45 protein-coding genes and 1 tRNA gene (1 of these 46 only partly in view) are annotated in these 52066 nt (G+C 70.2%); 22 read left to right on the top strand and 24 right to left on the bottom strand.

What is annotated here, in order from left to right; genetic code table 11:
• The 5 genes from OO69_RS49935 to OO69_RS05285 form a co-directional block, all read left to right on the top strand.
• A partial coding sequence (locus tag OO69_RS49935) for a sugar ABC transporter permease (protein ID WP_078652292.1) occupies nucleotides 1–91 on the top strand: 91 nt, incomplete at its 5' end.
• A 5-nt stretch (nucleotides 92–96) separates the two neighbouring features.
• Nucleotides 97–1011, top strand: coding sequence for an ATP-binding cassette domain-containing protein (locus OO69_RS05300; RefSeq protein WP_033279247.1), 915 nt, complete (start codon nucleotides 97–99; stop codon nucleotides 1009–1011).
• A 1-nt stretch (nucleotide 1012) separates the two neighbouring features.
• Entirely contained in the window at nucleotides 1013–1921 is a 909-nt protein-coding gene (locus OO69_RS05295; RefSeq protein WP_033279197.1) for a sugar phosphate isomerase/epimerase family protein, read from the top strand.
• A gap of 19 nt (nucleotides 1922–1940) precedes the next feature.
• The gene (locus OO69_RS05290) at nucleotides 1941–2966 is read left to right on the top strand and encodes a Gfo/Idh/MocA family protein (RefSeq protein ID WP_199810883.1); all 1026 of its coding nucleotides are present in this window, start codon (nucleotides 1941–1943) and stop codon (nucleotides 2964–2966) included.
• An 85-nt stretch (nucleotides 2967–3051) separates the two neighbouring features.
• The gene (locus tag OO69_RS05285) at nucleotides 3052–4779 is read left to right on the top strand and encodes a hypothetical protein (protein ID WP_033279196.1); all 1728 of its coding nucleotides are present in this window, start codon (nucleotides 3052–3054) and stop codon (nucleotides 4777–4779) included.
• Here the strand turns inward: OO69_RS05285 and OO69_RS05280 are convergent.
• From OO69_RS05280 to OO69_RS05265, 4 genes are all read right to left on the bottom strand, one after another.
• On the bottom strand, nucleotides 4728–5750 hold the full coding sequence (locus OO69_RS05280) for a Gfo/Idh/MocA family protein (RefSeq protein ID WP_033279195.1): 1023 nt from the start codon (nucleotides 5748–5750) through the stop codon (nucleotides 4728–4730). The genes OO69_RS05285 and OO69_RS05280 overlap by 52 nt on opposite strands.
• Nucleotides 5747–6751, bottom strand: a complete 1005-nt coding sequence (locus tag OO69_RS05275; RefSeq protein WP_033279194.1) for a Gfo/Idh/MocA family oxidoreductase — start codon at nucleotides 6749–6751, stop codon at nucleotides 5747–5749. Before OO69_RS05275 ends, OO69_RS05280 begins: the two co-directional genes overlap by 4 nt.
• Before the next feature lie 79 nt (nucleotides 6752–6830).
• Nucleotides 6831–7619 carry an SDR family oxidoreductase gene (locus OO69_RS05270; protein ID WP_033279193.1) on the bottom strand — a complete coding sequence of 263 codons (789 nt, stop codon included), beginning with the start codon at nucleotides 7617–7619 and terminating at the stop codon, nucleotides 6831–6833.
• 8 nt (nucleotides 7620–7627) lie between these two features.
• A complete protein-coding gene (locus OO69_RS05265; protein WP_033279192.1) occupies nucleotides 7628–8803 on the bottom strand; it encodes a phytanoyl-CoA dioxygenase family protein in 1176 nt (391 codons plus the stop codon).
• A 107-nt stretch (nucleotides 8804–8910) separates the two neighbouring features.
• Here OO69_RS05265 and OO69_RS05260 point away from each other — a divergent pair, with 107 nt between their 5' ends.
• Nucleotides 8911–9942, top strand: coding sequence for a LacI family DNA-binding transcriptional regulator (locus OO69_RS05260; protein WP_033279191.1), 1032 nt, complete (start codon nucleotides 8911–8913; stop codon nucleotides 9940–9942).
• A gap of 6 nt (nucleotides 9943–9948) precedes the next feature.
• On the opposite strand, the gene OO69_RS05255 is transcribed toward OO69_RS05260, so the two are convergent.
• A complete protein-coding gene (locus OO69_RS05255) occupies nucleotides 9949–10293 on the bottom strand; it encodes a cupin domain-containing protein (RefSeq protein ID WP_033279190.1) in 345 nt (114 codons plus the stop codon).
• A gap of 122 nt (nucleotides 10294–10415) precedes the next feature.
• On the opposite strand from OO69_RS05255, the gene OO69_RS05250 reads away from it, so the two are divergent.
• Nucleotides 10416–10928 (top strand): hypothetical protein, encoded by a 513-nt coding sequence (locus tag OO69_RS05250; RefSeq protein ID WP_033279245.1) that lies wholly within the window; start codon nucleotides 10416–10418, stop codon nucleotides 10926–10928.
• Nucleotides 10929–10961: 33 nt separating this feature from the next.
• Here the strand turns inward: OO69_RS05250 and OO69_RS05245 are convergent, their stop codons facing one another.
• On the bottom strand, nucleotides 10962–12914 hold the full coding sequence (locus OO69_RS05245; protein ID WP_051800773.1) for a helix-turn-helix domain-containing protein: 1953 nt from the start codon (nucleotides 12912–12914) through the stop codon (nucleotides 10962–10964).
• Nucleotides 12915–13064: 150 nt separating this feature from the next.
• Here OO69_RS05245 and OO69_RS05240 point away from each other — a divergent pair, with 150 nt between their 5' ends.
• Genes OO69_RS05240 through OO69_RS05230 form a run of 3 tightly spaced genes read left to right on the top strand, consistent with a single transcriptional unit; the run spans nucleotide 13065 to nucleotide 16776 of the window.
• Complete coding sequence (locus OO69_RS05240; RefSeq protein ID WP_033279188.1) at nucleotides 13065–14810, top strand: FAD-dependent oxidoreductase; 1746 nt, start codon at nucleotides 13065–13067, stop codon at nucleotides 14808–14810.
• A gap of 41 nt (nucleotides 14811–14851) precedes the next feature.
• Nucleotides 14852–15709, top strand: a complete 858-nt coding sequence (locus tag OO69_RS05235) for an intradiol ring-cleavage dioxygenase (RefSeq protein WP_033279187.1) — start codon at nucleotides 14852–14854, stop codon at nucleotides 15707–15709.
• Nucleotides 15706–16776, top strand: a complete 1071-nt coding sequence (locus OO69_RS05230) for a maleylacetate reductase (RefSeq protein ID WP_033279186.1) — start codon at nucleotides 15706–15708, stop codon at nucleotides 16774–16776. Before OO69_RS05235 ends, OO69_RS05230 begins: the two co-directional genes overlap by 4 nt.
• A gap of 40 nt (nucleotides 16777–16816) precedes the next feature.
• Here OO69_RS05230 and OO69_RS05225 read toward each other — a convergent pair whose 3' ends face one another.
• Nucleotides 16817–17395, bottom strand: a complete 579-nt coding sequence (locus OO69_RS05225; protein ID WP_033279185.1) for a TetR/AcrR family transcriptional regulator — start codon at nucleotides 17393–17395, stop codon at nucleotides 16817–16819.
• Between the two features lie 148 nt (nucleotides 17396–17543).
• On the opposite strand from OO69_RS05225, the gene OO69_RS05220 reads away from it, so the two are divergent.
• The 4 genes from OO69_RS05220 to OO69_RS05205 all read left to right on the top strand — a co-directional run bounded on the left by OO69_RS05220 (nucleotide 17544) and on the right by OO69_RS05205 (nucleotide 20913).
• Nucleotides 17544–19004, top strand: coding sequence for an MFS transporter (locus OO69_RS05220; RefSeq protein ID WP_033279184.1), 1461 nt, complete (start codon nucleotides 17544–17546; stop codon nucleotides 19002–19004).
• 26 nt (nucleotides 19005–19030) lie between these two features.
• The gene (locus tag OO69_RS05215) at nucleotides 19031–19777 is read left to right on the top strand and encodes an NUDIX domain-containing protein (RefSeq protein ID WP_033279183.1); all 747 of its coding nucleotides are present in this window, start codon (nucleotides 19031–19033) and stop codon (nucleotides 19775–19777) included.
• An 87-nt stretch (nucleotides 19778–19864) separates the two neighbouring features.
• Nucleotides 19865–20779 (top strand): YceI family protein, encoded by a 915-nt coding sequence (locus OO69_RS05210; protein ID WP_033279244.1) that lies wholly within the window; start codon nucleotides 19865–19867, stop codon nucleotides 20777–20779.
• Between the two features lie 60 nt (nucleotides 20780–20839).
• Nucleotides 20840–20913 (top strand) — tRNA-Pro (locus OO69_RS05205).
• A 79-nt stretch (nucleotides 20914–20992) separates the two neighbouring features.
• On the opposite strand, the gene OO69_RS05200 is transcribed toward OO69_RS05205, so the two are convergent.
• The 3 genes from OO69_RS05200 to OO69_RS05190 form a co-directional block, all read right to left on the bottom strand.
• Nucleotides 20993–21808, bottom strand: coding sequence for an SAM-dependent methyltransferase (locus tag OO69_RS05200; protein WP_033279243.1), 816 nt, complete (start codon nucleotides 21806–21808; stop codon nucleotides 20993–20995).
• Nucleotides 21809–21870: 62 nt separating this feature from the next.
• A complete protein-coding gene (locus tag OO69_RS05195) occupies nucleotides 21871–22107 on the bottom strand; it encodes a DUF397 domain-containing protein (RefSeq protein WP_033279182.1) in 237 nt (78 codons plus the stop codon).
• Nucleotide 22108: 1 nt separating this feature from the next.
• Nucleotides 22109–22984, bottom strand: a complete 876-nt coding sequence (locus OO69_RS05190; protein ID WP_033279181.1) for a helix-turn-helix domain-containing protein — start codon at nucleotides 22982–22984, stop codon at nucleotides 22109–22111.
• Nucleotides 22985–23312: 328 nt separating this feature from the next.
• Here OO69_RS05190 and OO69_RS05185 point away from each other — a divergent pair, with 328 nt between their 5' ends.
• Complete coding sequence (locus OO69_RS05185) at nucleotides 23313–23837, top strand: ATP-binding protein (protein ID WP_234444334.1); 525 nt, start codon at nucleotides 23313–23315, stop codon at nucleotides 23835–23837.
• Between the two features lie 67 nt (nucleotides 23838–23904).
• Nucleotides 23905–24399 carry a hypothetical protein gene (locus OO69_RS05180; protein WP_033279180.1) on the top strand — a complete coding sequence of 165 codons (495 nt, stop codon included), beginning with the start codon at nucleotides 23905–23907 and terminating at the stop codon, nucleotides 24397–24399.
• An 83-nt stretch (nucleotides 24400–24482) separates the two neighbouring features.
• Here OO69_RS05180 and OO69_RS05175 read toward each other — a convergent pair whose 3' ends face one another.
• The 8 genes from OO69_RS05175 to OO69_RS05140 form a co-directional block, all read right to left on the bottom strand.
• On the bottom strand, nucleotides 24483–25400 hold the full coding sequence (locus OO69_RS05175) for an ROK family protein (protein WP_051800771.1): 918 nt from the start codon (nucleotides 25398–25400) through the stop codon (nucleotides 24483–24485).
• Complete coding sequence (locus OO69_RS05170) at nucleotides 25397–27094, bottom strand: class I mannose-6-phosphate isomerase (RefSeq protein ID WP_033279179.1); 1698 nt, start codon at nucleotides 27092–27094, stop codon at nucleotides 25397–25399. Before OO69_RS05170 ends, OO69_RS05175 begins: the two co-directional genes overlap by 4 nt.
• A gap of 29 nt (nucleotides 27095–27123) precedes the next feature.
• A complete protein-coding gene (locus OO69_RS05165; protein WP_033279178.1) occupies nucleotides 27124–28038 on the bottom strand; it encodes a carbohydrate ABC transporter permease in 915 nt (304 codons plus the stop codon).
• On the bottom strand, nucleotides 28035–28970 hold the full coding sequence (locus OO69_RS05160) for a carbohydrate ABC transporter permease (RefSeq protein WP_033279177.1): 936 nt from the start codon (nucleotides 28968–28970) through the stop codon (nucleotides 28035–28037). The genes OO69_RS05165 and OO69_RS05160 overlap by 4 nt, the downstream gene beginning before the upstream one ends.
• Nucleotides 28967–30352 carry an extracellular solute-binding protein gene (locus OO69_RS05155; protein ID WP_033279176.1) on the bottom strand — a complete coding sequence of 462 codons (1386 nt, stop codon included), beginning with the start codon at nucleotides 30350–30352 and terminating at the stop codon, nucleotides 28967–28969. The genes OO69_RS05160 and OO69_RS05155 overlap by 4 nt, the downstream gene beginning before the upstream one ends.
• A 32-nt stretch (nucleotides 30353–30384) precedes the next feature.
• Entirely contained in the window at nucleotides 30385–31482 is a 1098-nt protein-coding gene (locus tag OO69_RS05150) for an enolase C-terminal domain-like protein (protein ID WP_033279175.1), read from the bottom strand.
• Nucleotides 31483–31560: 78 nt separating this feature from the next.
• Complete coding sequence (locus OO69_RS05145) at nucleotides 31561–34770, bottom strand: discoidin domain-containing protein (protein ID WP_199810882.1); 3210 nt, start codon at nucleotides 34768–34770, stop codon at nucleotides 31561–31563.
• 207 nt (nucleotides 34771–34977) lie between these two features.
• Complete coding sequence (locus OO69_RS05140) at nucleotides 34978–35739, bottom strand: FadR/GntR family transcriptional regulator (RefSeq protein WP_033279174.1); 762 nt, start codon at nucleotides 35737–35739, stop codon at nucleotides 34978–34980.
• Between the two features lie 248 nt (nucleotides 35740–35987).
• On the opposite strand from OO69_RS05140, the gene OO69_RS05135 reads away from it, so the two are divergent.
• Complete coding sequence (locus OO69_RS05135; protein WP_033279173.1) at nucleotides 35988–36974, top strand: aldo/keto reductase; 987 nt, start codon at nucleotides 35988–35990, stop codon at nucleotides 36972–36974.
• A gap of 85 nt (nucleotides 36975–37059) precedes the next feature.
• Here the strand turns inward: OO69_RS05135 and OO69_RS05130 are convergent, their stop codons facing one another.
• The 3 genes from OO69_RS05130 to OO69_RS05120 form a co-directional block, all read right to left on the bottom strand.
• The gene (locus OO69_RS05130) at nucleotides 37060–38733 is read right to left on the bottom strand and encodes a glycosyltransferase family 2 protein (RefSeq protein ID WP_033279172.1); all 1674 of its coding nucleotides are present in this window, start codon (nucleotides 38731–38733) and stop codon (nucleotides 37060–37062) included.
• Nucleotides 38734–38855: 122 nt separating this feature from the next.
• Complete coding sequence (locus tag OO69_RS05125; protein WP_033279171.1) at nucleotides 38856–39857, bottom strand: LacI family DNA-binding transcriptional regulator; 1002 nt, start codon at nucleotides 39855–39857, stop codon at nucleotides 38856–38858.
• Between the two features lie 76 nt (nucleotides 39858–39933).
• Nucleotides 39934–41319: a GH1 family beta-glucosidase gene (locus tag OO69_RS05120; RefSeq protein ID WP_199810886.1), complete on the bottom strand. Its 1386-nt coding sequence runs from the start codon at nucleotides 41317–41319 to the stop codon at nucleotides 39934–39936.
• Nucleotides 41320–41542: 223 nt separating this feature from the next.
• Between OO69_RS05120 and OO69_RS05115 the strand changes: the two genes are divergently transcribed.
• Nucleotides 41543–43819 carry a glycoside hydrolase family 9 protein gene (locus tag OO69_RS05115; RefSeq protein ID WP_051800769.1) on the top strand — a complete coding sequence of 759 codons (2277 nt, stop codon included), beginning with the start codon at nucleotides 41543–41545 and terminating at the stop codon, nucleotides 43817–43819.
• Between the two features lie 116 nt (nucleotides 43820–43935).
• Nucleotides 43936–45030, top strand: coding sequence for a glycoside hydrolase family 6 protein (locus tag OO69_RS05110; protein ID WP_033279169.1), 1095 nt, complete (start codon nucleotides 43936–43938; stop codon nucleotides 45028–45030).
• A gap of 54 nt (nucleotides 45031–45084) precedes the next feature.
• On the opposite strand, the gene OO69_RS05105 is transcribed toward OO69_RS05110, so the two are convergent.
• Together OO69_RS05105 and OO69_RS05100 are read right to left on the bottom strand one after the other, a co-directional pair.
• Nucleotides 45085–47049: a DUF2264 domain-containing protein gene (locus OO69_RS05105; protein WP_033279168.1), complete on the bottom strand. Its 1965-nt coding sequence runs from the start codon at nucleotides 47047–47049 to the stop codon at nucleotides 45085–45087.
• On the bottom strand, nucleotides 47046–48083 hold the full coding sequence (locus OO69_RS05100) for a LacI family DNA-binding transcriptional regulator (RefSeq protein WP_078652291.1): 1038 nt from the start codon (nucleotides 48081–48083) through the stop codon (nucleotides 47046–47048). Before OO69_RS05100 ends, OO69_RS05105 begins: the two co-directional genes overlap by 4 nt.
• 259 nt (nucleotides 48084–48342) lie before the next feature.
• Here OO69_RS05100 and OO69_RS05095 point away from each other — a divergent pair, with 259 nt between their 5' ends.
• The 3 genes from OO69_RS05095 to OO69_RS05085 are packed head-to-tail and all read left to right on the top strand — an operon-like array spanning nucleotide 48343 to nucleotide 51720.
• Nucleotides 48343–49833: an ABC transporter substrate-binding protein gene (locus tag OO69_RS05095; RefSeq protein WP_033279166.1), complete on the top strand. Its 1491-nt coding sequence runs from the start codon at nucleotides 48343–48345 to the stop codon at nucleotides 49831–49833.
• A gap of 9 nt (nucleotides 49834–49842) precedes the next feature.
• The gene (locus tag OO69_RS05090) at nucleotides 49843–50838 is read left to right on the top strand and encodes a carbohydrate ABC transporter permease (protein ID WP_033279165.1); all 996 of its coding nucleotides are present in this window, start codon (nucleotides 49843–49845) and stop codon (nucleotides 50836–50838) included.
• A gap of 12 nt (nucleotides 50839–50850) precedes the next feature.
• A complete protein-coding gene (locus tag OO69_RS05085) occupies nucleotides 50851–51720 on the top strand; it encodes a carbohydrate ABC transporter permease (RefSeq protein WP_051800768.1) in 870 nt (289 codons plus the stop codon).
• Nucleotides 51721–51738: 18 nt separating this feature from the next.
• Here the strand turns inward: OO69_RS05085 and OO69_RS05080 are convergent, their stop codons facing one another.
• Nucleotides 51739–52066: the end of a glycoside hydrolase family 43 protein gene (locus OO69_RS05080; protein ID WP_033279164.1), read on the bottom strand. The gene runs 701 nt beyond the window's last position; the window shows 328 of its 1029 coding nt (coding positions 702–1029); the start codon falls outside the window, past its right edge; it ends in the stop codon at nucleotides 51739–51741.

The following is a 52066-nucleotide window of genomic DNA, read 5'->3' as shown; positions in this document are numbered from 1 at the left end:
CCCCGACTGGTTCAAGGCGTTCCTCGGCGTGATGCTCCTGGGCGCCGTCCTCATCAATCTGTGGGTCCAGCGCACCGCGACCCGGAGGTGACCTTCATGGCAAGCAACGAATCCGGCACTCACGGCGCCATCCTCGAAGACAAGGCGCCGAGCGACGCCGATGCGCCGATCGTCCAACTGCGCAACGCGGGCAAGTCCTACGGCAACGTCCGCGCCCTGCACGGCGTCGACCTCGCGGTCCGCCCGGGCCAGGTCACCTGCGTGCTGGGTGACAACGGCGCGGGCAAGTCGACCCTGATCAAAATCATCTCCGGGCTGCACCAGCACACCGAGGGCGAGTTCCTCGTCGACGGCGGGCCCGTGCACTTCACCACCCCGCGTCAGGCGTTGGACCGCGGTATCGCGACGGTCTACCAGGACCTGGCCGTCGTGCCGTTGATGCCGGTGTGGCGCAACTTCTTCCTCGGCTCCGAGATGACCAAGGGCCCCTGGCCCGTACGTCGTCTCGACATCGAGCGGATGAAGAAGACCGCGGACGAAGAGCTGCGGAACATGGGCATCGTCCTGGACAACCTGGACCAGCCCATCGGCACCCTGTCGGGTGGTCAGCGTCAGTGTGTGGCGATCGCCCGTGCCGTCTACTTCGGGGCCCGCGTTCTGATCCTGGACGAGCCGACCGCCGCGCTCGGTGTCAAGCAGTCCGGTGTGGTGCTGAAGTACGTGGCCGCAGCCCGTGAACGCGGCCTCGGGGTCATCTTCATCACGCACAACCCGCACCACGCCTACATGGTCGGCGACCACTTCAGCGTCCTGCGTCTGGGCACGATGGAGTTGTCGGCGGAGCGCAGCGAGATCACCCTCGAAGAGCTCACCAACCACATGGCCGGCGGCACCGAACTCGCCGCGCTCAAGCACGAGTTGTCCCAGGTGCGCGGTGTCGACGTCGAGGAGCTCCCCGACGCGAAGTCCCTGAAGGCGCCGGTGGCCGCGTCTCCCGAAGGGACCGCCTGACATGTCGGACCGTCCCTTCCTGGACCGCATCCGGGTCGGCTCGGCCCCCGACTCGTGGGGTGTGTGGTTCCCGGACGACCCCCAACAGGTGCCGTGGCAACGGTTCTTGGACGAGGTCGCGCAGGCCGGCTACTCCTGGATCGAGCTGGGCCCGTACGGCTATCTGCCGACCGACCCGGCCCGGCTCACGGACGAGATCGCCCGACGTGACCTGAAGGTCTCCGCGGGCACGGTCTTCACCGGCCTGCACCGGGGCCCGTCCGTGTGGGACGCGACATGGGAGCACGTCAGCCAAGTCGCCGCGCTCACCCAGGAGATGGGCGCGCGGCACCTGGTCGTCATCCCCTCCTTCTGGCGGGACGACAAGACCGCCGAGATCCTGGAGCCGCCGGAGCTGACCGGCGAGCAGTGGGCCCACCTCACCAAGGGCATGGAGCGGCTCGGGCACGAGGTCAAGGAGGCGTACGGGCTCGACATCGTCGTCCACCCGCACGCCGACACCCACCTCGACACCGAGGACCACGTCGAGCGCTTCCTCGACTCGACCGACTCCGAACTGGTCAACCTCTGCCTGGACACCGGGCATTACGCCTACTGCGGCGGCGACAGCGTCAAGCTGATCGAGACGTACGGCGAACGCATCGGCTATCTGCACCTCAAGCAGGTCGACCCGGAGATCCTGGCCGACGTCGTCAAGAACGAGGTGCCGTTCGGGCCGGCCGTGGCGCGCGGGGTGATGTGTGAACCGCCGTCCGGCGTACCGGAGTTGGAGCCGGTGCTGATCGCGGCGCAGCGCCTGGGCGTGGAACTGTTCGCGATCGTCGAGCAGGACATGTACCCGTGCGAGCCGGACAAGCCGCTCCCCATCGCGGAGCGCACCCGCAAGTTCCTCCGTTCCTGCGGTGCCTGACCATGTGAAAGGACGGCCGATGGCCATCAGCCCGCGCGACACGCTCGGAGTGGCAGTCGTCGGAACCGGAAAGATGGGCGCCGACCACGTCCGCAGGATCCAGGACGTGGTCAACGGAGCCCGGGTGACCGCGGTCGTGGACGTCGACGCCGAGCGCGCCAAACGGATCGCGTCCGGCATCGACGGCTGCACCGCGTACACCGACCCGGCCGCCGCGATGGCGGCGGCCGACGTCGACGCGGTCCTGATCGCCTCACCGGGCCCCGCCCACGAGGCGGCCCTGCTCGCGGCCTTCGAGCACGACCTCCCGGTCCTGTGCGAGAAGCCGCTCACGCCGGACGCGGCCTCGGCGCTCCGGGTGATGGAGGCGGAGACACGTCTCGGCCACCGCCGGGTGCAGGTCGGCTTCATGCGGCGCTACGACGCCGAGTACATGAAACTCAAGTCCCTGCTGGAGACAGGCCAGTTGGGCCGCCCGCTGATGCTGCACAACCGGCATCGCAACGCGGCCAGCCCGCCCTTCTTCACCAGCTCCATGCTGATCAGCGACTCCGTGGCGCACGAGACCGACGCGACCCGTTGGCTGCTCGGCCAGGAGATCACCGCCGTGACGGTGCTGCGGCCGCGCCCCACGGCGAGCGCCCCGGAGGGCCTCCAGGACCCGCAGTTCGTCGTCTTCGAGACCGACTGCGGCGCGATCGTCGACGTCGAGATGTTCGTCAACTGCGGTTTCGGCTACCAGGTCCAGGCCGAGGTCGTCTGCGAACGCGGCACTGCCCGCATCGGCGACGGCCACGCCATGGTCACCAACATGGCCGGCCGCTGGGGCGGCACCATCGCCCAGGACTTCGTCGAACGCTTCGCCGACGCCTACGACCGTGAGATCCAGACCTGGGTCGACGCGACCCGCCGCGGCGAGGTGACCGGGCCGAGCGTGTGGGACGGGTACGCGGCGGCGGCCGTGTGCGAGGCGGGCGTCCGGGCGCTGGAGGAAGGGGTTCGGGTGGAGGTGGAGTTGGTGGAGCGGCCCGGGTTCTACCGGTAGCCGCTCCGGCGGGGCGGCTTGCCCTGCAACCAACTGCCCACTCTCAGCCGTCTTTTGTCCTCGAACGAGGAGGGCGGGGGCGCGGATGGGGCCGGTGCGGATGCTGCTGCCGTTGCTGCGCGTGACGGCACGAGTGACTCCTCCCGGTGTGGGCGGTGCGCTGCTCGGGGCCGCGCTGCTGCACTGCGCGGCCCCCGGCTGGGTGCTGCTGCGCGAGCCGAGCTTCGCCCGTCGGTCGGTCTGGGCCGAGGAAGCGGTCGCCGTGTACCGGCCGATGGCCGATCGGGCCCACTCCGCGCAACGCCACCGGGACGCGCTGAGCCGGGCTCTGGTCGTGCACGCCCGCGTCCTGGTGCTGTCGGAGCGGTTGGCGGAGGCGAGCACGGCGGCGGACGCGGCCGCGGCCGTACCGGGCGCGCGGCTGTCGCCCGCGCTGACCGCGTGCGCCGTCCAGACGCGGGCACAGGTACTCGTCCACGGCCGCCGGCCGGAGGAGGCTCTGGCGCCCGCCCGGGAGTGCGTGGCGCTGCACCGCGGCATGGCGCCACCCCGGCCCCGCGACCGGCAACTGGGCACGCTGGCGGGCGCCTTGCACACACAGGCGCTCGCGTTCGCGGCCCTCGGCCGTACGGCGGAGGCCGTCGCCGTGTACCAGGAGTGCGCCGCGCTGCTGCGGGCCATGTCAGTGCGGGAGTTGGCGCGTCACATGCGTCTACGGCCCCAGGTACTCGTCGAGTTGACCGGCGGACTGCGGGCCCTCGGCCGGTACGAGGACGCCTTGGCGCTGGGCCCCGAGGCGAGGGACGAGGTCTACGGGGTGGGCGCGAGGTTCTACCCCGGGTTCGTGCTGCCGTTGCGCGTCCGGCACCTCACGGACCTGGCCTACTGCCACAGAGCCACGGGCGCTTTCGCCGCCGCGCGCACCAGCGCGGACGAGGCGGTCGCCGAGGCCCGTGAACTCACCGACCAGCCCGAGCGGCTCGCCGAGGCGTTGCGCTGCCGGGCCGTCATGCTCACCGAACAGGAGGCGCGCGACGACGAGTTGAGCATCCTCACGGAGTTGGCCGACCTGTACACCCGCCTCGCGGCCGACCGCCCGGAGGCCTTCGCGGGACTGCTCGCCGATGTCCTGGACAACCTGGCCGACTGCCACACGCGAAGCGGCGACCGCCTCATGGCCTTGGCGGACACGGAAGGCGCCGTGGCCGCATCCCGGCGCGCCCCGCATCCCGAAGACCAACTGGCCCGCCTCCTCGCCAACTTGAGTGCTCGTCAGCAGGACGCGGAGGACGTGGAGTCGGCCGTGTCGAACGCCCGTGAAGCCGTGGCGCTCACCCGCCCGTTCGTCGAGTCCGACCGCGCGACCTACCGTGCGCTGATCGCGCGTCGGCTGCGGGTCCTCGCCCGGGCTCTCGGCCGTACCGGCGACCACCTGGCCGCCGTGGCCTGCTACGAGGAGGCGGAGTCGTTCCTGCGGGACCCGCCCGGAGACCCCGGTACGGACGCCGACCTGGCGCTCACGGTCTCCGGTCTGTCCGTCGCGCTCACCAGGGCGGCGCTGGCCGGGCTGGGCGCCGGTCGGCCCGAGGAGGCGGTCGCCGCCCTGCGCTCCCTCCTCGCTCTCACCCGCCGCAGCGATGCCCCCGACGTCCACGCCCGCTGCGTCATCACGTTCGCCCGGGCCCGTGCGGAATGCCCGGACGACATCGACATCGTCCGGGCGTGGGAGCGGTTGGTCGGGCAGCCGTACCCGACCTTCGTCTACCGCAGAACCGACACCCGCGGCCGGGGCGCGAACCCCGCCGCGCGGTAGGCCTCGTCGATGAGGGTCATCGTCGCGACCGCGTCGTCCGGTCCCAGGGGCAGGGGCGCGCCGTTCCTCAACCGGGCGGCGAACGCCTCCAGTTGGTAGGTGTACGACGAGCGGCGGCCGAGGCGTTCCGTGCGTTCGCCGTCCGTGGTGCGGATGACGACGCGGTCGTCCAGCTGGGGGAGGACGAAGTTCGGGGCGAAGGCCTCGCCCCGGCTGCCGGTGATGCGGCAGCTCATGACCAGTTCGTCGTACGCCATGTGGCAGCGGGCGGTGCCCGTGGCGCCGCTGGGATAGACGAGGTTGGCGTCCAGCCACTCGTCGACGCCCGGGGCGCCCGCGTGTTCGCCGCCGCGGGCCGAGACGAGGCGGGGTGCGCCGCCCGCCCAGGGGGCCAGCGTGCGCAGGGCGTGCAGGCTGTAGCAGCCCAGGTCCATCACGGCGCCGCCGGCCAGGTCCAGGGACCAGCGCGGGTCGGTGTCCGGCGGGGCCGGGATCGCCACGAGCGTCTCGACGTGCCGGAGTTCGCCGAGTTCACCGGAGGCCAGCAGTTCGTGCAGGCGCCGGGTGACCGGGTGGAAGAGGTAGTGGAACGCCTCCATGAAGACCGTTCCGGCCTTCGCGGCGGCCTCCCTCACCTCGGCCGCCTCCTCCGCGTTGCTCGCCGACGGCTTCTCCGACAGGACGTGCTTGCCCGCCGCGAGCGCGGCGAGGTTCCACGGACCGTGCAGGCCGTTGGCGAGCGGGTTGTAGACGACCTCCACCTCCGGGTCGGCGATCAGGTCGGCGTACGAGTCCGCCACCCGTTCGACGCGGTGCGCGGCGGCGTACGCCTCCGCCCTGGACCGGTCCCGCGCGGCCACCGCGACAATGCGGTGGCCGGTGGTCCGGGCCGGACCGATCAGGGACTGCTCGGTGATCCGAGCCGCTCCCAGTACTCCGATGCGCAGTGGTTCCCGGCCCGGACCGCTCATGCCTCCCGTACCTCCTGGATGGTGACCGGGCGGTGCTCGTGCAGCGACAGGGTGCAGGCGTCGGCGATCCAGCCGGCCTCCAGGGCGTCCGCGACCGTGCAGGGGGAGGGGCGGGTGCCGGCGACGACCTCGGTGAACGCGGTGAGTTCGGCGCGGTAGGCGGCCGTGAACCGGTCCATGAAGAAGTCGTGCGGGGTGCCCGCCGGGAAGGTCACGCCGGGCTCGACCGAGCGCAGCGGCAGCTTGTCCTCCAGGCCCACCGCGATGGAGTCCGTGAAGCCGTGGATCTCCATGCGGACGTCGTAACCCCGGGCGTTGTGGCGGGAGTTGGAGACCACCGCGATGGTGCCGTCGTCGAGGGTCAGGATCGCGCCGGTGGTGTCGGCGTCGCCCGCCTCCTTGATGTACTCGGCGCCCCGGTTGCCGCCGACCGCGTACACCTCGGTGACCTCACGGCCGGTGACCCAGCGGATGATGTCGAAGTCGTGCACGGAACAGTCCCGGAAGATGCCCCCGGACGCGGCGATGTACGCGGCCGGCGGCGGCGCCGGGTCCAGCGTGGTGGAGCGCACGGTGTGCAGCTTGCCCAGCTCGCCGGACTGCACGGCGGCGCGCGCGTTGACGAAACCGGCGTCGAAGCGGCGGTTGTAGCCGATCTGGATCGGAACGCTGCTGCCCTCGACGGCCTTGAGGACCTTGACGCCCTCGGCCATCGTCTTGGCGACGGGCTTCTCGCAGAAGACGGGGATGCCCGCCTCGACGGCGGCCAGGATCAGGCCCGGGTGGGCGTCGGTCGCCGCGGCGACGACGACACCGTCGACCCCGGCGGCCAGCACGGCCTCGGGGGAGTCCGCGACCTCGGCGCCGAAGCGCTCGGCGGCCTTCTTGGCGGCCTCCGCGAACGGGTCGGCCACGACGAGGGACTCGACGACGTCGAGTCCGGACAGGGTCTCGGCGTGGAAGGCGCCGATGCGGCCGAGGCCGAGGATTCCGATGCGCATGAGGGCTCTTGCTTTCTTGAGAGGTGCGGGTGTCGTGCGGTGGTTGTCTTGGAGCGGTCCAATTGCCGGAGGGTGCAGGTCAGTCGAGGGCGCCCAGGACGTTCTGGTCCCAGTCGATCACCGAACCGGTGACCACCCCGGACCGGTCCGACAGCAGGAACACCACGAAGTCGGCGATCTCGTCCGGCTGGCCGAGCTTGCCCATCGGCTGACGGGCGGCGGCCTGCTCGCGCCAGTCGTCGCCCGCGCCGTGGAAGGCCCGCTGCGTCGCGTCCTCGCCCTCGGTGTCGGTCCAGCCGATGTTGACGGTGTTGATGCGGATCCGGTCGAAGCGGTGCGCGTGCGCGGCGTTGCGGGTCAGGCCCGCGAGGCCGGCCTTGGCGGTGGAGTACGGGGCGAGGTAAGGGGGGCCGCCGTGGGCGCAGTTGGAGCCGATGTTGACGATCGTGCCGGGTGCGGATCGGGAGGTCATGTCGGCGACGGCGGCCTGCATCGCGAAGAACGGTGCCTTCAGGTTGATCGCCATGTGCTGGTCGAACAGTTCCGGCGGGGTGTCCAGCAGCGAGCCGCGCGAGGTCAGCCCCGCCGCGTTGACGAGGCAGTCGATACGCCCGTAGACCTCGGCGGTCTGTACGACGCTGTCGCGTGCCTGTGCCGGATCGGAGAGGTCGGCCCGCACGAAGCGGGCGCCGGTGTCCGCGGCGAGTTTCTCGCCCACGTCCGCGCGGCGGCCGGTGAAGACGACGGTCGCACCCTCGCGCACCGCCGCCCGGACGATCGCGGCGCCCACGCCCTGGCTGCCGCCGTTGACGAGGAGGACCTTGTCGTCGAGGAGCCCCGTGAGCCCCGTATGTTCCGTGGATCCCATGGTGTTCCTCAGCTCTCGCGCCGCTCGGCACCGGTCCGCAGCTCCCCGCGGAGCGCCTGCGGGTCCCACCCCTCACGCACCGCGCGCCGCACGAGGTCGGCCTGCGAAGGAGGAGCCAGCCCCTCGACCGGCGGGTCGTTGTCGAGGTTGGTCGGGAACGGATAGCCCTCGGCGCTCGCCGCGACGACCGAGTCCAGCCACTCCTCGCCCACGCCCTCGGCCTTGCGCTTGAGCAGCACCGGGAAGACCGCGTTGCTGACGGCCTCGCGGTCCACCGTCTCCATCGCGCGCCCGAACGCGGACGACACCTGGAGCAGGTTGGCCATCCGCCGTACGTCCGCCGTGCGGTTGGTGCCGGCCGCGTGGAAAAGCGCGGGGTTGAAGAACGCGGCATCGCCCTTGGCGAGCGGGAGTTGGATGTGGTTGGCCTCGAAGTAGGCCTGGAATTCCGGGAGTCGCCACGCCAGATAGCCCGGCTCGAACTTCTGGGAGTGCGGCAGGTACATCGTCGGCCCCGACTCGACCGGCATGTCGCAGTGCGCGACCGCCCCTTGGAGCGTGAGCACGGGGGAGAGACGGTGCACGTGCGCCGGATACCCGGCGGCGGCCTCGTTCGTGAGGAACCCGAGGTGGTAGTCGCGGTGCACGGTCTGTGCGGCACCGCCCGGGTGGACCACGTTGATCTGCGAGGTCACCTGGTAGCCGGGGCCGAGCCACGCGACGGACACCAGGGCCAGGATGTCGTTCGCGTAGTAGTCGGCGAACGCCTCCGGGTCGTAGAGCGCGGCCTTCTCCAGCGCGTTCCACACCCGGTCGTTGGCCCCCGGCTTCGCGAAGTGGTCCCCGGCGCCCGCGCCCGACGCGCGCTGCTCGGCGATCAGGGCCTCGAACACCTCGGTGGAACGGTCCACGACCGACAGATCCGGGAAGGCACCCTGAAGGACCACGATGCCGGGCCCCTCGGCGAACGCCCGTACCAGCTCGGTCTGCACCTCGCGGCGCTCACCGGCCGCCACCGACTTGCGGAGCCGGTCGCTGTCGTAGACGAGGACGTTCCGCTCGACCGAGGACGCGTACGGGAAGTCGGCCAGGTCGGTCGGCTGCTCGACGAGGGCGCGGAAGGTGTCGAGGTCGCAGTCCTGCTCGGTGAGCCAGGCGCGGGTTTCTGCTGATGTGAAGGACATCGTCGTCCCCTCGGGTCACGGAGCGGTGCGCTCCTGTCATTCTTGTCAGTACAAACCCTTCGAACAACCAGCAGCCAGCCATCAAAAACCCCTCAAGGAGACGACCGGTGGGACACCCCTTCCCGATCCGGGAAATCGCACGTCAGGCGGGTCTCAGCGAGGCCACCGTGGACCGCGTGCTGAACGGCAGGGGCGGTGTGCGCGAGAGCACCGAGCGTGAGGTGCGCCAGGCCATCGCCGATCTCGACCGGCAGCGCACCCAGGTCAGGCTCGTCGGCCGTACGTTCATGATCGACATCGTGATGCAGACGCCGGAGCGCTTCTCCACCGCCGTACGGAACGCGCTGGAGGCCGAGCTGCCCGACCTGCACCCGGCCGTCGTGCGCTCACGCTTCCACTTCCGGGAGACCGCGCCGGTGAAGGAGCTGGTCGGGACATTGGACCGGATCGCGCGGCGCGGCTCGCAGGGCGTCATCCTCAAGGCGCCGGACGTCCCCGAGATCACCGCCGCCGTCGGCCGGCTCGTCGCCGCCGGTATCCCGGTCGTCACCCTGGTCACCGACCTGCCCGCGAGCGCCCGCCTGGCCTACGTCGGCATAGACAACCGGGCGGCGGGCGCGACGGCCGCGTACCTGATGGGCCAGTGGCTCGGCGACCGCCCCGGCAACGTTCTCACCAGCCTGAGCAGCGGTTTCTTCCGCAACGAGGAGGAGCGCGAGATGGGCTTCCGCAGCACCATGCGCGCCCGCTACCCGGAACGGGCGCTCGTCGAGATCACCGAGGGCCACGGGCTGGACGCCACCCAGTACGAACTCGTCCGGGACGCCCTCAAGCGCGACCCGGACATCCGCGCGGTCTACTCGATCGGCGGCGGCAACATCGCGACCCTGCGCGCCTTCGCCGACCTCGGCCGCGAGTGCGCCGTGTTCGTCGCGCACGACCTCGACCACGACAACACCCGGCTGCTGCACGAGCAGCAACTGTCCGCCGTTCTCCACCACGACCTGCGCCAGGACGTCCGCGAGGCCTGCCGCATCGTGATGCGCGCCCACGACGCCCTGCCGCCCGCGGGACCGGCCCTGCCGTCCGCGATCCAGGTCGTCACGCCCTACAACTTGCCTGTGTCGACGCTGAGTTGAGCCCGTTCAGAGATTGATCGCGTACGCCTTGCGCAGCGTCTCGTGAACGGTCCAGGTCGTACGGTCGCCCTCGCGCAGCACGGCCATGTCCCCGGGACCGACCGTCAGCGTCTCCCCGCCCTCGACCTCGATCGTGGCCGACCCGCTGATCACGACGAACAGCTCGTCCGCCTCCGTGTCGGTGACCACGCCAGGCGTGATCTGCCAGATCCCGCGGACCTGCTTGCCGTCCTCGGACTCCCACACGACCTTCCCGGTGACCTCGGGCGTACCGGAGACGATCTGCGCCGGGTCGAGCGGCTCGGGTTCGAGCTCGGCGTCGGGGATGCGGACTACGAAACTGTGCGTCATGCCGCGACCCTAGCCGGGGTGGACCGGTCCAGGCGTGGACACTGTGTGGGGTATCGGCCCAGGTGGGGGGACACTTCGTCGCGGAGTGGCGGCCCGGGCGGGGCCGGGTGATCGTGGAGGGCATGGCGCAGACCACGGCGGCCGTCCCCGAGCGGCACCCGCACGAGACCCGGGAGAACATCCTCTTCGGAGGCGTCTACGGCTCCGTCCTCGCCTGCTCGATGGTCGCCGCGCTCACCCAGTACGGCCACACCGACAGGGCCAGCCGCCGCTACGACGCCCTGTGGCTGCTGGTGACCGCCGCGGCCTCGGCGCTCGCCCACGGGTACGCCCACTACATCGCCGAGCGCGCCCCGCACCGCCGCTGGGACGCCCTGCGCACCCTGCGCGACGAGTGGCCCCTGGTCGCCGCCGCGCTGCCGACCGTGCTGCTGCTCGCCGGGGCGGGCTGGGGCTGGTGGCCCGCGAACGGCGTCGAGTACGCGGCGTTCGTCCTCAACATCGCGCTGCTGTTCTGCCTGGGACTGGTCACGGCCCGCTGGTCGGCGCGGAGTTGGGTGGCGGCCGTGGTCATCGGGGCGGTGGACGCGCTGCTGGGGGTGGTGGTCGTGGTGGCCAACGCCCTGATCAAATAGGCCCGTTCGGTCTGTTCGCCAAACGCCGGACGCCTACGGCAGGTCCCGGTAACCCCGCAGCTTGCGGTACAGCGTCGCCCGCCCGATCCCCAACGCGGCAGCCGCCCGCGCCTTGTTGCCCCCGTGCCGACGCAACGCGGCCAGGATCGCGGTGCGTTCGGCATGTTCCATCGGGCTGAGCCGCCGGGCCGCCGGTCCCTCCCGGACGGGATCGGGCAGTTCGGCCCGCCGCACCGGGCCGGTGACCCGCCGGTGTTCCGCCAACGCCCTGACCACATGCGCGAGTTCGGTGACGTTGCCGGGCCAGGGGTGTTCCTCCAGGGCCCGCAACGCGTCCAGCGTCCAGGTGAGCGGCGGCTGTCCCGGGGCCGGGCGGGGCGCGAGGACCGGCAGCAACTCCCGTACGTCCTCCGGGCGTTCACGCAACGCGGGCACGGTCACCGACCGGGCCGCCAAGGTGTCCAGGAGGCGCTGGAAGCACGGGCCCGGGGGAGTTCCGGGCGTGTAGGTGATCAGCAGATAGACGTCGGGGTGTTCGTCGAGCAGCGAGTTGAGTGCGGCGACGTCCGGCTGGGCGAGCCGTTCGGCGTGCCGCAGGAGGAGCGGGCGGCCGTCGGCCAACTCGCTGTACTTCACGCCGAGTTCGGGCGACTCGGCGGCATCGGCGACCAACGGCACGGTCCCGCCGAGCAGTTCACGGGCCAGCGCGGTCTTGCCGCTCCCGCGCTCTCCGGTCAGCAGGAGCGGCTCGTGCACCCGGGCCAGCTCCACCGCCCGCGCGACCGCGTGCCGCCACGGCACCGAACCACCCGCGAGCGCCAGCGCCGGGCGCGGCACGAGACGCGGCACCGGCACTTCGGCGGCGCGCGCTTCCAGCACGGCGATGATCCCGAGGACGCGGCCCTCATGCCGTACAGGGGTGATCTCGGCGGTGCATCCGGCGTCGGCGGGGAACGTCAGGGCGTAGGACTGCTCCGGGACCGGGCGGCGTCCGGCGTGGTTGGACCGTTCCAGCGCAGAACCGCACCCAGTGTCGGCCTGCCGCTCCCGGCTCCGACCACCCTCGGCATCGTTGGACCGTTCCACCGCAGGACCGCCCCCGGCGTCGGCGGGCTGCTCCAGGCTCGGACGGCGCGCGGCATCGTTGGACCGTTCCACCACCAGACCGCCCTCGGCGTCCTGAGGCGACCGCGAGTCCTGAGCCGGCCATGCGCCCGAGGCGCGCTCGCTCGTGCTGGACCGTTCCAACGCGGCCAGTACCTGCGGTGTCGCGAGCCGGACCGCCGCCTCGCTGATGAGGCGGTTGCGGCCGTCGAGGGCGACGATGGCGCGGTCCGGGCCGTGGGCGACTGCCCGGGTGTAGGCGTCGAGGAGTACCCGTTCGGCGGTGCGGGAGCGGGCGAGTAGTTCCGCTTCGACCGCCGTGGCCGTCGCTTCGGCGAGGGCGGCGCCCGGGTGCGGGCCGCAACCCGCGCACAGGGCGGACGCCACGGTCACCGTGCCCAGTGCCTGCCCGGAATCAGGGGCGAGCAGCGGCACGCTGACGGCGGACACGTCCTGCCACACGTCGAGGAAGTGCTCGGGGCCGTGCACCTCGGCCCGGCGGCGGGTGCGCAGGGCGAGGGCCGCGCTGTTGTGGCCCACCTCCCGCTCGGACAGGTCGCGGCAGCGGTCGTCGCCCGGCACCTCGCCCGTGGTCCACAGCACCCGCAGCCGCTCGTCGGTGAGGAGCAGCGCCGAGTGCCCGAGCGCCGGCGCGATGCGGTCCAGCACCGGCCGCGCCGCCTCCAACAGGGCGGAATCGGTGGGCAGTTCGGGTTCGTGGACCGGTCCATCGAGGTCGTGCCGTACGCCGAAGAAGCGGGCGCGGCGCCAGGCCGCGAGGACCTCGTCCGGGATGTCGTCGGGGAGCGGGCGGCCGCTCAGGAACCGCTCGCGTGCCCGGCGGAGCGGGGCGAGGGCGGGGGAGTGATCCAGGGTGGTCATGACGCCTCTCACCGTATCGGGCCCGTGGCGGCGGCCGCCGAGGGGCTGTAACTGTCTCGTAATGAGACACCCGCGCAGGTCCGGCCCGCACCATGATCGTGAAGAGTCGGTGCCTTTCTCACCTCTGCCTCACCCCTGGAGCGTCCCGCCGTGCACGTTGTCGAGACCGACGTACTGATCGTGGGCAGCGGCCCGGCCGGGGCCTGTGCCGCGCTGGCGCTGAGCACCTACGGCGTGCCCCACATCGTCGTCACCCGCTACTCGCGCCTCACCAGGACGCCCCGCGCGCACATCACCAACCAGCGCACGATGGAGATCCTGCGCGACCTCGGCGTCGAGGACGAGGTGCTGGCCAAGGCGACACCGCAGCACCTGATGGGCAACACCACGTTCTGCACGAGCCTTGCCGGCGAGGAGCTGGGCCGGATCCGTTCCTGGGGCAACGAGCCGCTCGTGCAGGCTGCCCACGACCTGGCCAGCCCGACCCGCATGTGCGACATGCCGCAGCACCTGATGGAACCGGTGCTCATCGACGCGGCGCTCGCGCGCGGCTCCAACGTCCGCTTCAGCACGGTCTACAAGTCCTTCGTCCAGGACGAGGACGGCGTCACGGTCACCGTCGAGGACCAACTGCGCGGCGACGAGTACCAGATCCGCGCCAAGTACCTCATCGGCGCCGACGGCGGCCGCTCGCAGGTCGCCGAGGACGCCGGGCTGCCGATGGGCGGCCAGATGGGCGTCGCGGGCAGCATCAACATCGTCTTCGACGCGGACCTCAGCAAGTACACCGCGCACCGGCCCTCCACCCTCTACTGGGTGCTCGCCCCCGGCGCCACCGTCGGCGGCATCGGCGCGGGCCTGGTGCGCTGCGTCAAGCCCTGGAACGAGTGGCTGATCGTGTGGGGTTACGACGTGAGCGCCGGCGCCCCCGACCTCACCGAGGAGTACGCGCTGTCCGTCGTACGGCAGTTGGTCGGTGACGACGACATCCCGGTGACCATCAAGTCGTCCTCCGCGTGGACGGTCAACGAGATGTACGCCGAGACCTACGCCAACGGCCGTGTCCTGTGCGCCGGTGACGCCGTGCACCGTCACCCGCCGTCGAACGGGCTCGGTTCCAACACCTCGATCCAGGACGCCTACAACCTGGCGTGGAAGCTCAAGCTGGTCCTCGACGGCACCGCCACACCGAAACTCCTCGACTCCTACGACGCCGAACGCGCCCCCGTCGGCAAGCAGATCGTCACCCGGGCCAACAAGTCCATCGGCGAGACCGCCCCCATCTTCGAGGCGCTGGACGGCCTTTCCCCGCAGACGCCCGAGCAGTTGTGGGCCAACATCGAGGCACGCAAGGACGCCACCGCGGCCGCCGCCAAGCAGCGGGCCGCGCTGCGCGAGGCGATCGCCTTCAAGGTGTACGAGTTCAACGCGCACGGCGTCGACCTCAACCAGCGCTATTCCGCGGAGAGTTCGACCGCGGTCGTGTCCGACGGCACGCCCGACCCAGGCTTCGAACGCGACCGCGAACTGTTCCACCAGCCCAGCTCCCGCCCCGGCGCGAAACTCCCGCACGCCTGGATCACCTCCGGCACCCGCACCGTCTCGACCCTCGACACGGTCGGCAAGGGCCGCTTCACCCTCCTCACCGGCATCGGCGGCGAGGCCTGGGTGCCCGCGGCGCGGGCGCATTCCCTGGACATCGCCACCGTCGTCATCGGCCCCGGCCAGGAGTACGACGACCCGTACGGCGACTGGGCCCGCCTGAGCGAGGTGTCCGACGGGGGCGCCCTCCTCGTCCGCCCCGACGGCTATGTCGCTTTCCGCCACGCCGACGCGGCCGAGAACGCGGGACAGTTGCTCACGGACGCGTTGCGACGCATCCTCGGGCACGGCTGACATTTCACACAGGGGCAGTTCGCACAGGGTAGGGAGCCGCAATGACCACTGACGTCACCGTCACGGACGAGGCCGTCGCCAGTCTGGAGGGGACGGCCGATCCCCGCCTGCGTGAACTGCTGACCGGTCTGATCCGGCACCTCCACGCGTTCGCGCGGGAGACCCGCCTGACCCAGGCGGAGTGGGAGCGGGCGATCGGCTTCCTGACGGAGACCGGGAAGATGTGCACGGACACCCGGCAGGAGTTCATCCTCCTGTCGGACGTGCTCGGCCTGTCGATGCTGGTGGAGACCATCAACGGCGACCATGCGGCCGGTTCCACCGAGTCGACGGTGCTGGGCCCCTTCCACATGACCGAGTCCCCGGTCCGCGAACTCGGCGCGAACATCGACCTGTTGGGCGGCGGCGAGCCCTGCGTGGTCAGCGGCCGGATCGTCTCCGGCGACGGCACCCCGCTCCCCGGCGCGCTCCTCGACGTGTGGCAGGCCGACGGCAACGGCTTCTACGACGTGCAGCAGCCGGACGTCCAACCCCCGGGCAACGGCCGGGGGTTGTTCACCGCGGACGCCGAGGGCCGCTTCTGGTTCCGCACCTGCGTCCCGAGCCCGTACCCCATCCCGACGGACGGCCCGGTAGGCGAACTCCTCAAAGCGACGGGCCGCCACCCCTACCGCCCCGCCCACATCCACTTCATCGCCTCGGTCGAGGGCCACACCCCGGTCACCACCCACATCTTCGTGGCGGGCAGCGACTACTTGGACTCCGACGCGGTCTTCGCCGTCAAGCAGAGCCTCGTCGAGGACTTCACCCCGACCGACGACCCGTCCCTGGCACGGGAGTTCGGCATCGAGAACCCCTTCCGCCACGCCCGCTTCGACCTCGTCCTGGACCGAGCATGAAGAACTTCCTGGACTTCGCCTACGACGCTCAGCCCATGCGCGTCGTCTTCCGCCCCGGCGCCGCGCTCACCGCGACCGCCGGTGAGGCCGAACGGCTCGGTCTGCGGCGGGTGTTGGTGCTCTCGGGTGCCCGGGGTGCCGAGACCGCGCGGGCGGTCGCCGACTCGCTGGGGGAGGTGTGCGTCGGCGTGCACGCGGAGGCGAAGATGCACGTCCCGGTCGAAGTCGCCGACCGCGCGGTCGAGTTGGCGCGCACTCTGAGCGCCGACGGCTGCGTAGCGGTCGGCGGCGGCTCGGCGGTCGGCCTCGGCAAGGCGATCGCCCTGCGCACCGGCCTCCCGCTGATCGCCGTGCCCTCCACCTACGCCGGCTCCGAGATGACCCCGGTCTGGGGCCTCACCGAGAACGGCGCCAAACGCACCGGCCGCGACCCCGCCGTCCTGCCCCGCAGCGTCGTCTACGACCCCGAACTCACCCTGGAACTCCCCGTCCCGCTCACGGTGACCAGCGGCATCAACGCGATCGCGCACGCCGTGGAGGCCCTGTACGCCCCGGACACCTCGCCCCTGATCGGCCTCATGGCGGAGGAAGGCGTAGCGGCGCTCTCGAGTGTGCTGCCCCAACTGGCCGCCGAACCAAGGTTGTTGGCGGCCCGGGGCGGTGCGCTGTACGGGGCGTGGCTGTGCGGTTCCTGCCTCGGGGCCACGACCATGGGCCTGCACCACAAGCTGTGCCACGTCCTCGGCGGCACCTTCGGCCTGCCCCACGCCGAGACGCACACCGTGGTGCTGCCGTACGCGCTGGCGTATAATGCGCCCGCCGCACCGGAAGCCGCCGCCACCGTGGCCCGCGCGCTGGACGCCGAGGATGCCCCGCGCGCCCTGTGGGACCTGGCGCGGCGGCTCGACGCACCGCGCTCGCTCGCCGAACTCGGCCTGAGGGAGAGTGACTTGGCGACGGCGGCCGCGCAGGTGGTGAGCCAGGCGTACGCCAACCCCCGGCCGGTCACCGAGGACGGGGTGCTCGCGCTGTTGCGCGCCGCGTACGAGGGAACACCCCCCACATAGACGGCCGTTCGGCGGTCTGCGCGGTCAGTGGTTCGTGCGGTCACTGGTTCGTGCGGACGCCGTCCAGTGCGATCGCCAGGACGCGGTCGCGCTGGGCGTCGTCCGTGAACTTCGTCCCGGTGACCCCGGCCACCAGGCGCAGCAGATCACCGAAATCCATGTCCGTGCGGGCGACGCCCGCCTTCTGCGCGCGCTCGAACAGCGGACCGCCCGCCGAGAACATCGACTCGCGGCAGGTCCCGAAGATCTCCGAGTCGTTGTCCAGCGCCTCGCGCACCGCCTGCTTGGTCACCATGTAGCCCGCGAAACGGTTCAGCCACGAGGCCAGCGCCTCCCACGGCTCCTGGTCGGCGACGGTCAGAGCGACCTGGCACAGCGCGTTCACCTCGTCCGCGTAGACGCTCTCGAAGAGGGTCCGGCGGGTCGGGAAATTGCGGTACAGCGTGCCGATGCCGACGCCCGCGCGGCGCGCGATGTCCTCCAGCGACGCCTCCGAGCCGTGCTCCGCGAAGGCCTCGCGGGCCGCGGTCAGCAGGGCGTCGTAGTTGCGCGCCGCGTCCTTGCGGTGGGGTCTCTGGGCCGCGACGATCTCGCTGACGGGGAACGGCTGGGCCGTCACGGGTGCCTCCCTTGGGTGGGGCCCGGTTGAACCGGAGGTGTGCCTCCGTTATGGTGGAGGGGTACCTCCACTTTAGCAGTGTGGGCGCGTTCCGCCGTAGCGCAATGCGCGGGCGCACCCCCGTTCGCTTGTTCCGGAGAGGCTCTCGATGCCCCGCAAGTCCTCCCGCCTCACCTTCGCGGTCCTCGCGACCGGTGCGGGCGTGTTCTCCATGCTGCAGTCGCTGATCGCGCCGGCCCTGCCGACCGTCCAGCACGCGCTCCACACCTCCCAGTCCACCGCGACCTGGGTGATGACGGCCTACCTGCTGTCCGCCTCGGTCTTCACTCCGATACTCGGCCGCGTCGGCGACCTGGTCGGCAAGAAGCGCACCCTCGTCGCCGTCCTCCTGGCCGTCCTCGCGGGCTGTCTGGTCGCCGCGCTCGCGCCCAACATCGGCGTGCTGATCATCGCCCGGGTCGTCCAGGGCGTCGGCGGCGCGCTGTTCCCGCTGTCCTTCGGCATCATCCGCGACGAGTTCGACGCGTCCCGAGTGCCGGGCAGTATCAGCAACCTGTCCGCCGTGATCGCCGCGGGCGGTGGCGTCGGCATGGTGGCCGCAGGGCCCATCGTGACCGCGCTCGACTACCGCTGGCTGTTCTGGTTCCCGGTCGGCATCGTCGCCGTCACCACCCTCATCGCCGTGCGCTACGTCCCCGAGTCGCCCAACCGCGCCCAGGGGCACGTCAATTGGCTCGGCGCCGTACTCCTTTCCGGCTGGCTGGTCGCCCTGCTGCTGCCGCTGAGCCAGGCAGGCATCTGGGGCTGGGGCTCCGTGCGGGTCGTCGGCCTGTTCGCCGCGGCCGTCGTCCTCTTCGCGGCCTGGCTGTTGTCCGAGGCCCGCTCCAGCAGCCCGCTCATCGACCTCAAGGTGATGCGCCTGCCGTCCGTGTGGACCACCAACACCGCCGCGCTGCTGTTCGGCGCCGGCATGTACGCGATCTGGTCCTTCCTGCCCGGCTTCGTCCAGACCCCGTCGTCCGCCGGTTACGGCTTCGGCGCCAGCGTGACCGCGTCCGGACTCCTCATGCTCCCGATGCTGATCGCGATGTTCGTCTCGGGCGTGCTCAGCGGCCGCCTGGAACCGATCGTCGGCGCCAAGGCCCTGCTCACCACCGGTGCCGCCCTCGGCGCGGTCGCCTGCACGATCCTCGCCCTCTGGCACGACCAGCAGTGGCAGATCGCCCTGGTGGCAGGCATCTTCGGCCTCGGCATCGGACTCGCCTTCGCCTCCATGGCCAACCTCATCGTCGGCAGCGTCCCGCCCGAGCAGACCGGCGCCGCCACCGGCATGAACGCCAACATCCGCACCATCGGCGGCTCGATCGGCGCCGCGGTGACCAGCGTCCTGGTCACCGGCCACCTCCAGCCCTCGGGCCTGCCCTACGACTCCGGGTACACCCACGGGTTCACGCTGCTCGCGGTGCTGCTCCTCGGTGCCGCACTGGCCGCGCTCCTGGTGCCGCGACGGTCCGGCCGTAGCGGAGGAAAGACGGTCGGGGGCTCCGAGTCGGCGCTCCTGAAGGCGGAGGAGGAGGCGTCGGTGATGGCTCCCGGCGCGCTCAACTGACCCGGCCTGTATGCCAGCATGACGTGATGATCGAACAGAGTGCGCGGGGTTCCGGCGGGGAACTCCTGGACGTCCACCGGCTCCGGCTCGTCGAGACCGCCGCTCCTCGGCTCACGCCCGAGGAGCGGCAGGCGATGGACCGGGTGTGGGACGCGAAGGTACGGGACAACCCGAGCTTCTTCGATGGACCGGTCCTGGTGTGCGCGGGTGCGCGGCGGGAGGGACCGGACGGCCTCGCCATCTCCTGGGTCAGGACGACGTACCGGCACTTCGCCCTCCGACGCGTCCCGTTCTCGACCTCGTGGCTGCCGTCGTTCTTCGTCTCCGTCCTCCAACCGGCTGACGACGGACGCCTGTTGGTCGGCCGGATGTCGAACTCGACGGCGGCACCCGGGCGTTGGCAGCTGCCGGGAGGCTCGCTGGAGCCGCCCGAGGGTGACGCGCCCCTCGACCTCGCGGCCCTGCGGCGCCACGCCGCACGGGAGTTGATCGAGGAGACCGGCATCGACACCTCGCCCGACGACCTCACCTTCTGGAACGTCACCCGCGCCGGAAACGGCGGCATCGGTGTCCTGTTCCGCGCCCCGTCCCTCCCCGAGGCGCGGCTGCGCGAGCGGTTCGAGGCGATGGCGGCGGCGGAGCGGGCCCAGGGCCGCGAGCCGGAGCTGGACAACATCTTCCTCATCCACTCGACGGCCCAACTCCCGCTCCTGGTCGGCCCGCACGCGGACTACCTGGAGCCGATCGTCCGTCGCTACGCGGAGACCGGATGAACGGGTGTCTCGATATGAGACACCCGCGGCGGCGGCGATGCCTTCAGGATCGGCAGCGTACGACTGCTGTGAAGAAAGGTGATCACCATGGCCCTCGCACTGCTCCGGCGCTGGCTGCCCCAAGGCGCCTCCGCCCCGGCGGCGGGCCTCTCGCTCCCCCTCCCGCCCGGCGCGGGCGGCCTCGGCCGGGAGATCGTCGACCCGATGGGCGTGCCCATGGCCTCCGCCGACGTGACGGTGACGGCTCTCGACTCGCACCGCGTCACCGCCTCCGGTACGACCGACCCGTACGGCTTCTTCCTCGCGGCGCTGCCGCCCGGCCGCTACAGCCTCCTCGTCTCCGCCCAGGGTCTCCAGCCGCACCAGGAGACGGTCGAGATCGTCGCCGGGTTCGCCGAGCCCACGGAACGCGTCTGGCTCCAGCCCGGCCGCGCCCAGGAACTCCCGCCACCCGGCACCTGGCTCTTCGACCCACCGCACACCGCGATCCGCTTCATCGCCAAGCATGTCGGCATGGCCCATGTGCACGGCCGGTTCGAGCGGTTTCAGGGCGGTATCCAGGTCGCCCAGGAGATGACCGACTCCCGGGTCCACGTCCGTATCGACGCGTCCAGCATCACCACCGGCAACACCACGCGCGACAACCACCTGCGCTCCGGCGACTTCCTCGACGTGGAGCGCTACCCGTACATCGACTTCGCCAGCACCCGGTTCGCCTACCGCGGCGGCAGCAAGTGGACGCTCCAGGGCTCGCTGACGATGCACGGCGTGAGCCGCTCGGTGAACCTGGACACCACGTATCTGGGCACGGTCAACGGCGGCTACGCCGAGGAACTCCGCTGCGCGGCCCTGGCCACGGCAGAGCTGCACCGCGAGGACTACACCCTCAACTGGCGGAGCATGCTGGCCCGGGGCATCGCCGTTGTGGGACCCACCGTCCAGCTGGAGTTGGACATCCAGGCGATGTACCGGACCCACGACACCCCGACGCCGCCGAAGTGACCCGCCGTATGCGGTAGGGTTTACCTGCGCGTTCACCCGGACTGACGGGTGCGGCGCGAGCGGGACGTGGCGCAGCTTGGTAGCGCACTTGACTGGGGGTCAAGGGGTCGCAGGTTCAAATCCTGTCGTCCCGACTCGACAGAGTCGTAGATGAGGGGCGGTTCCGGAGAAATCCGGAACCGCCCCTCGATCATTTCCGGGGACCGGCTGGGGTCACGGCTTGCGCGCGACCGCCCCGTACATCGCGATGTCCTCGTCGCGTATGTCCTGCTCGCCCGTGCCGTCCGGGTGCCACTTGTGGACCTGGACGATGCCGGGTTCGACCAGCTCAAGACCGTCGAAGAACTCGTGGGCCTCGTCGATGGTGCGCAGCCGCATCGGCATGTCGCGGGCCGCGTACTCGCGGGCGACGCGGCCCACCTCGTGCGGCGCGAACTCGGCGGTGCCGATCGACATCGCGAGGTAACTGCCCGAGGGGAGCGGCTCCAGCAGGCGCCGTACGACGCCCACCGCGTCGTCCGCGTCGAGCATGAAGTGCACGATGGCGATCACCGTCAGCGCCACCGGACGGGAGAGGTCCAGGGTCTCGCGCAGCTCCGGCGCGTCGAGGATCGTGGACGGCTCACGGAAGTCGGCCTCGATGTACGACGTCCTGCCCTCGGCCGTGCTGGAGAGCAGACCCTGGGAGAGGGTGAGGACGATGGGGTCGTTGTCGACGTAGACCACCCGTGACTCGGGAGCCACCTGCTGGGCGATCTCGTGCAGGTTCGGGGAGGTGGGGATGCCGGTGCCGACGTCCAGGAACTGGCGTACGCCCGCTTCCTCGGCGAGCCAGCGCACGGCCCGGTTCATCCAGTCCCGGTTGGCGACCATGTGGATCGGGAGCGCGGGCCACTCCCGGGACATGGCGTCGCCCGCCTCCTTGTCGGCGGGGTAGTAGTCCTTCCCGCCCATGATGTAGTCGTAGATCCGCGCGGAGTGCGCGTGCTCGGTGTCGATGCGGTCGGCCGGCCATCCGTTGTCGGGCAACGCCGTGTCTCCCATGCGAGTCGTGGAGTTTCGGGATCAACGCTCAGTAAAACAAGGGGTGTTCAGAGGAGGAAGTCGGCGTCCCCCGCCTTCACGCCCGTGACGAAACTCGTCATTTCGCGGGGTGTGAAAACCAGCGCCGGGCCGTCGGGGTCGGTCGACTGGCGTACGGCGACGCGTCCGTCGGCGAGCTTCTTCACTTCCACGCAGGCGCCGCCGGCGTCGTCGCTCCACGGCTTGGTCCAGCCGCGTGCGCCCAGGTTCCGGGACGGTATGCCGTTGCGTATGGGGTGGTGCACGTCAGAGCTCCTTGCGAATCGCACCGAGGAGGGCCTCGGTCTTGCGGGCGGGCGCCGCCTGGGCACCCAGCCGGTCCAGGGCCTCGCGGTACACCACGACGTCGTCGCCCTTGTCCAGATAGACAGCGCCCACCAGGCCGTTGAGATAGACGACGTCGGGCAGTTCGGCCGCCCGGAACCGGAAGAGGTGGAACGCCCCGGCCCGCATGGCCGGGTGCGGGCCGTTGGCGAACGGCATGATCTGCAGCGTCACATGGGGCAGCCGGTTGACCTCGATCAAGTGGGCGACCTGGGCGCGCATCACCGCGGCACCCCCGACCGGCCACCTCAGTACCGTCTCGTCCATGACGACCCAGACCCGCGGCGGTGCTTCGCGGGTCAGCAGTTCCTGGCGGCGCATACGAAGGGCGACCCGGCGCTCCGTGGCCTCGGTGGGGGCGTGCGGGTTGCCCGCGCCGAGCAGGGCCCGTGCGTACTCCTCGGTCTGCAACAGCCCGTGGACGAACTCGTTCTCGTAGGCGCGGACCTGCAACGCCGCCTGCTCCAGGCTCAGATACGCGGCGAACCAGTCCGGCATGACGTCGCGGTACGTGTGCCACCAGCCGCGCTTGCTCGCCTCGCGGACCGACTTCAGGAAGGTGTCGATCTCCTGACGGTCCGTCACCCCATAGACCTGCAGCAGCTTTTCCGCGTCCGCCAGGCGCAGCCGGGCCACCTTGGCGGCCTCCATCCGGCGGATCGTGGAGTGGCTGACGCCGATGGCCTCGCCCGCCTGTTCGTACGTGAGTCCCGCCCGGGTCCGCAGTTCCTCCAGCTGGCGGCCGAGGATCATGCGCAGGACGGACGGGACTCCGCCCCAGTCGGTCTCCGCGGTCACGGTCTACCTCCCTTGCGCCTCCAGCTCCGGGCGGCAGTCTGGCAGGGTTTCGCTCTTCACCGACTCTTTCGATCACTTCCTGGCGGAAGCAGCATGCACTTCACGACATGCAATTTTCAACTTGCCGGTTGCGATGCGTTGTTGGCAGGTGTCACAGTAAGACACGTCGTCACAGCTCGTCGAAGAGCGAGACGGCGCAGCCCAGTTGGGGGAAAAGGGTTGCGACCTGCGTTGGCCCGGCCGGGTCGCCATCCGCGCCTCGTGCGCGGTCGGCCGGCGCGAGACCGGCACCGCCCAGGGTGCGAAGGCACACGAAAGGCGTACGGCGATGGTTCCGCCCTCTTTCCCCCAGCCGTTGGACCGACCTCCCGGAGGCGGGCGTCCTGGCCGACTCCCTGGGCCGCAAGGCCCCGGCCGGCTCGTCTCCGGGAACCAACTCTCTTGCCCCAGCCATCTGTTCGGCCTGTCGGCGACCCCGGCGTCAGTCGGCCTGGCCCGCAGAACCGTCGACGAACTGCTCATCGCGTGGGGCGTCCGCGAAGTCGTCCGCGACAACGCTGTCGTCGTGACCTCCGAACTCGTCACCAACGCGCTCACCCACTCCGCGAGTGACTGGATCGTCTGTGAGGTGCGGATCACGGACGGAGTCCTCCGGATCGAGGTCGAGGACCAGAATCGCGGTCCCACGCTCCCGGTACCCGGTCGGCCCGGCCCCGACGACCAGGGCGGGCGCGGTCTCCTGCTCGTCACAGAGCTCAGCAGCGACTGGGGAACGGGGGACGTCCCGCACCGGTCCGGGCGGATCGTCTGGGCCGAACTGGCCACGGACTCCGACGAACCCGTCCCGCCCTGACGCCCGCCTGGCCGGCACCGGCCCCCCCCGCCCGGCCCATCCCCCCACTCGGCCGAAGGGTCCCCCCATGTACCGATCGCGCAGCCGCGACCCGATCCCGTCCTCCTCCGAGCCGTCGGCTCACAGCTTCACTCCGTCCCCGAACCCCGCCGAGCCGCCGACGCACGACCGCGTCCGGTCCCGACGCCTGGTGATCCCCGCGCGGTTACGCGCGAGCCTCGGATACGACGCCGTGGGCATGCCCCGGGAACACGGGGAACGCGTCCTGGACCATCTGCAGCGTGTCGGCTGCGTCTTCGCCGACGCCCGGCGCTGGTGGTGGATCGTGCCGGCCGGTTCGCACATCGGCGTCATCTGGCCGCCGTCCATCAGCTACGCGATCGGCGCCCAGGTGGCCGACCCCTCCTGGACGAGCACCCGCCCGAAACCGGGCCTGGAGCATCCCCGGCTGATCCATTCCCCCGAGACCGGGCAGCCCTACACGCCGCCGATACCCCTGTACTTCCTCACCTGCCGTGTCGCCGGCAGCACACCGCTCTGGTCGCTGGACACGTCGAACTGACCAGCCGCATCCGGCAGTTCGCGGCGATACGGCGCGGGGCTGGAGACTTCCACGGACACCGCACGGCGACCCTTGGAGGCGGGTCACGGACGTGCCCCACGGGAACCGGCCGGGGACCCGTCGGAGATCGGCGTCGCCGCCGCGCGGGCCGCGCCCACCAGTGCGGCGTCCCCCACGGAGCCGGCGTGTTTCATCGCGCGCATACACGGGTCGTCCGGCGGCCAGCCCCCGGTCGCGAGACCGGCGGACAGCGCGGGGGCGACGAGGTCCCAGGAGCGGGCCATGGAGCCTCCGACGACCAGGGCCGTCGCGCCGAAGTCCGCCAGGCGCGGGCCCAGTTCGGCGCCCAGTGCGGTGAAGACGCCGGCCAGCACCCGCCGGGCCCGCTCTTCCCCCGCTCTGGCTCGTCCGGCGATGTCGTGCACATCGGCGGCGGGGTCGCCGTAGCGGGCGAGGATCGCACGGCGGGAGACCGTGTCCTCCAGCGGTCGTCCGGCGATCTCGGTGAGGTCCATCCGGCCCCCGGGCGGTACGCCGGGACCGTGGTCGAGGACGCGGCCGTCGGCGAGGAACGCCGAGCCGACACCGGTGCCGAGCGTGATGCCCACGGCGCGGCGGTGCCCGCGGACGGTACCGGCGGACCACTCGCCGGTCAGAAAGGCGTGGGCGTCGTTGAGGAACACGACGTCGCCGGGACGCTGCCGCAGTCCGTGCAGGAGTGCTGCCCGCATGTCCATCCCGTACAGGGCGTCGAACTTGCCCACGCCCTGGAAGAGGGCGATCCCTCGTGTGTAGTCGAACGGCCCGGGTACCGCCACGCCCCACCGCGCACCAGGAGGCACCGGCAGTTCATCGGCGCAGCGGCGGACGGTGCCGATGATGGTCCCGGCATCGCCGTCCGCGTCGAGTGGCGTGCGCGTACGGCCGGTGACCCGCCCGTCCAGCGGGTCGACGAGCGCCGCGGTGACATGGGTGCCGCCGATCTCCAGGACAGGGATCAACGGACCAGCGCCTTCACGACACGCACTGGGCCGCCACCGGCCGCCGCTCGCAGGGTGTACGCGCCTACCGCGGCCGGCACGGTCAGCGTCTCCGCGTAGGCCAACTCGTGCCGGTCCCCGGCCGCCGTGTGTACGGTGACGCCTTCGCCCTCCACCACGTTCAGGATGTGGAACCGTCCCTGTGTGTCGTCGGCCGCCTCGGCCCCGGCGTCCAGCACGAACCTCCTGACCTCGTAGAACATCTCGGGCAGCGCGCCGATGACCTCCTCCCGCCAGCCGGTGCCCTCGCGCAGGGTGCGGGGTTCCTGGACCAGGTCACGGGCTACGGCCTCCCCGCGCCGTCCGGTCTCCAGGTTGGCGAAGCCGTGCTCGTAGGGGAGGGGGCGCGGGTTGCCGTCGGCGCCGGGACGCAGCCAGTCGTAGAACCTCAGGCTGCAGAGATAGGGGGTGGCGCTGATCTCCAGTACGAGGTTGCCCGCCCCGCTCGCGTGCGGGGTGCCCGCCGGGATCATGAACAACTGGCCCTGTTCGGCGGGGAAGGCGAGGACGTGGTCCTCGGGGTCCATGGGTATTCCGTCGGTGATGGACCGTTCCACCTCCTTGCGGAAGACGTCGACGTCGGCGTCCTCGCGCAGGCCGAGGAACACCTTGGTGTCGGTGCTGCCGAGGGTCAGGTAGTACGTCTCGTGCTGGGTGTAGTCCCAGCCGAAACGCTCGCGCATGTACGACTCCTTGGGGTGGCAGTGCAGGGAGAGGCTGCCGCCGCCGACGGTGTCCAGGTAGTCGAAGCGGATCGGGAAGGACGTGCCGAAGCGGGCATGCGCCTCCGCCCCCAGCACGCTCAACGGTTCCAGCACGCACAGGAGTTGGAACGGCACCTCGGCCTGCGTCTCCGGTCCGGTGCCGATGAGGATGCCGGCCTCGGGTGCGATCAGTTCGTAACCGAGGGCTGTGTTGCGGGAGTTTGGGTTGAAGCCGAGCTCGCGCTGGGCCCAATGGCCGCCCCAGGGTGTGGAGTTGAAGTACGGGCGGGTGCGGACTGGCTTGTGGGACAGGGCGGTGTACGTGGCGCGCAGACCCGCTCCGTCGATCCATGCCGGGTGTTCGGGGTGCTGCAGGTCGAGCCAGGCGACGAGGCGGTGGGCGAGGGAGTCGCGGTGGCGGTCGAGCATCGGCCAGTCGATGTAGAACAGCCGTCTGAAGTCGGGCTTCTCGTCCGGCAGTCCGAGGTTGGCGCCCACCTCGCCCGCGCCGACGGCGGCCTCCGCGTAGCGCTTGGGGACATCGGCGTACCAGAGCAGGTCGTGCTCCACGAGGGCGGCGCCGGGGCCGATGACGAGGAGCAGTCCTGACTGTGGTGGTGCGGGTGTCGGGAGGGTCTCGAAGAGGTCGTCGAGGGAGTTGTCGGCGAGCTTGCGGAAGTAGGGGTCGTCGGCGTCCGCAGCTCGTTCGGTACGGCTTCTGATGAGCGCCGGCGGTGCGTAGTGGTCCCGGATGTCGAGCACGGTGACGGCGATGCCGCGTCCGGTCAGCTCATGGGTGAGGCGGTCGGCGAGGAGGGACCAGTCGACGGACGGGGATCCGTCGATGGCCAACACCGCCGGGCCGTCCGGGAGTTGGGCGGCCACTGCCTGCCAGCCCGTGTGAAGGGCCGCCTGTGGGGCGGGGGCGTAGCGCGGATCGAGCCGGTACACGGGGTTTCCTTTCGCGGACAGGGCGCCGCTCATTCCTTGCTCGATCCGGCGAGCATCCCGGACACCAGGGTGCGCTGCGAGAAGAGGAAGAGCACCAGCACGGGCAGGATGGCGATGAGGATGGCCAGGGCGAGTTCCGGGATGGTGATGTTCAGTCCGGCGCCGGCGACGGGGTTGAACGACGGTGTGGAGGTGAGGAGTTGGTTCAGGCCCACCTGGACGGGGAACTGCTCGCTGTTCGGCAGGACGAGGTAGGGCAGGAAGAAGTTGTTCCAGTTGCCCACGAAGCTGAAGAACGCGACCAGTCCGACCACCGGCTTGGCGAGCGGGAGCGCGATGCGCGCGAAGAGCTGCCACTCGGTGCAGCCGTCGATGCGCGCGGCGGACAGCAGGTCCCTGGGGAGGCTGCTCCCGAAGTAGATGTAGACCAGGTACACACCGAACGGATAGAAGGAGAAGGGGAGTATCACCGACCAGACGGTGCCGATGAGATGGAAGCGGTTGAGCTCCAGGAAGATCGGCAGCACCAGGGTGGCCTGCGGCATGATCATGGTGACCAGGGTGATCACGAGGAGTGTCTTGCGGCCCCGGAACTTCGTCAGCGCCAGCGCGTAGCCGGCCGGAACGCTGACGGCCAGGGTCAGGACGAGTGAACCGCCGGAGTAGACGGCCGAGTTGAGCAGCCATCTCGTCATGGCGCCGTCCTGGAAGGCGAACAAGTGCCGCCAGGCCGTGCCTATTTGGTGGAACGAGCCGAAGGAGAGCGGGTTGTCCCGCACCACTTCGCCGGCGGTCTTCGACGGGGCCAGCAGCAGCCAGAGCACCGGCAGGACGAAGAACACCAGGAGAAAGGCCAGGAGGAGGCCAACGACCAGGAAGGGGAGGGTCCTTGACGGGCGGACCCGTCGCCTCACGGCCGTGAGGAAGAGGGTCGTCTGTGTCATTTCTCGTCCAACGTGAACAGGTTCGAGCGGGCGACCAGGAGACCGGCGGCGACGAGACCCACGGCGAGGAGGACGACGGAGATCGCGGCGGCGCCGTTGAAGTCGCCCTGCTGGAAGGCGTAGACGTAGGCCAGTTGGTTCGGTGACCAGGTGGGACTCACCCGGCCGAGGCTGGCGGTCTGGAGGAGTTGGGGTTCGACGAACAGCTGGGTGCCCGTCGCGAAGGCCATGATCGCCATGTACACGATCCACTGCCGGATCATCGGGATCTGGATGTGCCAGGCGGTGCGCCACGGGCCCGCACCGTCCATGCGGGCCGCTTCCAGCACCTCGTCGGGGATGTTGTTCAACGCCCCGTACATCACGACCATCCAGCCGCCGGCGCCGGTCCAGAAGGCGATCAGCATGAGGATCAGCGGCAGGTTGCCGGGTGCCAGGACGGCGGCGAACGTCTTCAGCCCCATGGACGTGAGCAGCCACGACACCGGGCTGACGTCGGGGTCGAGCATGAACAGCCAGACCAGGACGCTCGCCACTCCGGCGAGGGCGCCGGGGATGTAGTAGAGGAAGCGGAAGAGCGCCGAGGTGCCCGGGCGCACGCGGCTGCGCAGGATCACGGCGGTCAGCACGACCAGGACGACGAGCGTCACCAGCCACAGGACCAGGTAGATCATCATGTGGGTGAAGGCCGGGGCGAAGCGGTAGTCCTGGACGACCTTCACGAACTGGTTGAGGCCGGTGAACTGGCCCCGGTCGTTGGTGAGCGCGAGGTAGAACGAGTAGCCGGTGGGGAAGACGCCGAACGCGAGCAGCAGCAGCGCGTAACCCGCGACGAAGAAGTAGCCCGCGCGACCGTGGCCCGTGCGCCGCCGCTGCGTGGTGCGGCGGCGCACGGGGGACACGGCGACGCGCTCGGTCTCGAGCAAGGTCACTGATCGACCACCTTGTAGCCCTGGGTCTTCGCCTCGCCGGCTATCTCCTTCTGCCAGGCCGGGAGCGTCTCGGTCAGGCTCTTTCCGGCCGTCAGCGCCGGGAGTACGACGCTGGACCAGGCCGTGGAGTCCGAGAACCGGGTGTTCGACCAGCCCGTCCACACCTCGTTCGCGGCCTGCTCGAACGGCCCGCTCACATCATTGGCGAAGTAGTCCTTGTTGGCCGGGTTCGCCAACCACGCTTTCGCCGCCTGCGCGTAGGCCGGATACGTGGGCGCGGTCGCCTGGTTCGCGTCGGAGGTGGTCAGCCAAGTGACCAGGTCCGTGGACGACTTGAGGTTGGCGCTGTGCGAGGACACCATCCATACACCGCCGCCCACGTTGCCCGTGGCGGCCGTGCTCTCGCCCTGCCAGGTCAGCGGGGGCGCCGCCGCTATCTGCTTGGCCGGAGTCTTGAAGCCGGCCTTGAAGAGGTACTGGCCGTACCACGAAGGGCCGTACGCCATAAGGACTTTGGAGCCGCTGTCCTTGGCGAAGCCCTGGCTGAAGAAGCCCTGCGTGGCGACGGCCTTGGCGCTGATCAGCTTGTCCAGCAGGGTCGCCATCCGGGTGCACTTCGGGTCCTGGAGGTCGGTGCGCAGGGTGTCCGGCTTCGTCAGGCTGAACGCGGGGCACTGGCCCGACCAGAAGTACGACTCATGGGAGTTGGTGTCGCCGACCGAGCCGACGAGATAGCCGGGGTGCTCCTTGGCGACCTTCGTGCCGAGGGCCTCGTACTCCTGCCACGTGGTGGGGACCTGGTAACCCCACTTGCCCATAAGGGACTTGTTGTACCAGAGGACGACCTGCGCGATGTCGTTGCGCATGCAGTAGGTGTGGCCGTTGAACTGACAGGGCGTCAGGGAGCCCTTGGCGAAGCCGTCGAGCGTGCTCTGCGGGACCAGCTTGTCGTCCAGGGGCGCGGCGAACGGCTGCGCGTCGGGCTTGGTGGCTGCCGACGCCCAGGTCACGTCGGTCGGATTGCCGAACACCACGTCGGGCCAGCCGCTGCCGGTGCGGTCGAACAGCTGCACCTTCGACTGGAGGTACGTCGATCCGTCGGCCCCGCCGTCGTACGTGACGATCTTCATCTTCACGTCCGGGTGCGCCTTCTGGTACGCCTGCACCGACGGCAGCCGGGTCGAGTCGGCCCACACCGTGATCTGTGAACCGGCCTTCTGCGCGGCCGACTTGAACGTCGGTGAGGCGGAGGATGACTGGGTGGTGGTGTCGGCGCCGGCGCAGCCGGCCAGGGCGGCCGCGGTGGCCAGGGACAGCGTGACGGCCGCCGTGCGGAGCAGCGGGTGCCGCCGGCCGGATCTCGGAGAGCGGGAAGACTCCATCGTCTTGCCTTGCCTTTCTGTTCTTGCGTCGTTCAGCGCGGTTGCTCGACGAACGGCAGGAGCTCGTCGCCGTAGCCGAAATCGAGGGGAAGGGCTATGCCGGGCCCCACGGGCGCGTGCACCAGGCCCTGGGCGTCCACATGGCGCTCACGGACGACGTCCACCGAGGTCACCAGGGACTCGTAGTAGGTGGTGTTGGAGATGGCCATGCACAGGTGGTGGTTGGGGATGTCCGAACCGTGCACCTCGGCCCGCAGCCGGTAGGCGTCGGCCAGATGCGCGGTGCGCATGGCGCCGGTGATACCGCCCCGGAGGGTGGTGCCGGCCCGGACACCGAAGGTGGCGGCGCCGGCCCGGATGAAGTCCGCCGCGTTCATGTGCGCCCCGTCGGAGGTCTCCGCCACCAGCAGCGGTACGTCGACGGTCTCGGCGAGCCGCTGATAGGCCGAGATGCTGAACTCGCGGATCGGCTCCTCGTACCAGAGGTAGTCGGCCTCGGAGAGCGCGCGCCCCAGCCGGATCGCGTCGGGCAGGTCGAAGCCCGCCGAACCGTCGTACATCAGAGGGATGTTGGGGCCTACGTGGTCGCGCAGGGCCAGGCACAGTTCCGCGTCACGGCGGGCGTCGCCCCAGGCGTGCAGTTTGATCCCGCGATACCCCAGGGCCAGGCACTGGTCCGCCACATCGAGGAACTCCGCGATGCTGGAGAACGTCGAGGTGGAGGCGTAGGCCGGGATGGCGTCCCGGAAACCGCCGAGCAGGCGCCAGACCGGTTCGCCGTGGTAGCGGCCGGCCAGGTCCCACAGGGCGATGTCGATCAACCCCAGGGTGGGGAGCGGGAGTTCGTGGATACGGTCCAGCTCCCACACCCGGTGCCACAGCCACTCCCGCTGGAACGGGTCGGCTCCGAGCAGTTCCGCGCGGAAGACCCGGTCCACCAGGTCCCGCAGGGTGGAGTGGGCACCGGGACGGGCGAACACGGCCACGCCCTCGGCGCCCTCGTCCGTCCCGATGCGCAGGACCGCGCCGTCGCCCGCCGGAGCGCTTCCGCTCAGCCCGTCGCGCCAGTGGAAGGGCGGACTGGCCGGCGGAACATCGATCCGGTGTACTTCGACATGGGTGATCTTCATCCTGGCTTTCGTCTTCTGTAGGAGATCTGCAGGGAGAAAGGTTTCGGCTCGGACGCGGAGTACGCGGCCGCGGAGTGCTCAGAAGCCGCCGTACGCCTGGAGCGCGTAGACGCTGCCGCCGTTGCCGCTGGAACCGGTGACGGTCAGGCGCAGGTAGCGCGCGGTGACGGGGGTGTCGGCGAAGGCGTAGTCGGTCCGCGCAGTGGTGCTCTGGGCTGTGTGGTCCTCGAACGTCGACCAGCTCTGGCCGTCGGTGGAGTACTCCAGGCGGTACTTGTAGCCGCTCGTCAACTCGAAGGAGGTCACCACGGCCGAGACGGCGGTGTCCTTGCCGAGGTCGACCTGGAGCCAGGACGGGTCGGGCAGTCCCAGGCCCTGGGCCCAGCGGGTCGACAGATCACCGTCGACCGCCTTCGCCGGGGCGTAGCCCGCCGACTCGGAGGACGCGGTCGCCGTCCTGTTCAGGGCCAGGTCGTGGTCGGCCGGTGTGGTGACGACGGCTGCCTTGCTGGGGTCGGAGGCGTTCAGCGCCTCGTCGCGCGCTACGACCGTGAAGGAGTACTGCGTGTCGGCGGTCAGGCCGGAGACCCGCAGCGTTGTGGCGTCGGTGACGCCGATCCGCTTGCCGTCCTGGTAGACGACGTAGCTGGTCACGCCCGTGTCGTCAGTGGCTGCAGGCCAGTTGACGTCCACCAGTCCGGGCAGCAGCGGCTTGACCGTTGGCTGTCCGGGGGCGGTCGGGGCCGTGTGGTCCGTGACGGTCCTGGGGGTGCCGTAGACCTGGAAGTCGTAGATGCTGCCGCCGTTCCAGCTGGAGCCGGTGACGGTCAGTCGTACGAAACGGCCCGCGACCGGGGTGTCCGTGTGGGTGTAGTCGGTGGCCGCCGTGGTGTTCGTGGCGGTGCGGTCCGCGAGGGTCTTCCAGTGGACCTCGTCGGGGGAGACCTCGATGCGGTACTTGTAGCCGCTCGCCTTCTCGAAGGTCGTGATCGCGCCGTTCACGTCGTACGACGCACCGAGATCGACCTGGATCCAGGACGGGTCGGGCAGGCCGAGGCCCTGGGCCCAGCGGGTGGAGAGGTCTCCGTCGACCGCCTTCTCCGGGGTGTTGGCCTCCGAGTACGACGACGCGGTGATCGGCTTCTTGAGGGCGAGGTCGGTGCCCGAGGGCATGGTGACGCGCAGGGTCGGGCTGGGAGCGGACTCGTTGCCGGCGGCGTCGCGGGCGGTGATGCGGAAGGTGTACGTCTTTCCGGCGGTCAGGCCCGGGAGGCGTACCGAGGTGGTGCCCGTGGCGCTGACGAGCTTGCCGTCGCGGTAGACGGAGTAGCCGGTGACGGCGGTGTCGTCGGTGGACGCGGGCCAGGTGAGGTCCGCGATCGTCGGGAAGTCCGTGACCGCGCTCGGGGTGCCGGGCGTGCTGGGCGCCTGGTGGTCGGGGACGGCGGGGTCCGGGTCGAGGTGGCGGTAACTCGGTTGCAGGCCCGCGTTGTTGACGATGGAGGCGGGCAGCTGGGCGCAGGAACCCACGGTGGTGTTGCCGGTGATGGTGCTGCCCGTGCTGTTGGCCTGGGTCGAATAGGCGGGCTGGGTGGTGAAGTTGCCGGTGGCCTGGATGTCCATGCCGTGGTTGAGGAACAGCCACTGGTAGGCGATGTCGCACAGGGCGTTGCCGGTGTTCGTCCAGTACCGGCTGCCCTCGTCGTGGTAGATCGCGCCGTAGGCGGGCGGTGGGGTGCCGTGGATGTAGTTGCCGGACACCACGCCGCCGGGGTTGGAGCTCAGCGTGTAGATGGCGCCGCCGTCGGCCTGCGACTTCATGATGTCGTAGATCTCGTTGTCCGTGACCTGGGTGTCGCGGCTGGTCGTGGGGGTGTCCCAGATCGGAACGCCAAGATTCCCGGGGTAGTTGGTGTCGCCGCCCTGGTCGGTGAGGCCCCAGCCCCAGCCGACGGAGATGCCGGTGTAGGGCAGGTCGTAGACCTTGTTGTGGGTGATCGTGGTGTGGTCGGTGTAGCCGGCCAGGATGCCGACGGAGCCGTTGTACTGGTCGGCGACTTTGGTGACCACGTTGTTGGCGACCGTGGTGTTCTTGGTGATGTCCCGGGAGTCGTCGGGGTGGGCGTCGATCACCTCGACGCCGCCTATCTGGATGCCGGTGGCGGCGATCTGGCGGAACACGTTGCCGGTGATGTCGGTGCCCTGGGTGCCGGTGTCCAAGTTCAGCCCGACCGCGCCGAGTTGGGTGAAGGTGTTGCCCTCGAAGCCGATGCCGTGGCCGTGGTCGACGTTCACCGCACCCGGCGTCTTTTGCCACTTCAGTCGGGTCGCGTCGAAGGTGGGGTCGTTGCCGACCATCCGGAAACCGGCCTGGCCCTCGATGAGGCCCTCGGAGGAACTGGGCGCGAGCCAGGTGGAGTTGGAGAAGGTGATGCCCCGGAACGACACGTTGCTGACCGGGGTGGTCTTGGTCCCGTCGAGGTCCACCAGGTCCTGGACGAGCGGCACGGTGACGGTCGAAGTGGCGAGGTTCTGGCCGGACTTGGGCATGTAGTAGATCTCGCCCGCGCCCTTGTCCAGGTACCACTCACCGGGCGTGTCCAGCAGTTCGCGGGCGTTCTCCAGCCAGGTCGGGTTCTGGATCTCCTGGCCTTGCTGGAGATGCGCGTTGTGCCAACAGGGCTGCTGCATCGTCATCTTGAAGTCGGCGATCGACTGCACGGGGCAGCGCATCAGCTTCCAGCCCCAGGAGCTGACGACCTCCAGGTCCGAAGGACGCTTGTAGGCGTTGAGCGCGGGGTCGGTGAAGGCGTAGCCGGTGGAGGTCTGGCTGAAGCCGGCGGGGTTCTTGCCGCTGCGCGCCCGGGTCTCCAACTCACCGTCCACATAAAGCTGTCGGGCGTCGATGGCACCGACCCTGGCCTTGTAGACCTTCCCCGTCGAGTCGGCCGGGGTCCAGCCGGTGACCTGCTTGCCCCCGCTGATCACCGGGTGCGCGCCGGGGGCGGCCTCGTAGAAGATCCGGTGTCCGTCGGGGCCCGAGTCCTGCGCGGTCAGGGCGAACGTACGGCTGAGCTGATAGGTGCCGGACATGAGCCGGACATGGATGTCGCCCTTGGCCTTCTGCTTGACGTCGCGTACGTAATCCCGCGCGTGGTCAAGGGACTTGAAGGGGTGGGCGGCGGTTCCCGAGCCCACGTCCCGGCCGGTCGGGGAGACGTAGACATTGAGATCCGGCGGCGGGGGAGCCGCCTGGGCCGGCACGGCGTTCAGCAGGGCGGCTGCCATCGCGGCCACTGAGCAGGCGGCCGTGAAGGCGGAGGGGAAACTTCTTCGCAGCGGCACGAAGGCGCCCCTGCGCGCAGACGGATGAGACACACGTATCCAATCGCCTGAGGGAGGTTGATACCTGCAAGTCCCGGTCGTCCACCGGGACTTGAGGGCGGCGGGCGGCCCATCGCCGTGCTGCGGCAGCACATGCGGGGTCGGCCGGGTCTACGAGGTCGGTGCCTCCGGGGAGGGCGCTTGGGCCTCGGGACTGAACAGCCGGTCGCGGATCTTGCTCTCGAACTGGCTCTGGGTGGTGGCGATGTGTTCCACCATCAGTTGCTCGGCGAGATCGGCCGCCCCCGCGGCGACCGCCTCCGCTATGCCCACATGCTGATGCGCGGCGACTTCCAGCGATCCGGGTACATCACCGTGGAAGAGCAGTACGTCGGACTGGGCTGCCAGGCGCCGCACACCGGCGACGCTCGCCCTCAGGAACACGTTGTGCGAGGCGACGCCCACCGCGTCGTGGAAGGCCGCGTCCGCCTTGGCGAAGGTGTCGACGTCGTGCATCGTGGCCGCCGTCAGGGAACTCTCCGCGCTCTCCCGGATGGCCCGGACCTCGATCGGGGTGGCGTGGGAGGCGGCACGGCGTGCCGTCTCCGACTCGATCACCTTGCGGTAGTCCAGGAGCATGCGGACGTCTTCCATGCCGGTCGGCCGGAAGTGCGAGAGCTCGTCGTCCAGCAGCCCGCCGACCGACGCGGCGACGAAGATGCCGGCGCCTCGCCGCACCTGGAGCCGGCCGATGGCGGCCAGGACCTTCACGGCCTCGCGGGTGACGTTGCGGGACGCTCCCAGGATCTGGGCCAGCCCCTGCTCGGTGGGGAGGCGGTCGCCGGGCCGCAGGTTCTGCTGGGCGATGTACTCCAGCAGTTGCTCCGCGACCAGTTCATATCCCGGTCGGTAGGCCGGTGTTGAGTCGCCCAAGGCGCGCCCCTTCTTGCGTCACGAATGAATCAGGTTCATTTTCCGGGGCCAATATGGCACCGCCGTTGGGAGTTGGGAAGAGATCGGACAGATTTCGATCTGGAGGCATGCTCAGACACTGGTAAATCGTCATGAACTACGCACTTCCGCACGGGTGTTGCGTGAAATGGATCCCATCCTTAAGGTCCTGCCTGCCAGATGAAGCAGATCCTTCTCTATGCGGCGGAGGCCGTGGAAGCGGGAACCTCGTGAGGGCACGCCCACTTGGTCGTACGAGCGTCCGGGTCAGCACGCTGGGATTCGGTGCCGCCCCCATCGGCAACCTCCACAGCGCGATCGACGACCGCCAGGCGCAGGCCACCCTCGACGCCGCCTGGGACGTGGGGGTGCGCTACTACGACACCGCCCCGCACTACGGCCTCGGCCTGTCCGAACGGCGGCTCGGCGATGCCCTCGCGCATCGCCCGCGGGGGGAGTTCACGATCTCCACCAAGGTCGGCCGGCTGCTGGAACCCCACCCCGCACCCACGGGATCCGACCTGACGGCAGGAGGCTTCGCCGTCCCCGACACGCTGGTCCGCCGCCCCGACTACTCACGGGACGGGGTGCTGCGAAGCCTGGAGGACAGCCTGAATCGTCTGCGGCTGGACCGTGTGGACATCGTCTACGTCCATGATCCCGACGACCACTTGGACGCCGCCCTCGGCCATGCCCTGCCCGCCTTGGCCGCTCTGCGCGACCAAGGCGTCATCGGCGCCGTCGGTGTCGGCATGAACACGGTCGCCCCGCTGCTGCGCGTTGTCGCGGAGGCGGACATCGACGCCGTGATGGTGGCCGGGCGGTGGACCCTCCTCGACCGCACCGCCCGCCCCTTGTTGGACGCGTGCGCCGAACGCGGGGTCGCGGTGGTGGCTGCCGCACCGTTCAACTCCGGTCTGCTGAGCCGCACTTACCCCGCGAGCGACGCCACCTTCGACTACGGCCCCGCCCCGGAATCGGCACTGCGTCGTGCCCGGCTCCTCGCCGAGGTGTCCGCTCGACACGGCACCGCACTCCCGCACGCCGCCCTGCGGTTTCCGCTGCGCGACCCCGGGGTGGCCTGCGTGGTCGCGGGTTTCCGTACCCCTGAGGAGGTCCGGTCCGCTGCCCGCTGGGCCGCCACCGATCTGACCGAGGAGGCATGGCTGGACCTCGACGCGGCGGCGGCCCGGGAGGTACAAGTCCCGGCCGTTTAGCGGTGGTTGGGACAGTGGGACGTGTGAGCAGCCGAATGGGCCCCCGCCCCCGCCCTCGATCCCGGATCCCCGCCCCCGGTTCCCGCTACCCCAGCATCCAGCCCTCCGCCCGTCGCGCCGTGGCGCGGATGTTCTTGCGGGCGCCGGGAGGCAGTCGCCGCAGCACCTCGCGGACGCCGTGCCGTAGCCGGTGGTCGGCGGTGGTGCGGAGCAGGACGCGGCGGGTGGTGCCGATCCGGCCGGGTTCGCCCACGGCGAGGCGGAGTTGGCCGCCCGGCCCGGCCCAGGTGGGGGAGACGAGACGCTGCGGTGTGCCTACGGCGACGGTGCCGAGGAGGATGCGGGTGCTGCCCGGGGCGGCGGCCAGCCGGGGGCGGCGTCCAACGCCCAACAGCTGGGCGCTGGCCCAGACTTGATAGGCGCCGGGGTTCATCGGCGCGTCACCGGTGAGGGTCAGCGGGTCGATGACCGTCTCGCCGGTGACTACGACGCGGTGGAGGTTTCCGCCGAGCGGTTCCAACGTCGGCGTCAACTCCCCTTCGGGGTACCACCAGTGGTTGTCGGCGGTGTCGTGCACGATGAGTTCCCCGTACGTGTGGGAGAAGGGGTCGGGGACCTCCCAGTTCTCCGCTCCCCTTATGCCGTCAAGGAGTTGGGGGTCGAGGAACATCCGGCCGTCGCGCTCCATGACGGTCAGCGGCTCGCCGTCGCCGCGGACCATGCCGACGCGGGTGCGGATCACCAGCTTGTCGTTGCGCCAGCGCATGTCGTCGATCTCTACCCGCGCCCTGATCTGCTCGGTGCGGCGGGCGAGTTCGACCAGGGAGTCCAGCCGGTCCTGTACGAGCAGTTCGGCCCGCAGCCGACTGATCGCCGGGAGGCCTTCGCTCACCCCCGGCGGATAACTCGTCATCGCCATCCGGCGGACAGTGGTGAAGTACTCCTCCAAGTCCTTGCCCTTGCGCCGCAGTACGCGCGGCTCACTCACCGGCCGTAGCAGCTCGACACGGTACGAACGGCGCAGCAGCCGGTCCTGAAGGTCGCCCGGCGGGGTGCCCTCCTTGATCGCCTCCACGACCTTGTCCAGGTGGCCGTAGTAGTCGTCCGCGGTGATCCGACGGCTGCTGTTGTTGCCGCCGTCCTCGCGCCGATTCCATTGGTAGCAGGGGTAGTTGCCGAGTATCGACACCGTCTTGGCCCGTACGTAGGTGCGTGCCATGAACAGCTGGTCCTCCAGCCTGACCCGCCCCTCCGGGAAGCGGATCCCGTGCTCGCGCAGGAACTCCCGGCGGAACATCTTGTGCGGCGTCAGGCTCTCGAAGAGCGGGGCGTCGGCGGCGGTGCACCGCTCCACCGTCCGCTTGAACACATTGCTGGGCCCCTGCATCGTCCCGTGCACCTTGCCCAGCACGATGTCCGACCCGTTGCGCTCCGCCAGCGCGTACAGCCGCTCCAGCGCCTCGTACGACAACTCGTCGTCCTGGTCGACGAATTGGACGTACTTCCCCTTGGCCCGGTCCACCCCCACGTTCCGCGGCTTGCCCGGCCAGCCGGAGTTCTCCTGCCGGTAGACCCGGACGTGCGGATGCGTCTCGGCCAGCCGCCCGAGGCGTTCGGCGGAGTCGTCCGTCGACCCGTCGTCGACGTACACGACCTCGTACGCGTCGGCCCCCAGACTCTGGTTGACCAGCGAAGGCGCACAACGGTCAATGTAGGAACCGGCGTTGTACACGGGTACGACAACGCTTACCTTGATCAAAATATCCCCCCCGGGACAAGTGTTGTTGCCCTACGAGACACTTGTTGTTGGGGATTAGTTGTACGGCTCTTGGGGTGCGCCTTACCGAGTGTGCGAGGGCCCGGACGGCCGGGACCGCCGCGCTACGCGGATTCCCTGATCACCAATTCCGTCGGCAGGATGAGCGGCGTCGGCTCCTCGCCGGCCAGCACGCGCACCAGCATCCGGGTCATCTCGCTGCCGAGGGCCACGATGGGCTGGCGGATCGTCGTCAGGGCGGGCTGGGTGTGCCGGGCGGTGAGGATGTCGTTGAAGCCGACGACCGCGACGTCCCCGGGGACGGACCGGCCGCGCTCGCGCAGGACGTGCAGGGCGCCCGCCGCCATGGCGTCCGAGGCGACGAACAGGGCGTCCAGGTCCGGGTGTTCGTCGAGGAGGCGGGCGGTCGCCGTGGCGCCGCCCAGCTCGCTGAAGTCGGCGTGCGCCACCCGGTGGTCCTCCAGACCGGCCAGCGCGACCGCCTCGCGGAAGCCCAGGTAGCGGGAGACACCCGCGTGCATGTCGAGCGGCCCGGTGACGGTGCCGATGGCACGGCGGCCCGTCGAGATCAGGTACTCCACGGCCTCGCGGGCCCCGCCCCGGTTGTCGGCGTCCACGTAATAGCGCGGGGCCTTCTCGAGGGAGCGGCCGCCGTGCACGACGGGGACGTTCCCGGCCTCGGCGACCTTCGCCAGCGGATCGTTCTCGCGCAGGGCCAGCAGCATGACGCCGTCCGCGCCCCGGGACTGGAGGACGCGGGTGAGCCGGGCCCGGCCCCGCTCGCCCGCGGCCAGGATCAGCAGGAGTTCGAGGTCGGTCTCCTCCACGACCGCGTTCACGCCGGTGATGACCTCGGCGAAGAAGAGGTTGGCGAACAGCGCCGGGTCGTCGCTGGAGATCGCCAGCACCACCGCGCCGCGCCGCTGCGAGGCGAGCGAACGGGCCGCCACGTTCGGCACATAGCCCAGCTCCGCCACGGCGCTCTCCACCGCCTGCCGCGCCTTCTGGCTGACGTGCCGGCGGTTGTTGATCACCCGCGAGACGGTTCCGACGGACACCCCGGCGCGCAGCGCCACCTCGTCCAGCGTCGGCGGCCGTGTAGTCATGTGGGGCGGCTCCCGTTCGTACGGAGTGTGGAGTGCGGAGGGGCGGGCGGTAGCAGCACTGTAAGCGCTGACAGCGTCACAGGCCGCCGCTCCGGATGACCTCGGCGTACCAGCGGGCGCTGTCCTTCGGTGTACGGCGCTGGGTCGCGTAGTCGACGTGCACGATGCCGAAACGGGGCCCGTAGCCGAAGGACCACTCGAAGTTGTCGAGGAGCGACCAGACGAAGTAGCCCTCGAGCGGCACTCCTTGGCCGATCGCCCGTGCGCAGGAACGGAGATGGCCGTCCAGGTAGGCGATCCGGTCCGCGTCGTGCACCCCGTCCTCCTCCACGACGTCGTCGAAGGCGGCGCCGTTCTCCGTGATGTACAGGGGTACGGCCGGGTAGTCGGCCTTGAGACGCAGGAGGAGGTCGAGGAGTCCCCGCTCGTCGATCTCCCAGCCCATCGCCGTTCTCGGCCGGCCGCCGTCGGCGACACGGACCGACGGCGAGCCCACATAGGCGGATTGGACCGGTCCAGTGCTGCCCGCGACCAGCATCGGCGCGTAGTAGTTGACGCCCAGGTGGTCCAGCGGCGCACCGATCCGCTTCAGGTCGCCGTCGCGGATGTGGTCGGCGCCGGTGACCTCGCGGAGGTCGTCCAGTACGTCGTCGGGGTACGCGCCGCGTAGCAACGGGTCGAGGAAGAGGCGGTTCTGCATGCCGTCGACATGGCGGGCCGCGTCCAGGTCGGCGGGGTCGGCGCTGAGCGGGGTGACATGGGTGAGATTGAGCGTGACGCCGACGTGCGAGGCGTCGTCGCGTATCGCCTCCGCCGCCAACCCGTGGGCCAGCAGCAGGTGATGGGCGGCGCGGACGGCGGCGGCGGGCTCGCGACGGCCGGGGGCGTGGCGGCCCGTGGCGTAGCCGAGGAAGGCCGAGCACCAGGGTTCGTTGAGGGTGGTCCAGTGGGTGATCCGGTCGCCCAACGCCTCGTGCGCCAGGGCCGCGTACTCGGCGAACCGCTCGGCGGTGTCCCGCACCGGCCAGCCGCCGGCGTCCTCCAGGGACTGGGGCAGATCCCAGTGGTAGAGGGTGGGCCAGGGCTGGATGCCATGGTCGAGGAGGGTGTCCGTGAGACGGCGGTAGAAGTCGAGGCCGCGCTGGTTGACCGGGCCGGAGCCGGTGGGCTGGATCCGGGGCCAGGCGAGGGAGAACCGGTAGGCGCGCAGCCCGAGTTGGGCCATCAGCGCGATGTCCTCGGGGAAGCGGTGGTAGTGGTCGGCCGCGACGGCTCCGGTGTCACCGCCCCGGACGGCGCCCGGAGTTGCCGCGAAGGTGTCCCAGATGGAGGGCCCCCGGCCGTCCACCGTGACCGCGCCCTCGATCTGATAACTCGACGTGGCGGCGCCCCACAGGAAGCCGGGATCGAACGTGCTCACCGAGTTGAACCTCCGTCTGCGGGAATCTTCCTGGCCTGGGATGGAACTGGGGTGACGCCACAGCTCGGGCCGGTTCCTGTGCGATGCCTCCGGAAGAAACTGGAAGCGCTAACAGTCGCAGAGTAGGAGTGGGACGTTCACTCTGTGAAGGGTCCGGACGAGGAAAAGGCTTCTGTGCGTGAAGACTTGACAGCCTCGTCGGCCCCGCTCACCATCTGGCACTGACGCCGCACCGAGCCGACCCTGTCACCGAGAAGGGCTCGGTATGTTCCGCAGGACCAGCTTCCATACGACCAGATTCCGCAGGACCAGATGGGCCGCGGTCCTCCTCGCGCCAGCCCTGACCGTCGCCACCCTGGCCGCGACCCCCGTGCTTCCCGTGACGTCCGCGCAGGCCGCCGACGCGCCCTACGAGCGGGTGCTCAACGGCACGTTCGACAACGGTAAGACCTCGTGGTGGAGCAGCGGCAACACGCCCTCCACCGTCGACCTGGGCCGCCTGTGCGCCGACGTCCCCGGCGGGACCGTCAACGTCTGGGACTCGATGATCGGCCAGAACGACATCCCGTTGGAGGCCGGCCAGCCGTACACCCTGCGCTTCACGGCCTCCGCCACCCGGGACGTGTCGATCCACGCCGTACTGCAGCTGCCCGCGGCCCCGTTCACGACCACCCTCAACAAGACCGCCGCCATCACCACCACACCGAAGACCTTCCAGTTCACCGGCAACTCCACCGTCGCCAACCTGCACGCCCAGCTCTCCTTCCAACAGGGCGGCGCCGCCCAGCCGTTCACCCTCTGCCTCGACGACGTCTCCCTCACCGGCGGCGCGATACCTCCGGGCGGCGGACGCGACTTCGGCTCCCCGGTGCGGACGAACCAGTACGGCTACGCGGTGCACGGCCCGAAGGAGGCGTCGATCGTCAACTCGTCGACGAAGCGCGTGCGTTGGAGCCTGCTCGACGCCTCGGGCGAGGTGGTGAGGACGGGACGCACCCACGTCCAGGGCACGGACGCCGCTTCAGGCGACCACGTACACATCGCCGACTTCAGCTCGGTGCGGAAGGCCGGCACGGGCTACACACTCGTGGTCGGGGACGCGACCAGCTATCCGTTCGCCATCGCGGAGAACCCCTACAAGGCCCTGAGCAAAGACGCGTTGGGCTACTTCTACGACGTCCGCAGCGGCACGCCCATCGAGGCGCAGTACGCCGGGGACGCCTACGCCCGGCCCGCCGGACATGTCGGCGTGGCACCCAACAAGGGCGACACCGACGTGCCCTGCCTGCCCGGCACTTGTGACTACTCCCTTGACGTGCAGGGCGGTTGGTACGACGCGGGCGACCAGGGCAAGTACGTCGTCAACGGGGCGCTCGCCGACTGGCAGTTGATGGACTCCTACGAACGCTCCCGCGCCGAGGGCGACACCGCCGGCCTGCGCGACGGGCTGCTGAGCATCCCCGAGAACCACAACGGCATCCCGGACGTCCTCGACGAGTCCCGCTGGGAGACGGAGTTCCTGCTGAGCATGCAGGTCCCGGCGGGCGAACCGCTGGCCGGGATGGTCCACCACAAGGTCCACGACCTGGCCTGGACCGCGCTGCCCACCCGGCCCGACCAGGACTCCCAACCCCGTTACCTGCACGCCCCGTCCACGGCCGCGACCCTCAACCTGGCCGCCGCGGGCGCCCAGTGTGCCCGGGTGTGGGCCCGCTACGACGCCGTCTTCGCGCACACCTGCCTGACCGCCGCCGAGACCGCATGGAAGGCCGCGCTCGCCCACCCCGACGTGTACGCACCGGGCAGTGACAGCGTCGGCGGCGGAGCGTACGCCGACACGGACGTGACCGACGAATTCTCCTGGGCCGCAACGGAGTTGTACGCCACCACGCACGACCGGGCCTACCTGTCCCGCATCGACACGGAGATCACCCCGGCCGGTTTCTCCTGGCGGGACACCGGCGCGCTGGCCGACCTCACCGTCGTCCGGCTGCCGAGCCGCTTCCCCGCCCGCATGGTCGCCGCCGCCCGCAAGCGGGTCCTGGCCGTCGCCGACGGCTTCGTACGCGACGAGCGGTCGCAGGGCTACCCGAACCCCAACCTGCCCACCGACGGCGCCTATGTGTGGGGCTCCAACAGCGTCACCGCGAACAACGCCATGGTCATCGCGACCGCCTACGACCTCACCCACCGCGACAGCTACCGCAGCGCCGTCCTGGAGTCGATGGACTACCTCCTCGGCCGCAACGCCCTGAACCAGTCCTTCGTCACCGGCTACGGCACCCAGGCCAGCCACAACCAGCACAACCGCATCTGGGCCCACCAGATCGACGCCAACTTGCCCAGCCCGCCCGCCGGTTCGCTCGCCGGCGGCCCCGACTCGGCTCTCCAGGACCCGGTCGCGCAGCAGAACCTGGTCGGCTGCGCCCCCGCGACCTGCTACATCGACGACATCTACTCGTACTCGACCAACGAGGTCGCCATCAACTGGAACTCCGCGCTGGCCTGGGTGGCGACCTTCGCCGCCGATTCCGCGCGCTGAGCGCCGCCTGGTCGAACGGTATGGATCGCCGTGGCTCCGGCCGCGCTTGGACGAGCGCGGCCGGAGCCGAGCCGAGGGGCCTGCGGCAGCCCCACGCCAAGAGATAGGGACGCGCCATGCGTTGGAAAGCCCTGCTCAAAACCATCCCGATGGGGACCGCCTCACTGAACACCGGCCTGCGGAAATCCGGCCCGCGGAAATCCGCCGCGCGGCGAACCGCCACCCTCAAGACCGTCTCGTTCAAGACAGCCTCGCTCAAGACAGCTTCGCTCCGAACTGCCCTGATCTGTCTGCTTGTTGCCCCGCTCCCGCTCCTCACGGCCAACTCGGCCGCAGCCGCCAGCCCGGTCTCCCTGACGAGCGGCTTCTACTCCAACCCCGACTCCGGCCCGGCCGTCTGGGTCCGCAACAACCCCACCGACTCCCGCGCCGCCCGCATCCAGTCGGCCATCGCGTCCCAGCCGATCGCCCGCTGGTTCGCCAACGAGAGCGCGGGGATCGGACCGGCCGTGTCCGGGTACGTCGGCGCCGCCGACAGCCACGACAAACTGCCGGTCCTGGTCGCGTACAACATCCCGGGCCGGGACGCGTGCGGCGGCGAGTCCTCCGGCGGCGCGGGCAGCGTGGCCGCCTACCGCACCTGGATCTCCACCTTCGCGGCGGCGGTCGGCACCCACCCCGCCGTCGTCGTCATCGAGCCGGACGCCCTCTCGGACTTCAGCTGCCTGACCAGCGCACAGATCAGCGACCGCCTCGCGATGTTGTCCTACGCCACCCAGATGTTCCAGCAGAAGGCACCCAACACCTGGGCCTACCTGGACGCCGGACACACCAACTGGGTCGACCCGGCGACCATGGCGAGCCGCCTGAGGTCGGCCGGCGTGGCCAACATCCGCGGCTTCTCCCTGAACGTCTCGAACTTCTACACCACGCCGTCCTCGGAGACCTACGGCAACTCGATCAACTCGGCGCTCGGCAACACCTCCCACTTCGCCGTCGATACCAGCCGCAACGGCAACGGCTCCAACGGCGAATGGTGCAACCCCGCCGGACGCAAACTCGGCGTCACCCCGCGGGTGGGCAGCGCCGAGGACCTGTTGCTGTGGGTCAAGACACCGGGCAACTCCGACGGGCAGTGCGGTGTGGGGCCGACCGTGCCCGCCGGGCAGTTCAGTCCCGATCTCGCCGTCCGGCTCATCGACGGCACGTGATCGCGGGGTGGGGCGCGGGTCCCTGACAGCCCGCGTCCCACCCCGGCCCGTTCCTCAACTCGGCGGCTCCAGGCGGACGTTGTCCTCCGTCCCGTCCGGCCACGTGACGGAGGCAAGAGCGCTGCCGTCACCGTCGTAACAGACCTCCAGTCGTACGGCTTCGGCGGCACCCGACCCCACGACCACCCCGGAGAGACAGACCAACGCGGCGTACACCGTGCCCAGTTGGACCTCCGCCGTCGTGGCGAGCCAGGGTGTCGCCGAGTGCGGCCCGAAGGCATTGGCGTCGCGCGCGGTGCCGATGCCCGCCTCGTCGAAACCGCGCAGCCCAATCACCGTGCTGGACAGGCCGGTTGGCCTGCCCACCCATGCGGCAGGCTGGGGCCCCAGGTGCACCTCCGGCTGCTCGGTCGCGGCCAGACAGTAGCCACCGAGCCGCAGCCGCAACGGCTCCTGCGCTGCCGCCCCGTCGACCCGAACGAGCCGCACCTCCAGCGGTCCATTCAGTACGGACGCCGTCGTGATCCACGGCCCCGTACGGAAGTTGGGCGCGGGATCGTGGGCATACGGGGCAGGCGCCGGGCCGACCGGCCAGTGCGCGCGATGGCGGGAGACAGCCGTGCGCACACCCAGGTGCAGGCGGGTCAACGGGCGGCGGTGGGAAGGGCGTTCGTCGGCGTCGAGCAGCGCGATGTGGGAGTCGAGCGGGTCGTTGAGGCTCGACTCCGTGCTGTCGGGGGCAGCGTGGGAGGCGTAGGCGAGGCGGCTGTAGACCGGGTCGTCCGCCTCGGGGGCGGTGCCGTCACCGAAGGCGTGGTCGCTGCCGTGGTTGACGACGCGTACGACACCGTCCGTCGCCGTGCCGGAGACGAGCCACCCCGGAGCGGTCAACGTCCGCCGCACGTCCCGGGTTTCGATCGGCAGGGCCTCCTCCTTCTCCGTCCACACCGGGTGATCCGCCGACAGGACCAGCCCGGCGAAGCCCTTGCTCGACCAGTACGGCGAACCGGGCCCGGAGTACGGCTGCCGGATGGCCGTGAACTCCCCGTGCCAGCCCAGCGGTTGGAGCCCGCGCCCGTCGAAGCAGCCCGCCTCGGTGAAGTGCCGCAGGACTCCGCTCGCGAGGCGGCGGGTACGGCCCGCCGGCAGGGGAGTGGCGTCGAAGACGGCGCCCGCCCACAGCGGGCAGAGCGTCGCGTAGCGGTACGTCAGCGAGCGGCCCTGGTACACCGGGGCGCCGTCGGCCGCCACCAGGTGCTGGGCGTCGTCCAAGTAGCGGCGCAGGCGGGCCCGGTAGCGGGGGAGCAGGGCGGGGTCCGCGTCGGCGCCGGAGATACGGCAGTACCAGAGCGGGTAGTAGTGCATGGCCCAGCCCGAGTAGTAGTCGAAGTGGCGCAACGGGCCGCCGGTGCCGCTTCCGTCGGAGTACCAGCCCTCGCCCGCGTACCAGGCCTCGGTGCGCGCGATCGCGTGGTCGATGTCGGGCGCGCTCCACGGGGCACCGACCGAGCGCAGGAACGCCGACGTGATCGCCCTGAACCAGACCCAGTTGTTGTCGGGGACCTCGCTGCCGAGCAGGTCGGTCATCCAGGTGACGATCCGTTGCCGTACGGCGTCGTCCAGCCGGTCCCAGATCCAGGGCCGGGTCTCGTGCAACGCGATCGCCACCGACGCGCACTCCACCTTGGCCTGCCCGCACTCGCGCATGCCCGGCCAGTGGTCCGGGGAGTGCGGGTCCGTGCCGGCGGTCAGGCCCTCGGCGTACCAACTGGCGTGGTCGTACGGGTCGTTGTCGCCGGACTGGGCCAGGCGGAAGCCGGCGAGGAGGAAGGTGCGGGCGAAGCCTTCGAGGCCGTCGCTGTGCCGGCCGTTGCGGCTGGCGGGGCCGGGGAGGTGGAGCAGGGCGTGGTGGTCGGTGGAGTACGGGCGGACGGCGGTCAGTTGGGCGTCGGCCAGCGACTCCCAGTGGGTGCGCGTCCAGCCGGTGTGTGGGGAGAGGAGCCGGTCCTCCGGTATCAACTGTCCACCTTTCCAACGGGGTTGAGGCGGGCCGGGGGCGCCACCGACTGGCGTACGACGACGTGCGAACCGAGCACCACCCGGCGGCTCGGCGGGTCCATGGGGCGCCGGTGCAGGGCCAGCCGGGTCGCGGAGCGGCCGAGTTCCTGCTGGGGGACGTGCACGGTGGTCAGCCGGGGGTAGAGGTCCTCGGCGAGCGGGATGTCGTCGAAGCCGACCACGGAGAGGTCGTCGGGGACCGAGCGGCCCAGGTCGCGGGCGGCGGCGATGGCACCGGCCGCGCTCATGTCGCTCGCGCAGAAGATTGCGGTGGCGTCGGTGTCGGTGAGGAGGCGGCAGGCCGCCTCGTATCCGGACTCCCGTGTCATGTCGCTCTCGGCGACGAGCGCCGGGTCGGGCTTGACGCCGTGTGCGCGCAGCGCCCGTTCGTACCCTTCCAGGCGCTGGCCCGCGACGCTGAACTCGTGCGGGCCCGCCAGGTGGGCCACCCGGGTGTGACCGGCGGAGAGCAGATGGCTGGTGGCGGCGAAGGCGCCGCTCTCCATGTCGCACTCCACCACGTCCACCGGCGCCTTCGCGCCGCCCTTCCACGGCCGGGCGCAGAGCACCAGCCGGGAACCGGCGCGCTCCAACCCCTCGGCTGCGGCGGTGAGTTGGGCGAGATGCTCCTCGGTCTCGGCCATGCCGCCGACCAGGATGATCGCCTCCGCACCGCGCTGGCGCATCAGCTCGATCACCGACAACTCCCGCTCCGGGACACCTTGGGTGGAACAGACGAGGCAGACCCGGCCGTCGGCGACGGCCTGTTCCTCCACCCCGGAGGCGACGTTCATGAAGAACGGCGAGGTGATGTCGTTGACCACCATCGCGACCAGCCCCGAACTCGTGTTCAGGGAGCGGGCGTTGGCGTTGACGACGTAGTCGAGGTCCTGCACGGCCTGCATGACGCGGTCGTGCGTCGCCGGGGGAGCGGTGTACGCCCCGCTGAGAATCCGCGAGACGGTGGCGACGGAGACGCCCGCACGCGATGCCACGTCACGGATCGTCGCCCGACCTGCGGAACCCCGACCTTGAGCCATGCTCTGCTTCTCCTCGCCCCGGTGAACTGCCGATGTAAGTAACACCGATGAAAAAGTTACACAACTGGCGAGGGTTTCTCTACGCCCCAGGTGCAGGTACCTGTCGGAGTTTCCCAAGCGCTGTCGAACCTCTTGACGGCTGTGTGTCGTCCCCATAACGTCCCAGTTCCTGTAACCGGTTCAGTGAACGTTACATGCCTCGGAGGAACATCAGATGACTTCGTCGAACGTCTCCAGACGCGGCCTCCTGCGCACCGCCGCACTCGGCGCCGGCACCCTCGCCCTGGGCGGCGGACTGAGCGCGTGCGGCTCCGGCTCCCCCTCCTCGGCGGCGGACGCGCTCACCTACTGGGACTGGTACGTCACCCAAGCCCCCTGGGTGGACAAGGAGATAGAGCTCTTCGAGAAGGGCCACAGCGGAGTCAGCGTCAAGAAGACCACCCAACAGAACGCCAAATACCCGGACTTGGTCGCGCTCGCCAACCGCAGTGGCAACCCGCCGGACGTCTTCATGATCCCGCAGGTCCCCAGCGTCGCCGAGCAGGTCGCCAAGGGCTGGCTGCACCCCCTCGACGAGTGGGCGACCCCGGCCTGGCAGTCACGCTTCCCCGAAGGCACCTTCCTGGAAGGCGCCAACGTCTTTGACGGCAAGGTCTATTCGGCCCCGCTCAAGGGCTCGGGCCCGCAGCTCCAGCTCTACATCCACCACGGCGTCTTCAAGTCCGCCGGCCTGACGAACCCCGACGGCAGCGTCAAGATCCCCCGCACCTGGGACGAAGTCACCAGCGCCGCCCAGACGATCACCAAGAAGAGCGGCGGCAAGTCGTACGGCTTGGGCTTCGGCAACGCGGACGGCATCGGCGTCCTCGCCTGGTGGCTGGACCTGTTCGTGCGCGGCGCCGGCGCACCGGGCGGGGCCCCCACCGTGCCCGGCACCGGCATGGACTACCGCGTCGGCAAATGGACGTTCGGCACCGACCGCGCGTACGCCGACTTCCTGGAGCTGTTCGTCGAATGGAAGAAGCGCGGCTTCTTCCACCCCAACTCCGTGAGCCTGTCCGACGAAGCGGCCCGCGCCTTCTTCGAGCGCGGCAAGTTCGGCATGACCGTCGGCGGTGTGTGGAACCAACCCGAGTGGACCCAGCACAAGTTCACCGACTACAGCCTGGTCACCCTGCCCTCGCCGACCACGACACCGAAGGGCTTCTACTACGCCGACCCGGTCGGCAACGGCACCTTCGCCGCGGTCTCCGCCAAGAGCAAGAAGGCGCACGAGGGGTTCCAGTGGCTCGACGCGCTGACGTCCCCCGCCGCCGGGCGCCGCTGGGTGCAGGACCTCAACGGCGTCTCCGCCCACCCCGCCGACAACAACCCGGACGGCATCGACTCCAAGCCCTTCGCCGCCTTCATCGGCATGACCGAGCAGGTACTGCGCGGCCCGGTGCCCCTCGTGCGCAACCCGGAGCTGGCCGGCGTCGCGCCCGGCGTCCCCAAGCCGGACATCAGCGATGTGGTGACCGGCGTCTACACCGGCCAAATCAAGGACGTCCAGGGCGCGTTGACCAGCCTGGCCGACAAGAAGTTCCAGCTCCTGTCCGACGCGGTCGCCGCTGTGGCCAAGCAGGGCAAGAAGGTCAGCACGTCCGACTACGTCTTCCCGGACTGGGACCCCACCAAGCCGTACACCACGAAGAAGAAGGCGTGAGCCGTCACCATGTCACTCCTCGACACCCGCGAGCGTCGGCGAACGCCCCCGACTCCACCCCCGGTCGCCGCCCGCCCCGGCCTCGGCCGCCGCATCCGCGCAGCCAAGTGGTCGTACCTCTACCTGGCTCCCATGGCCGTACTCCTCCTGGCCTTTGTGGTCTACCCGATCTTCGCGTCCTTCGGCTACACCTTCTACCGCTGGAACGGCATCGGCGAGCCCGGCAACTACGTGGGCCTGGCCAACTTCCGGCAGATCCTGAGCGACAGCATCTTCTGGGGCGCGGTCGAGCACACCTTCGTCTACGCCTTCGTCCTCGTCCCGGTGCAGCTCCTGCTGGCGCTGGCGCTCGCGCTGGTGCTGAACAACCCGAAGCTCAAGTTCGCGCTGTTCTTCCGGACCGTCTACTTCATCCCCGTCGTCACCTCGGCCGCGGTCGTCGGCGTCGTCATCCAGCTCATGCTCGCCAACTTCGGTGATTCGGCGGGGAGTCTGCTCGCCAAGACCGGCATGACGGACGGGCACATCGACTGGCTCGGCGACCCGCACACCGCGCTCGCCGTGATCATCGCCATCGGCATCTGGCACACCCTCGGCTACAACCTCGTCTACTTCCTCGCCGGACTGCAGACCATCCCGGCCGAGCTGTACGAGGCGGCGAAGCTCGACGGCTGTGGACCGGTCCAGTCCTTCTTCCGCATCACCATCCCGATGCTGCGCCAAGTCGGCGTCGTCATCGTGGTGTTGGCGTTCATCGGCAGCTTCCAGGTCTTCGACCTCGTGCAGGTCCTCACCGGCGGCGGCCCGTACTTCGCCACCGAGGTCGTCAACACGTACATCTACCACCTGGCCTTCGGCGGCTCGGCCGGTGCCGCCGCCGAGCCCGACATCGGCCTGGCCTCCGCCGCCTCGTTCCTCTACGGACTGCTGCTCATCGTGTTCTCCGCGCTCCAGGTCCTCGCCCTGCGCGGGATCAGCCGCCGCCGCGCGGCCGCCAACCAGTAAAGGGTCACGTCGATGTCCACACTGTCCCAACGCCCGCGCCTGCGAACGCAGTTGAGCCTGCGCCGAGGCCGACGCGGTCTGCTCTATCTCGCGCTGTTCGGCGGCGGCCTCGTCTGGCTCTACCCGTTCCTGTGGGCGCTCGGCAGTTCACTGAAGAGCACCGACGGCTTCTTCTCCGGCGGGCTCAACCCGATCCCGTCCGAGTTCCACTGGTCCAACTACAGCGAGGCCTGGACCCAGGCGGACTTCAGCAAGTTCTTCGTCAACACGGTCCTGTTCGCGACCGGCACGGTCATCGTCACCCTGCTCGCCACCTCGATGGCCGGCTACGTCCTCGCCCGCACCGACTTCCCCGGCAAGAAGATCTGGCTCGGCCTGGTCGGCGTGACGCTGTTCCTGCCGCACGGCTACACGATCATCCCGGTCTTCGACCTCATCCAGCGCCTCCATCTCCTCAACACCCTCTGGTCCGTGGTCATCGTCCAGTCGGCGGGCGGGATGGTCTTCGGCACCTTCCTCTTCATGGGCTACTTCACGACGATCGACCGGGGGTTGGAGGACGCGGCCCGCGTGGACGGGGCCAACTTCCACCAGATCTTCTGGCGGATCATGCTCCCGCTGTCCGGACCGATGCTGGCGACCGTCGGCCTGTTCGCCTGCATCAACGCCTGGAACAGCTTCTTCATCCCGCTGGTCTTCACCCTCTCCCGGCCCGAACTCCACACCCTGTCCGTGGGCATGTTCAACTTCATCGGCCAGAACTCCACCGCCTGGACCCTGGTCTGCGCGGGCTCGGTCATCACGCTGCTGCCCATCGTCCTGATCTTCATCGTGTTGCAGCGCTTCTTCATCAACGGGTTGGCGGGCGCGGTCAAGCAATAGCGGGGAGCGGCGGCCGGTTCATCCGCCACCGTCCAGGTCGGTGCGCTGCCGCAGCACCCGCAACTCGTCACCGGTCAGCTCCATCTCGTACAGCTTGCCGCGCGCGTTCTCGAACGGCCGGTGCAGGATCATCATCAACTGCCCCTCGAACGTGCGGAACAGCATCCCGTGCCCGCTGTCCTCCCGCACCAACGGCCGCTCCTGCCGCCAAGGCCCCTTGATCTCACCGGACGTGGAGACGGCGTAGGTCTGGACGTAGCCCCCGGTGAGGCTGCCGTCCGCGCCGGGCACGTTCTTCTCGTACGTCGACCAGAGCATGAACAGCGACCCGTCGGGGGCGCGGTAC

Source organism: Streptomyces sp. NRRL F-525 (assembly GCF_000716605.1).
Lineage (GTDB): Bacteria > Actinomycetota > Actinomycetes > Streptomycetales > Streptomycetaceae > Streptomyces.
Note: the sequence above shows the minus strand (reverse complement) of the source record. Positions and strands in the feature narration are given on the sequence as shown.

What these genes read in the sequence shown, in the direction of transcription:
- OO69_RS05300 (WP_033279247.1), top strand. Translation starts at nt 97, where the DNA reads ATGGCAAGCAACGAATCCGGCACTCACGGCGCCATCCTCGAAGACAAG.
- OO69_RS05295 (WP_033279197.1), top strand. Translation starts at nt 1,013, where the DNA reads ATGTCGGACCGTCCCTTCCTGGACCGCATCCGGGTCGGCTCGGCCCCC.
- OO69_RS05290 (WP_199810883.1), top strand. Translation starts at nt 1,941, where the DNA reads ATGGCCATCAGCCCGCGCGACACGCTCGGAGTGGCAGTCGTCGGAACC.
- OO69_RS05285 (WP_033279196.1), top strand. Translation starts at nt 3,052, where the DNA reads ATGGGGCCGGTGCGGATGCTGCTGCCGTTGCTGCGCGTGACGGCACGA.
- OO69_RS05280 (WP_033279195.1), bottom strand. Translation starts at nt 5,750, where the DNA reads ATGAGCGGTCCGGGCCGGGAACCACTGCGCATCGGAGTACTGGGAGCG.
- OO69_RS05275 (WP_033279194.1), bottom strand. Translation starts at nt 6,751, where the DNA reads ATGCGCATCGGAATCCTCGGCCTCGGCCGCATCGGCGCCTTCCACGCC.
- OO69_RS05270 (WP_033279193.1), bottom strand. Translation starts at nt 7,619, where the DNA reads ATGGGATCCACGGAACATACGGGGCTCACGGGGCTCCTCGACGACAAG.
- OO69_RS05265 (WP_033279192.1), bottom strand. Translation starts at nt 8,803, where the DNA reads ATGTCCTTCACATCAGCAGAAACCCGCGCCTGGCTCACCGAGCAGGAC.
- OO69_RS05255 (WP_033279190.1), bottom strand. Translation starts at nt 10,293, where the DNA reads ATGACGCACAGTTTCGTAGTCCGCATCCCCGACGCCGAGCTCGAACCC.
- OO69_RS05250 (WP_033279245.1), top strand. Translation starts at nt 10,416, where the DNA reads ATGGCGCAGACCACGGCGGCCGTCCCCGAGCGGCACCCGCACGAGACC.
- OO69_RS05245 (WP_051800773.1), bottom strand. Translation starts at nt 12,914, where the DNA reads ATGACCACCCTGGATCACTCCCCCGCCCTCGCCCCGCTCCGCCGGGCA.
- OO69_RS05235 (WP_033279187.1), top strand. Translation starts at nt 14,852, where the DNA reads ATGACCACTGACGTCACCGTCACGGACGAGGCCGTCGCCAGTCTGGAG.
- OO69_RS05230 (WP_033279186.1), top strand. Translation starts at nt 15,706, where the DNA reads ATGAAGAACTTCCTGGACTTCGCCTACGACGCTCAGCCCATGCGCGTC.
- OO69_RS05220 (WP_033279184.1), top strand. Translation starts at nt 17,544, where the DNA reads ATGCCCCGCAAGTCCTCCCGCCTCACCTTCGCGGTCCTCGCGACCGGT.
- OO69_RS05215 (WP_033279183.1), top strand. Translation starts at nt 19,031, where the DNA reads ATGATCGAACAGAGTGCGCGGGGTTCCGGCGGGGAACTCCTGGACGTC.
- OO69_RS05210 (WP_033279244.1), top strand. Translation starts at nt 19,865, where the DNA reads ATGGCCCTCGCACTGCTCCGGCGCTGGCTGCCCCAAGGCGCCTCCGCC.
- OO69_RS05185 (WP_234444334.1), top strand. Translation starts at nt 23,313, where the DNA reads ATGGTTCCGCCCTCTTTCCCCCAGCCGTTGGACCGACCTCCCGGAGGC.
- OO69_RS05180 (WP_033279180.1), top strand. Translation starts at nt 23,905, where the DNA reads ATGTACCGATCGCGCAGCCGCGACCCGATCCCGTCCTCCTCCGAGCCG.
- OO69_RS05165 (WP_033279178.1), bottom strand. Translation starts at nt 28,038, where the DNA reads ATGACACAGACGACCCTCTTCCTCACGGCCGTGAGGCGACGGGTCCGC.
- OO69_RS05155 (WP_033279176.1), bottom strand. Translation starts at nt 30,352, where the DNA reads ATGGAGTCTTCCCGCTCTCCGAGATCCGGCCGGCGGCACCCGCTGCTC.
- OO69_RS05150 (WP_033279175.1), bottom strand. Translation starts at nt 31,482, where the DNA reads ATGAAGATCACCCATGTCGAAGTACACCGGATCGATGTTCCGCCGGCC.
- OO69_RS05145 (WP_199810882.1), bottom strand. Translation starts at nt 34,770, where the DNA reads ATGGCAGCCGCCCTGCTGAACGCCGTGCCGGCCCAGGCGGCTCCCCCG.
- OO69_RS05125 (WP_033279171.1), bottom strand. Translation starts at nt 39,857, where the DNA reads ATGACTACACGGCCGCCGACGCTGGACGAGGTGGCGCTGCGCGCCGGG.
- OO69_RS05115 (WP_051800769.1), top strand. Translation starts at nt 41,543, where the DNA reads ATGTTCCGCAGGACCAGCTTCCATACGACCAGATTCCGCAGGACCAGA.
- OO69_RS05110 (WP_033279169.1), top strand. Translation starts at nt 43,936, where the DNA reads ATGCGTTGGAAAGCCCTGCTCAAAACCATCCCGATGGGGACCGCCTCA.
- OO69_RS05095 (WP_033279166.1), top strand. Translation starts at nt 48,343, where the DNA reads ATGACTTCGTCGAACGTCTCCAGACGCGGCCTCCTGCGCACCGCCGCA.
- OO69_RS05090 (WP_033279165.1), top strand. Translation starts at nt 49,843, where the DNA reads ATGTCACTCCTCGACACCCGCGAGCGTCGGCGAACGCCCCCGACTCCA.
- OO69_RS05085 (WP_051800768.1), top strand. Translation starts at nt 50,851, where the DNA reads ATGTCCACACTGTCCCAACGCCCGCGCCTGCGAACGCAGTTGAGCCTG.